Consider the following 57,369-nt stretch of genomic DNA (forward strand, 5'->3'; position numbering starts at 1 on the left):
CACTTCATCTCGGCGGCGCGCAGCGCAGCGCCCGAATCGGTGGTGAAATAGGGGCTGCCGACGCCGGCGGCGAAGATCACCACCCGGCCCTTTTCCAGATGCCGCTCGGCGCGGCGACGGATGAAGGGTTCGCACACGCTCGCCATCGGAATGGCGGACTGGACGCGGGTATCGACGCCGATCTGCTCCAGCGCGTTCTGCACCGCGAGCGCGTTCATGACGGTGGCGAGCATACCCATATAATCGGCGGTGGCGCGCTCGAAGCCCTTGGCCGCGGCGGCGATCCCGCGGAAGATGTTGCCCCCGCCGACCACGATGCACAGTTCATAGCCCTTGGCCTTGGCATCGGCGATTTCGTTCGCGACGCGCGCGGTGACGGCGGGATCGATCGCGAGACCGTTCTCGCCCATCAGGACCTCGCCCGAAAGTTTCAACAGGATACGCTTGTGGGGCATGCAGGCACTCGGTCAGGGACGCGCGCGGACCTTAGGGGCGGCGATGCACCGGAGCAACCGGGCGCGACGCATTCCCGCCCCGAGCGACGAACGGGCGGGCGCGCCGACGCAAAAGGGGCATGGCGCGCGCCGCCGCGTCCGCACCATGCCCTTTCCGATCATCCGCCGGCACGGACCCTCTCCGCGCTCGCGCGAAGAGGGAACGAGGCTCAGGCGGTCGGCTGCGGCACGCCGCTCACCGCCGCGACTTCGGCGGCGAAGTCGGAGGCTTCCTTCTCGATGCCTTCGCCGAGCTGGAAGCGGACATAGTCCTTCAGCACGATCGTCGTGCCGGCATCCTTGCCCGCCTTGGCCACCACGTCGCTGATCTTGGTCTTGCCGTCCATGACGAACAGCTGGCTGACCAGCGCATGCTCCTTGCGGTATTTGGCGATGCCGCCCTCGACCATCTTGGCGATGATGTCGGCGGGCTTGCCCGATTCGCTGGCCTTCTCGGTCGCGATCGCGCGCTCGCGCTCGATCTCGGCCTCGTCCAGATCGGCTTCGTTCAGCGCCTTCGGAAAAGCCGCCGCGATGTGCATCGCGAGCTGCTTGCCGAGCGCCTGGAGCACCTCGTCCGAGGCATCCGATTCGAGCGCCACGAGCACGCCGATCTTGCCGAGGCCAGGCGACTGCTGGTTGTGAACGTAAGGAACGACCGCGCCCTTGCTCACTTCGAGACGCTTGGCCCGGCGCAGCGACTGGTTCTCGCCGATCGTGGCGACGTTGTTGGTCAGCACCTCGGCGACCGTCGTGCCCGAGGGCATGGCCTCGGCCTTCAGCGCCTCGATATCGTCCCCGGTCGCCAGCGCGATCTGGGTGACCTCGCGGACGAACTGCTGGAACTGGTCGTTCTTGGCGACGAAATCGGTCTCCGAGTTCACCTCGACCGCAGCACCCTTCGTGCCGCTCACCGCGACGCCAACGAGCCCCTCGGCCGCGGTGCGGCTGGACTTCTTCTGTGCGGCCGCCAGGCCCTTGGTGCGCAGCCAGTCCATGGCGGCATCCATGTCGCCACCGGCCTCGTTCAGCGCCTTCTTGCAATCCATCATGCCCGCGCCGCTCTTCTCGCGCAGGTCTTTGACCATCGCTGCCGTGATATCGGCCATGTCTGTCATCCTCATTGGTCTGAATATGGTTGCGGGCGAGGCAAGGCGCTTACCCTACCCCGCCCGCATGACGTTTATGCGAAGGCTCAGGCGTCGATCTGGCGCTCGGCCTCGGCAGCCATCTCGGCCTGGGCCAGCTCGGCCTGAGCCGGCTCGACAGGCGCCTGCTCCACGATCGGATCTGTGCTCAGCGCCGCCTCGGTGGGCGGGGCGTCCATCGCACCGATATCGGCGCCGCTGCGGCGCTGCTGCTCCTGGCCGCCACGCGTCGCGGCGATCGCGATCGCCTCGCAATACAGACGGATGGCGCGGCTGGCGTCGTCGTTGGCGGGAACCGGGAAGGCGATGCCGTCCGGGCTGACGTTCGAATCGAGGATCGCGACGACCGGGATGCCGAGCGTGTTGGCTTCCTTGATCGCCAGCTCTTCCTTGTTCGCGTCGATCACGAACATCACGTCGGGTACGCCGCCCATGTCGCGGATGCCGCCGAGGCTCAGTTCCAGCTTGTCGCGCTCGCGCGTGAGCTGGAGCACTTCCTTCTTGGTCAGGCCGACGGTGTCGCCCGACAGCATTTCCTCAAGCGTCTTCATGCGCTTGATCGAATTGCTGATCGTCTTCCAATTGGTGAGCATGCCGCCCAGCCAACGATGGTTGACGAAATGCTGGCCGGCGCGGCGCGCCGCATCGGCGACGGGCTCCTGGGCCTGGCGCTTGGTGCCAACGAACAGCACCTTGCCGCCGCCGGCGACCGACTGGCTGACGAATTCGAGCGCGCGCGCGAACAGCGGCACGGTCTGCGACAGGTCGAGGATGTGGACGCCGTTACGATCGCCGAAGATGTACGGCTTCATCTTGGGATTCCACCGATGCGTCTGGTGGCCGAAATGCGCGCCCGTTTCGATGAGCTGCTGCATGGAGACGACAGGTGCCGCCATAGGGATAACTCCTTCCGGTTGTGCCTCTGGGAAGCGGATGACGCGTCGGCGAACCGATGCGCACCGGGCTATGATGCCTCCCATGCGGGTTTGAGACGCGCGCCTTAACCGATTGCGTCGCTCGATGCAACCGCTTGACAGCTGGAACGTAATAGGAACATAAAGGGCTCGCAACGTGATTGCCGATCGCCGCCAGCAACCTATCCCCAGTTATCCGGGCTTTTTCATAGCCTAACTAGGGAGCCGGGAACTTAATCCTGGAATAGGTGTTTGATCTCGGTTGGTTAACGCGTTCGTTTTCGAATTACGTCCAGGGAGGCGGACATGGTTTCGGTTCTGAGTGCGCTGTTGTTTTCGGGTTCCTTCGCGGTCGCTGTCATGGTGATCGCATCGAGCATCGCGCCGCAATGGCGCCGTATCCTGCGTCTCGCGTCCGGCCGGGTCGAACCCGCTTTCGCGCCGCTCCAGACGCTGGCCGCGGCCGAGCGCCGGATCGCGGTCAGGCGTTGGGCGTCGGCACCGCTGCCGACACCGGTGAACCGGATGCGCGCAGCCGCCTGAACCGCCGATAGGCGGCGATGCTGAACGGTATCGTCGCCAGATAGCATAGGCTCACGATGCTGAGCGTATGCCATGGTGCGGACACCAGCGCCGCACCGAGCAGCACGACAACGGCGAGCGCCTCGAATCGGATATTCCGGCGGAGGCGCATCGACGACCAGGAATAGGTCGCCACGCTCGACACCATCAGCGTCGCCACGAATGCCGTCCATGGTGCGACGAGCCAGGGCGAAGCGAAGAACGGTTGGTCGGTCCAGAACCACAGGAACATCGGCAGCATCGCGAGTCCCGCGCCCACCGGCGCGGGAACCCCGGTTAGGAAGCCGGCCGATTTGTGCGGCTGTTCGGCTTCGTCGATCTTGGCGTTGAACCGGGCAAGCCGGAGCGCGCAGAACACCGCCAGGATCAGCGAGCAGATCCAACCGACGCGCGGCAGTTCGGACAACGACCAGAGGTAGAGGATCAGCGCCGGCGCCACGCCAAACGAGATCGCATCGGAGAGCGAATCGAGTTCGGCACCGAACCGGCTCTCTCCGTGAAGCATCCGCGCAATCCGCCCGTCGATGCCGTCTAGCACGCCGGCCACCATGATCATCGCGACCGCGCTCTGCCATTCGCCGGCGATCGCGAAGCGCACGCCGGTCAGGCCCGAGCACAAAGCGAGCGCGGTGACCGCGTTGGGCGCGACCGCACGCAGCGGCAGCCCCTGCGATGCGCGACGCATCCGCCGGGCGCGACCGAGACGCGGCGCCATCATCGCACGATGCCGCACATCGGTCCGCGGGCTGGCGCGACGCTCACTGCGCGACGCCGATCGCGGGCGTGGCGTGACGCCGCCCGATCACCGTCTCACCCGCGATGCTGCGCTGGCCAAGCGCCACCTGCGGCGCTACGTCGTAGGGCAGGAACACGTCGACGCGGCTGCCGAACCGGATGAGCCCGATCCGCTGGCCGACCGCGACCATGTCGCCAATCTTGACGAAGCCCAGAATGCGCCGCGCGACCAGCCCGGCGATCTGGGTGAAACCGATCATCTGCCCGTCGCGGCCTTCCACGACGAAATGCTGGCGCTCGTTCTCGTCGCTCGCCTTGTCGAGATCGGCGTTGAGGAACTTGCCGGAGATATACACCACCTGACGGATCGTGCCCGCGATCGGCGCGCGGTTGATGTGCACGTCGAACACCGACATGAAGATCGAGACGCGTACCAGCGATACCTCGCCGAGCGTACCCACCAGCTCGCGCGGCACCGGCACGCGCTGGATCATGGTGACCAGCCCGTCGGCGGGCGCGACCACCAGCCCCTCGCCCTGCGGCGTGGTGCGCACCGGATCGCGGAAGAACGCCGCGACCCAGATCGTGAGCCCGACCATCGGCCAGAACAGGATGTGCGACGCGATCGTCAGCAGCAGCGTGAGCCCGGCCGAGATCAGGACATATTTATGCCCCTCCGGATGGACGGCGGGGAAACGCCATTTGACGGTGCTGGTAGCGAGCGGCGGCTTTTCGAGCGATGGCATGGCCTCGGTCTATCGGTGCCGGGCGCGCATGACAACCGCGCCCCGTGGTTGATCCCCATCGCCCATATGCCTAGACGCTGGGCCAAACCCCTGCCCCAAGGATGCGATGCATGGCGAAGATCAAGGTCAAGACACCGATCGTGGAGATCGACGGCGACGAGATGACGCGGATCATCTGGGAGTGGATCCGCGAGCGGCTCATCAAGCCCTATCTCGATATCGAGCTCGATTATTACGATCTCGGTATCGAGCATCGCGACGCCACGGACGACCAGGTGACGATCGACTCCGCCAAGGCGACGCAGAAATATGGCGTTGCGGTGAAGTGCGCGACGATCACGCCCGACGAGGCGCGGGTCGCCGAATTCGGCCTCAAGAAGATGTGGAAATCGCCCAACGGCACGATCCGCAACATCCTGGGTGGCACGATCTTCCGCGAGCCGATCGTCATCAAGAACGTGCCCCGCCTGATCCCCGGCTGGACTCACCCGATCGTCGTTGGCCGCCATGCGTTCGGCGACCAGTATCGCGCGACCGACTTCCGCGTGCCGGGCCCCGGCAAGCTGCGCCTCGTCTTCGACGGCGACGACGGCCAGACGATCGACCGCGAGGTGTTCCAGTTCGAAAGCGCGGGCGTCGCGCTGGCGATGTACAATCTCGACGATTCGATCCGCGATTTCGCCCGCGCCTCGATGCATTACGGCCTCAACCTGAAATGGCCGGTGTATCTCAGCACCAAGAACACGATCCTCAAGGCCTATGACGGCCGCTTCAAGGATCTGTTCGCCGAGGTGTTCGAGGCCGAATTCAAGGACAAGTTCCAGGCGGCCGGCATCGTCTACGAGCATCGCTTGATCGACGACATGGTCGCCAGCGCGCTGAAATGGCACGGCGAATTCGTGTGGGCCTGCAAGAATTACGACGGCGACGTGCAGTCGGATCAAGTCGCGCAAGGCTTCGGCTCGCTGGGCCTCATGACCTCGGTTCTGCTGACGCCCGACGGCAAGACCGTCGAGGCCGAGGCCGCGCACGGCACCGTCACGCGCCACTATCGCATGCACGAGCAGGGCAAGGCGACCTCGACCAACCCGATCGCGTCGATCTTCGCCTGGACCGGCGGCCTGAAATATCGCGGCAAGTTCGACGACACGCCCGAGGTGACCAAGTTCGCCGAGACGCTGGAGCGCGTCTGCATCGAGACGGTCGAGAACGGCCATATGACCAAGGATCTCGCGATCCTGATCGGCCCGGACCAGCCCTGGATGACGACCGAGCAGTTCTTCGAGCAGGTGCGCGCGAATCTCGAGACGGAAATGGCCGCCTGGGCCTGATCCGGCGATGACAGGCGTCATGCCCGCGACTAGGATCGCGGGCATGGCGACCGGTCTCGACAATACGGGCTTCAGCGACGCGCTGGTCATCCTCGGCGCGGCTGGGCTCGTCATCCCCGCCTTCGCACGGTTCCGGATCAGCCCGGTCATCGGCTTCATCCTCGTCGGCGTGCTGGTCGGGCCTGCCGGACTCGGCGCGCTGACCGCGCGCGCGCCGTGGCTCTATTACGTAACGATTACCGACGCGCACGCGATCGAGCCGTTCGCGGAGTTCGGCATCGTGCTGCTGCTGTTCTCGATCGGCCTCGAACTGTCGTTCCGGCGGTTGTGGACGATGCGGGTGCAGGTGTTCGGCATCGGCGCGGCAGAACTTGCAGGCTCCGCCTTGCTGATCGGCACCGCGCTCCACCTGCTCGGCCAGCCCTGGGCGGGCGCGCTCGGCCTCGGCTTCGCGCTCGCGCTCTCCTCCACCGCATTGGTACTGCCGCTGGTCGGCACCACGGGTGCGGTGGGGCGATCGGCGTTCGCGATGCTGCTGTTCGAGGATCTGGCGCTGGTGCCGATCATCTTCGTGCTTGGCGCGATGGCCCCCGGCACCGCGGGTGGCTGGAGCGCGATCGGCACCACGATCCTGCGCGGTGGTCTGACGGTCCTGGCGCTCTACGCCGGCGGCCGCGTCTTTCTCCCCCGTCTGTTCGCGCAGGCGGCGCGGACGAAAAGCCCCGAGCTGTTCCTCGCGGCCTCGCTGCTGGTGGTGATCGTCGCCAGTGTCGCCACCAGCGCGGCCGGCCTGTCGCCGATCGTCGGCGCGTTGCTCGCGGGCCTGCTGATCGCGGAAACCGAATATCATGGCGAGGTCGAGGTAATGACCGCGCCGTTCAAGGGGCTGGCGCTCGGCGTCTTCCTCATCACCGTCGGCATGAGCATCGACCTTCGCCTGATCCTCGCGAACGGCGCGGCGCTGGCAGCGGCCGTCATCGGCGTGGTGGCGATAAAGGCGATCGTCACCTTCCTGTTCCTGCGCGTCGGGCAGGTCCGGCGCGGCACCGCAGCGGAAACCGGGCTGCTGATGGGCAGCCCGTCCGAGACGACGCTGATCGTGCTGGCGACCGCCACCCAGGCGCAACTGATCCTCCCTTCCACCGCCACCTTCTGGCAGACCGCGACGGCGATCGGCCTGACGATCACCCCGCTGCTCGCGACCATCGGGCGCCGTCTCTCGCGGCAGATCGAGCAGCGTCCGGACGACGAGGCCGCCCCCGCGGCGGAAGCGGGAACGGTAGTGATCGGCCTGGGGCGCGTCGGGCGCATGGTGTCCGACATGCTGGCGGCGCACGGCCAGCGCCACCTCGCGGTGGAGGCGGATATCGACGCCGTCCACGCCGCGCGCGAGGCGGGCTATCCGGTGCTTTTCGGCGATGTCGCGCGTGGCGAGATGCTCGACCGGCTCGACCTGCCGGCCCGGCGCGCGCTGATCCTGACGATGGACGATCCGGTGCTCTGCATCCGGCTGGTGCGGCAGGTGCGCGCGCTGGCGCCCGAGCTGACGATCGTGGCACGCGCGCGAGATGCCGTCCACGCGACGGCGCTCTACCGCGCGGGCGCGACCGATGCGGTGCCCGAGACGCTGGAGAGTTCGCTGCAATTGTCGGAAGCGGTGCTGGTGGATCTGGGTGTCGCGATGGGGCCGGTGATCGCCTCGATCCACGAAAAACGCGACGAGCTGCGCCAGAGGATCCGTCGCGACGCGGAGCTGGAACGCGATCCGCGCATCCGCCGGGTGCGTGGCCGGGGGGAAGTGAGCGTTTGACGGGGTGGCGCAATGTGATCGGCTTCAGGCGACTGACTCCGGGATCCTAGACCGGGGTTGTTCACGCGGAGCCGCGGAGAAGTCTTGGGTGCGGCAGCGATCATGGCATATTGGATGATGAACGCGCTCAAGGCGGCCGGATTGTTCTGAGCGCCTCAGCGCTTCAACGCGGACCATTAATTGCGGCGGAGCATGAAAGAAAAGGGAAACGACGCGATGGCTCCTGTGCAGGTGGAGTGCACTCCGAACGACCGGTCTTGGTGGAGGCTGTGTGAGAACAGCCTTTAGCGCTGGGGGCAGTCACGCGCAGCGCGTTGGATGTTACGCCTGCATCGCGGCGATCAGTCCCGGCACCCCGACAAGGGCGATGGCGCGTTTGATGTTGTACGCCAGGATGTGGAGGCCGATCTCGGTTCCTACGTTTTTCAGCCTTCGCGTTTTGAAGTGGCTTCGTCCCATCCAGTCTTTGAGCGTACCAAAGACGTGTTCGACCGTTCGTCTTCGTATGCGCATGGCGTTCGGCATGCGGTCTAGACGAGCCTGCATCGCGTCGATGACCTCTTCATGCTCCCACCGCTTGATGCGGCGTTCGATGCTCGCAGTGCAGCTTGCCTTGACGGTACATCGGGACCGGCACGCGGGCGTGGCATAGCCGTGGAGCGTCATGCCGTGTTCCAAGCTGGCAAAGCGTTTCGTCATCGTTTCGCCAGCCGGGCAGCGGTAGGTGTCACTGCCGGCTTGATAGACGAAGTCCTGCTTGCCGAAGCGACCATCGGCCTTGGCACCCGACGTCAGCGGTTTGGGCAGGATCGGCACGATACCGGCCGCTTCGCACGCCAGCACTTCGGGACCCGAGAAGTAGCCGCGATCCGCAAGCACGGTGAGCGTGCCGCTGCCCGTCGCTTCACGCGCCTGGCGGCCCATGCTCGCCAGCGATGTCCGGTCGTGGCTCAGGTTGATGATCTCATGCGCGACGGTGATGTGGCTGCCGGTATCGACCGCCGCCTGAAGGTTGTAGCCGACCTGCCCGGTGCCCGTGCCTGCCGACGCCATCGCGCGGGCATCCGGGTCGGTCAGCGAGATCTGCCGATCAGGCGATGCCGCTACTGCCTGTTCCATCGTTTCCAGTTCACGCATCTGGCGTCGAAGCTCGTCCAGGCGTGTGGTCAGCCGCGCCGTGCGCAGGTCAGCCGCTTCGCCTTCCTGCCGGTCGGCGGTGTCGAGCATGCCGAGATAGCGCTCGATGCTGGCATCGACCTGTTCCATCCGGCGTCGGATGGTCACAGGCGTGAAGTTGCGATCGCGTGCGTTCACCGCCCGCATGCGGCTACCATCCACCGCCACAGTCCCACCGGCGATCAGGCCCAGGTTGCGGCACACCATGACGAACCGCCGACACGCAGCCTGGATCGCAGCGCCGTGCTCGCGGCGGAAGTCGGCGACCGTCTTGAAGTCGGGCGCGAGCTTGCCCGTCAGCCACATCACCTCGACGTTGCGGCCCGCTTCGCGTTCCAGCCTGCGGCTCGACTGCACCTGGTTCAGATAGCCGTAGATGTAGAGCTTCAGCAGCGTCGCCGGATGATAGCCCGGACGCCCGGTCGCCGCCGCGTCGGCAAATCCCAACGCTGCCATGTTCAGCTCGTCCACGAACACATCGACGACGCGAACAGGACTGTCCTGAGCGACGTAATCGTCAACACAATCAGGCAAGAAACGCTGCTGCCGGCGGTCGCAACCCTCGATGAAACGACCCATCCGACGCCTCCCGCTAACACCTCACGGCATAGCATATATGTCGTTTTCGCACAGCCTCGGTGGAAAGCGGACGTTCCGCTTAGGTGAAAATGACGGCTAGCGACCGCTTGGACCGACGATCACGACAACGGCGTCTTGAATGGGTGGTCGGCGCAGGCTGCGGCCGCATCGCCTCCCAGCACGGATGATCGCGTTTGGTATGCCGTTCGCTATGAGTTCAGCGCGCAAAACGCCCTGTCGTTTTCTGCTGGCTGATAGGGAAGCTGATGTCGAGCACAGGTATACCGTGCACTTGGTGAGCTTCTGAGCATCGGCGACAACCGATACGACATCTTCTCTTTCGACTGCCGTAGCATCGTGCCGCAGGTAGAATGGACCGGTCGCAATCGGATCAGCATGCGCCAGCGTCGGGGCCGTAGAGAGGAACGCGAGGGGGATCAGAGCCTTCATCAGCCTGTCATCCACGATGATCCGAACGTCCGCAATCACGATGGGGCTTACATGCCGCGAACATCCGCAACTGGGCGCTTGCCGCCCGGCGGCTTCTGGGGTCCGTTTTGCCGATCGCGGATGGCGTAAGGTGGTGGGTTGCGGCCTGGCAGCTTTCGAGCACATAAATCGATTAGTCGCCGCCAGAAAATCCGCAGTGCCGCCGTAGTCTGCTCCAAAACGCAGCTGCCTTGCGACGATTGCTTGCGTCTATAGATACCGAGCTAAACCCTCCGTCTCCGTCGAAATAGGCCGTAAGGATTGGCGGTGACCGTTCCGGTGCGGTGGAATTGTACAGCTTCTGGCGGATCAATCCAGCTTCTGGTTTTCGCCCTACTTCGCGCGCGACACGACCAAAATGACCAAGCACGCCCGCAGCACATTTGGATGTGACCACAACAGGACGCCGTGACCAACCTTGCCATTCAGGGACAGCTCGATTGGCGCTGAGAATGCCAGCGCTCAACAACGCCAAGACTGAAAGTCTAAAGAAGCGACCCTGCATCTCGCTATTGTCACTCGGAACACGCTGCCGCGCAATGTCAGGTTTCGGGAGTGCCTCGGGTCCGTCTGAATGGCGAACTTTGGGCGTTTGCGGACACCGTCCGCCAAATGCTAGTCCGGCCGCCAGCATCGGCCCCTCGCTAAGCCGCCATTCCCCGACTGCCAGACAAGCCCTGCGTGTTGCCAGATCCTACAAAGGTCGTTCCGTTAGTGCGCGTCGCACTCATGGCGGCGACGTACCGCCGTCACATCGAACGTCTCGCCCCGGCCTACGACACCTGCCCCAACGGCAGCAGCCGGTCGGCCAGACGCTGCGCCGCCGTCCGGTCGCCCGCCCGCAGCGGCACCAGCACCGCGACTGCCGCGCGCTGCATATAGCGGTCGATCTGGGTGGGCGTGGTGCCGTGCGTGGCGGCTTCGGTGAGACGCACGCCTTCGGCATCGTCGGGATCGAGTTCGATCCGGAGCAGCCCGGCCAGCCCCAGGAACATCGCGCGATCGCCGCCGAGCGCGGCCGCGCGCGTCAACGCCGCCAGCCCCACGCTCTTTTGCGCGCCCGCGGCCATTCGTCCGGCGATCCGGCCATAGGTGTTGATGACCCCGAAATGCCAGGCGCCGAGCCCGATCCAGGCCTCCGGATTGCGCGGATAGCGCTGCGTCAGCCCTTCGAACAGCTTGCGCGAGGCGATCGCGCCGGATCGGTCGCCGGTCAGCTTCGCGCGATAGCCGGTCGCGGTCGCTTGGACGATGGCAGCGTCCTGATCGTCGGGTTTCTGCGCGAGGATCGCCCGCGCGCCCGCGCCGGCGCGGTCGATCCGGGCCAGCGCCACCGCCTTGTCGCGGTCGTTGAAGGCCGCCTCCACGAGCAGGTCGCGCGGGGTCTGCACGGCGGCAGCGATCGCAGGCGACGCCACCGCCATCGCCACCATCGTCCAGCCGATCCGCTTCATCATGACGCTACGCCCTCGATCGCGGCCGACGCGGCACGCCCGGCATCAGCGTAGCGAAGCGTTCGGATATTCGCCAGATCCTTCACGATATCCGTGACTTACGAGTTCATAGCATGGCGGCGAGCACATCACGGATCGCGGCGATCGCGTCCGCCGCCTTCGTGCCGTCCGGGCCACCGCCCTGCGCCATGTCGGGGCGTCCGCCGCCGCCCTGCCCGCCGAGCACGGCCACCGCGGTGCGAAGCAGCGCAACCGCGTCGTGCGTACCGGCCAGATCGGCGGTCACGCCGACCGCGATCGAGGCGCGGCCGTCGTTCACCGCCACCATCGCCGCCACGCCCGAGCCGATACGCTGCTTGGCCTCGTCCACCGCGCCGCGCAGCCCCTTGGCCTCGAACCCGTCGAGCACCTGACCCAGGAACGCGACGCCGCCGACCTGCTCGGGCCCGGCGGGCGCGTTGCCGGCCCCGCCGCCGAGCGCCAGCGCCTTCTTCGCCTCGGCCAGTTCGCGTTCCAGCCGCCGGCGGTCCTCGACCAGCGCCGCCACGCGAGCCGGCACCTCGTCGGGCGCGGCCTTCAGGGTCGTCGCCGCCTCGCGCAGCAGGTCGTCGCGGCCGGTGAGCCACGTCCGCGCCGCCTCGCCGGTCAGCGCCTCGACGCGGCGGATGCCGCTCGACACCGCGCCCTCGCCCACCACCTTGAACAGCCCGATATCGCCGAGCGCGTTCACATGCGTGCCGCCGCACAGCTCGATCGAATAGGTGCCGCCGCGGCCATTGTCGGGCGCATCGTCGCCCATCGCAACGACGCGGACCTCGTCGCCATATTTTTCGCCGAACAGCGCCATCGCGCCCGTCGCGATCGCGTCCTCGGGCGTCATCAGCCGGGTGACGACGGCACCGTTGCCGCGCACCTGCGCGTTCACCCGCGCTTCCACCTCGGCGATATCGGCCGCGCTCATCGCGAGCGGCTGCGAGAAATCGAAGCGCAGCCGCTCGGGCGCCACCAGCGAGCCCTTTTGCGCGACATGCGCGCCCAGCCGCTGGCGCAGCGCCTCGTGCAGCAGATGCGTCGCCGAATGGTTGGCGCGGATCCGGTCGCGGCGGTCCGCGTCGATCGCGAGCTTCACCGTGTCGCCGACTGCGATCGCGCCCGCCTGCACGATCGCATGATGGACGAAGACGCGGCCGAGTTGCTTCGATGTCTCGGTGACCATCGCGTGCAATCCCGCGTCGCCCGTGATCGCGCCCGCGTCGCCGACCTGGCCGCCGCTTTCGCCGTAAAAGGGCGTCTGGTTGACGACGATCGCGACCGTATCGCCGGTTCCCGCCCGCTCGACGCGCATGCCGTCCTTTACCAGCGCGACGACCTGCGCTTCGCCGGTTTCGCCGGTGTAGCCGGTGAATTCGGTCGATCCGCTTTCCTCGGCGATGTCGAACCACAGCTCGTCCGACGCCTTGGCGCCGGATCCCTTCCAGGCGGCGCGGGCGGCACGCTTCTGCTCGGCCATCGCCGTCTCGAACCCGCTCCGGTCGACGCCCAGCCCCTGAGCGCGCAGCGCGTCCTCGGTGAGATCATAGGGAAAGCCGAACGTGTCGTAGAGCTTGAACGCGGTCTCGCCCGGCAGCGTCGCGCCCGGCGCCATGCCCGCGGTCGCCTCGTCGAGCAGCTTCAGCCCCTTGTCGAGCGTCTGTCGGAAGCGCGTCTCCTCCTGCTGCAGCGTCGCCTCGATCAGCGGCTGCGCGCGGAGCAGCTCGGGATAGGCGCCCCCCATCTCGGCGACCAGCGCCGGCACCAGCCGCGCCATCAGCGGCTCCTTGGCGCCCAGCAGATGCACATGCCGCATCGCGCGGCGCATGATCCGGCGCAGCACATAGCCGCGGCCCTCGTTCGCGGGCAGCACGCCGTCCGCGACCAGAAAGCCGCTGGTACGCAGATGGTCCGCGATCACGCGGTGGCTGGCGGTGTTCGCCCCATCGGTGGCGGTGCGGGTGAGCGCGCCGCTTTCCGCGATCAGCGCGCGGAACGTGTCGGTGTCGTAATTGTCGTGGACGCCCTGCAGCACCGCGGCGATCCGCTCCAGCCCCATGCCGGTGTCGATCGACTTGCGCGGCAGCTCGCCGACGATCTCGCCCGCCTCTTGCTCATATTGCATGAAGACGAGGTTCCAGATCTCGACGAAGCGATCGCCATCCTCGTCCGGGCTGCCCGGCGGGCCGCCGGCGATATGGTCGCCATGGTCGTAGAAGATCTCGGAACACGGGCCGCAGGGCCCGTTGTCGCCCATCGTCCAGAAATTGTCCTTGGTCGGGATGCGGATGATACGGTGTTCGGGCAAGCCGGCGATCTTACGCCACAGGTCGAACGCCTCGTCGTCGGTGTGGTAGACGGTGGCCGTCAGCTTGTCCGCCGGCAGGCCCCATTCCTTCGTCAGCAGCGTCCACGCATGCGTGATCGCCTGTTCCTTGAAATAATCGCCGAATGAGAAATTGCCGAGCATTTCGAAGAAGGTGTGGTGCCGCGCGGTATAGCCCACATTGTCGAGATCGTTATGCTTGCCGCCCGCACGAACGCATTTCTGGCTCGACGTCGCGGTGGAATAGGGCCGGCTTTCGAGGCCGGTGAACACGTTCTTGAACGGCACCATGCCCGCGTTCACGAACATCAGCGTCGGATCGTTCTGCGGCACCAGCGGCGCCGATGCGACGATGCGGTGGCCGTTGCGGCCGAAATAATCGAGAAAGCCGCGGCGGATATCGTTGGTAGAGGTCATGCCACCCGGCTTAGGCGAGGAGACGGGCGCGCTCAAGCGGGTCAGACCGGTGCATCGATCGACCGGGGCGGCTCGCTGAACCATACCGGGCCCGCATCGGTCATGTGGAAGCAATCCTCCAGCCGCACGCCGAACCGGCCGGGCAGATAGAGGCCGGGTTCGTTCGAAAAGCACATGCCGGCCGCGAGCGGCGTCGTCTCGCCGTGAACGAGGTTCACCGGTTCATGCCCGTCAAGGCCGATGCCGTGCCCCGTGCGGTGCGACAGGCCGGGCAGCGCATAGCCCGGGCCATAGCCATAGCCCGCATATAACCGCCGCACCGCATCGTCGATGCTGCCGGCCGGCGCACCGATCCGCGCCGCGGCGAACGCCACCTGCTGACCGCGCGCGACCTGATTCCACACGCTACGCTGCGCGCGCGTGGCCGCGCCGAAGACGAAGGTGCGCGACACGTCGGATTGATAGCCCTGCACCGTGCAGCCGCAATCCATCAGCACCACCTGGCCATCGCCGACGATTTGTGGCGCGCGGCTGCCATGCGGATAGGCGGCGGCCTCGCCGATCAGCACGAGACTGAACTCGGGCTCCCCGCCCAGCGCGCGCGTCGCCGCATCCATCAGCGCGGCCACGTCATGGTTGGTCATGCCGCGCTCCACGCGCGGATGGACGAAGCGATAGGCCGCGATCGTCACGTCGGTCGCCTTGCGCATCAGCGCGATCTCGGCCGCCGATTTCACCATCCGGCAGCCGCGGATCACGGGGGCGGCGGGCACGATCTGCGCCGAGGGCAGCGCGCGGGCAATGCCGTCGGCGGCGAAGAAGCGCACCGTCTCCTCGATGCCTACCGGACGGCGATCGAGCTTGCGGTCGCGCAGGAACCCGGCGACGAGTGCAAGCGGGCTCTCATCCTCCTGCCACACGCGCACTTCGGCGGGGATGTCGAGCGTCTGGCGCACCGAGGGCTCCTCGAAGAACGGGGTGACGATGCACGGCGTGCCTTCGGCCGGCAGGATCGCGGCGGTGAGCCGCTCGCTGCGATGCCACGCGACGCCGGTGAAATAGACCATCGATGCGCCCGGCTCGATCACCACCGCGCCGATCCCGTTCACGCGCATCAGCGCCTGTGCGCGGGCCAGCCGCGCCGCGCGCTCGCCGGGCGCGATCGACACCACATCGGCGGTGACAGGACGCAGGCCGGTCAGGTCGGGCAAAGCCGCGCGCAACACGCCGGATCGCGCCAAAAGCGGCAGCGCGGCGGCGCCCAGAAGGACGGCGCGGCGATCGATCGTGGCGGTCTTCGTCATAGTCACGGACGATAGGGTTCTTGACCCCGCGCCCGCAATCCCCTTCGCTCGGGCGCGCATCAAGGGAGCATCGGATGGCCAAGCGCCTCACCTATTGGATCATGGCGGCGTTGGTCGCGGGACTGCTGGTCGGCTGGGCGCTGCATGTCGCGATTGACGACGGCACGCCCGCCGCGGCCGATCGGCTGGGCGAGATCGCCGGCTATCTCTCGATCGCCACCACCGTGTTCCTGCGGCTCATCAAGATGATCATCGCGCCGCTCGTCTTCTCGACGCTGGTCGTCGGCATTGCGCATATGGGCGACACGGGTGCGCTGGGCCGGGTGGGGCTGCGCAGCCTCGCCTGGTTCGTCGCGGCGAGCCTGTTGTCGCTTACGCTCGGCCTGATCCTCGTGAACCTGCTCCAACCGGGTGTCGGGCTTCATCTGCCTGTGCCGCCCGTCAGCGCGGCGAGCGGCGTGGTGAAGACGGCGTTCAACCTCAAGGACTTCGTCTCGCATATCGTGCCCGCCTCGATGATTCAGGCGATGGCGGAGAACGAGATCCTCCAGATCGTGGTCTTCTCGGTGTTCGTCGGCGTGGCGATCACCGCGGTCGGCGACGTCGCCGCGCCGCTGGTGCGCGCGATCGAGGCGCTCGTCGCGGTGATGCTGCAGATCACCGGCTATGTGATGCGGTTCGCGCCGGTCGCGGTGTTCGCGGCGGTCGCCGCGACGCTGGCCGAGCGGGGGCCCGGCGTGCTCGGCGATCTCGCCTGGTTCATGGGCAGCTTCTATCTCGGCATGCTGATCCTCTGGGGGCTGCTGATCGCGATCGCCTTCGTCATCATCGGGCCGCGCACCCGGCTGCTGGTGCGCTACATCCGCGATCCGCTGATCCTCGCCTTTACCACCGCCTCGTCCGAGGCGGCCTATCCGCGCACGCTGGAGGCGCTGGAGCGGTTCGGTGTGCCCAACCGGATCGCGAGCTTCGTGCTGCCGCTCGGCTATTCGTTCAATCTGGATGGATCGATGCTCTACATGACGTTCGCCTCGCTGTTCATCGCGCAGGCATACGGCATCCATCTGAGCCTGGCCGAACAGATCACGATGCTGCTGGTGCTGATGGTCACGTCCAAGGGGATCGCCGGCGTGCCGCGCGCATCGCTGGTGGTGATCGCGGCGACACTGTCGATGTTCCACATTCCCGAGGCGGGGCTGCTGCTGATCTTGGCGGTCGATCACTTCCTCGACATGGGCCGTTCCGCCACCAACGTGATCGGCAACGCGGTGGCGGCGAGCGTGATCGCCAAATGGGAGGGCGGCTTCGCGCCGCCGGGACCCGTCGATCCCGCGCTGCCACCGGCACCGACGCACGGGGTGCTCCACTAGCGCCCGAAATGGTGGCATTTCCGTTTGCAGGCCGACCTTTGCCGATCGATACCGGTTGTCGACAAGGGGGGCACCATGGCGACGGGGTGGATCGGGCGGACGGGACGCACGCTGGCGGGTGCGCTGATGGCCGCCGCGCTGGCGGGCTGTGCGGTGACGCTCGTTCCCGCCTATGACGCGCAGATCGACGACGGGCTGAGCGCGCTCTACACCGATACGATCGCGTTCGTGGACCGCACCACTGCGCTCGCGGGAACGCCGGAGGGCGATTACGCGCACAATCGCGGCTTCTATGACGGCGCCGACGCCCGCGTCGAGACGCTGATCGTGCGCGCCGAGGCGAACCGCGTGCTGAAGAACTGCCCGACCACCAGGGTGGTGGCCCATGCGCTCGACGCCGCGCGGATCCCCGCCGACGTGCGCGGCGCGATCGGCACCTTGCCTAGGGACGATTGCGAGGTCGTGCTGCTCCGGCTGATCCATGGCGGCTTCGAATCGATGCGCCGCTTCCACGAGGCGCAGGGAGCCCGCGGCCTGCCGCCCTCCGCGCGCGGGCCACTGATCGACGGCGGCGTGGGCGCGCAGTTGCGCGCTGGCATCACGGTCGAGATCGCCAAACGCGCCAGATAGAGGGAGGACCGTTCATGGATATCGATGCGCTGACCGATACGATGGTCACGGCGGGCAAGGGCCTGGCGAGCGGCATATGGTCGGCGATGGACCATTATGCCGCGCCCGAGCTGAAGAAGATCGCGGTGCAGATCGAGGCCATCGCCGATCACCTGCCCGACTATACGCCCGAAGGCGCGAAGATCCTGCTGGCCATGCAGGTCAATGCCGCGGTCGCGGTGATCGTGGCGATGACGAGTCTGGTGATGCTGGCGGTGCAGGAGGCGATCAACGCGATCATCGCCGCCGTGTCGGGCATCGTGAACAAAGCGGTCGGCTTCACGCTGATCTGAGCCCTCAGGCATAGGCATAGGGCCCACCCTTGGCGAGCGCGGACCGGTAGGCCGGCCGCGCATGGACCTTGTCCAGCCACGCGATCGTCGCCGGGCGCGATCCGTCGAGACCGGCGCGGCTGCGCGCGGCCTCGAGCGGAAAGCTCATCATCACATCCGCGGCCGTCATCGCATCGCCCGCGAACCAGGGCCGAGTCGCCAGCTCCGATTCGACATAATCGAGATGGACGTCGATCATCGGCTGGATGCGCTTGATCGCGGGCTTGCCCATCAGCGGGATGCGCGCGAGCACCAGCTTCAGCAGCAAAGGCGGCATCATCGAACCCTCGGCATAATGGAGCCAGAACCGATAGCGCAGCGCGTCCTCGCGGTTCGCGGGCGCGCCGAGCCGACCATCGGCCTTGTCCACCAGATATTCGACGATCGCGCCGGTTTCGGCGATCACCCGGTCATGATCGTCGGTGTCGACGATCACGGGCGACTTGCCCAGCGGATGGACGCGCTTCAGCGCGGGCGGCGCGAGCATCGTCTTGGGATCGCGTTCGTAGCGCTGGATCTCGTGCGGCAGGCCGAGTTCGTCGAGCATCCACAGCACGCGCTGCGATCGGCTGTTCTCGAGATGATGGACGATGATGGTCATGGGCAAGTCCTTCGCTGCGATCGTTTCAGCATATCCCGTCCGGGAGCGGCGGCACCATCGTTTCTCCCCACCCGCCGGCGAAGTGGAGGAAGTGGAGGAAGTGGAGGTGTGTGGCGACGATTCTCCACTTTGCCCTTCACGCGACCGCCTTCCACGCGAAACGGCCCGACATCGCTGCCGGGCCGTTCGGTCGCTTCATCCGGCGGCGAAAGAAATCAGAGGTCGTCGTCCGCTTCCGGACCCGCCATCATCTCCTCGGCCACCTTGTCCGTCCGCGCCCGGATCGCCTTTTCCAGGCGATCGGCGGTTTCGGGATTGTCCTTCAGATAGGTCTTCGAATTCTCGCGACCCTGGCCGAGACGCACGCTGTCATAGCTGAACCACGCGCCCGACTTCTCGACGATCCCGGCCTTCACGCCGAGATCGAGGATCTCGCCGATCTTGGAGACGCCCTGCCCGTACATGATGTCGAATTCGACCTGCTTGAACGGCGGCGCCACCTTGTTCTTCACCACCTTCACGCGGGTGGTGTTGCCGATGATCTCCTCGCGATCCTTGATCTGCCCGGTGCGACGAATGTCGAGGCGGACCGACGCGTAGAATTTCAGCGCGTTGCCGCCCGTCGTCGTCTCGGGATTGCCGTACATCACGCCGATCTTCATGCGGAGCTGGTTGATGAAGATCACCATGCAGCGCGAGCGGCTGATCGAGCCGGTCAGCTTGCGCAGGCTCTGCGACATCAGGCGCGCCTGAAGGCCGACATGGCTGTCGCCCATCTCGCCCTCGATTTCCGCGCGAGGGACGAGTGCCGCGACCGAATCGACCACAAGCACGTCGATCGCGTTCGAGCGGACCAGCGTGTCGACGATTTCGAGCGCCTGCTCGCCGGTGTCGGGCTGCGACACGATCAGTTCGTCAATGTCGACGCCCAGCTTCTTGGCATAGACCGGATCGAGCGCATGTTCGGCATCGACGAACGCCGCGGTGCCGCCACCCTTCTGCGCCTCGGCGATGACGTGCAGCGCGAGCGTCGTCTTGCCCGAGGATTCGGGGCCGTAGATCTCGATCACGCGGCCGCGCGGCAGGCCGCCGACACCGAGCGCGATGTCGAGCCCGAGCGAGCCCGTCGAGATCGCCTCGACCTGCATCGTCTCCTTCGAACCCAGCTTCATCGCCGAGCCCTTGCCGAACGCGCGGTCGATCTGCGCGAGCGCCGCGTCGAGTGCCTTTTGCCGATCCCCGGCTGCCTTGTCGGTCGCTGCCATGCCGCTATCGATCACCTTGAGATTTGCCGCCATCGGATGTTCCCTCGCTAGAGCAGGTATGAACGCCATTCAACGCCTGAGGCTCATGTACCGCATTCGTTCTCACGGAACAAGTGGGGAACGGCAGAATATCGCGCAAGACGCCAAGACGCCAAGACGCCAAGACGCGAAGGAGGTCGGGATCGGCGCGGAGCGCCCCGCGACCATCGCATGATGGAAGGCCTGCGGCGCTGATGCCTGCTGGAGTTGGACGACGTTCCCTTGACCCGTTCGCCCCGGGCTTGTCGAAGCCTGTCCTGAGCTCCGCCGAAGGAGGCCGGTACCCACTTTGAAGGCGCGACGGTGGAGAGCGTGCTTCGACAAGCTCGGCACGAACGGATCCACGATCGGATCAAGCCGATGCCATTCCGCTCCGGGAACAGCGATCGTCGTCAAAGGCGAAACGTCTTTGCGTCTTTGCGTGAATAATCCCGCGAAGGCCGAACCCCTCACGCCAAAGTGGATTCGAGCATCCACCAGCCCTGCCCCGCCAATGCCCGCGCCGCTTCGCCACGATCCTCGACGGTGTCGAACAGCGCAAAACAGGTCGCACCCGATCCGGACATGCGGGCGAGGCGAACGCCCGGCATCGCGCCGAGCCGCGCGCGCACCTTGGCGATGACGGGGGCGAGCGCCAGCGCGGGCGGCTCCAGATCGTTGCGACCGGCCACCGCGCGCGCGATCACGGGGCCGTCGGCGATCGCGCCGCGGTCGATCCCGTCCCACCGCGCGAACACCGCCGCGGTGGATACGCCGACGCCGGGATTGACGAGCAGCACGGGCACCCCCGCCAGCCCCTCCAGTTCGGCCAGCGCCTCGCCCTTGCCGGTGCCGAAGGCGGTGCGCCCCAGCAGGCAGGCGGGTACGTCGGCACCGAGCGCGCCCGCGACCGCCACCAGCCGGGGATCGTCCGACGCCACGCCGTGCAGCCGCGCGAGCGCGCGCAGCGTAGCGGCGGCATCCGCCGATCCGCCGCCGATCCCCGACGCGATCGGCAGCCGCTTGTCGAGCGTGATCGCATGATTCCCCGCAATCCCGAACGTGGCGGCGAAGGCGTCCGCGGCGCGGGTGACGAGATTGTCGGCCCAGTCCCCCTCGCCCGCCAGCCCCTGGGCGAACGGGCCGGTGATCGCGAAGCGGTTCGCCGCGGCGGGCTCCACGCGCACCTCATCGCCGTCGCGGCAAAAGGCGAACAGCGTTTCCAGCTCGTGATAGCCATCGGCGCGGCGGTGGCGGATGTGGAGGGCGAGGTTGATCTTCGCCGGGGCGGTTTCGGTCGTCATCGGTGGGGCGGCAGGCCGTCGGCGATCTTGGCGGCGATCCGCGGGGTCACGTCGGCCGGCGCGGTGAGCGCTGCGGCGCGCCACGCGTAGCGCGCCTCGAACCGGCGGCCGAGCGTCCAATAGGTGTCGCCCAGATGCTCGCCGATCTCGGCATTGGCGGGCTGCCCCGCCGCGGCGCGTTCGAGCAGCGGCAGCGCGCGCGCGGCATCGCCGCCGCGGTAATAGGCCCAGCCGAGCGAATCGGTGATCGAGGCGTCGTCGGGCTTCAACTGCGCGGCGCGCGCCAGCATCGCGGTGGCGGCGGGCACCTGTGTGCGATGCTCGATCCGCGCATAGCCGAGGTAATTGAGCGCGAGCGGCTGGTCGGGCGCCAGCGCCACCGCCTTCACCAGCACCGGCTCGGCCGCGCGCCACTGGCCGGCCTGGTCGAGCGCGGCGCCATATTGCAGCCACCCCGTCCAGCCGCCGGCATCCTTCGCGACGATGCGCGCATAGAAGGGCGCGGCATCGGCCGGGCGATCGGCGTTCATCAGCAGATCGGCATAACGCTGCCAGTCCGCCGGCCCCGCATCGGTGCGTTCGGCGAGCGTCCGTGCGGCGGCGATGGCGGCATCGGGCTGGTCGGTGGCGAGGATCGCCACGCGCGTGGCCGCCGCATCGACGGCGAACGCGCTGCCCGGTGCGATCCCGTCCAGCGCGGCGAGCGCGCGGGGCTTGGCACCGGCCTGATCGAGCGCGGCGGCGAGCAACAGCCGTGCGCGGTCACTCGAGGGATCGGCGATGAGCGCCGCGCGCACCAACGTGATCGTCAGCGGCGACGGTGTGGGGGCGGCGGAAAGATCCGACGCGATCCGCACGAACAGCCGCGACACCCCGAAGCCCAATGTGGGCGCCGCCGGATCCGGCCGAAGCCCAGGCAGCAGCGTCTGCGCCATGTCGGCGTGATCCGCATGGGCGAGCAATTGCGCCGCGGCGATGCGCAGGTCGAGCGGTGCCTGCGCGCCGCCCAGCGCCGCGATCTCGGCCACGCCATCGGCCGCGCGCCCGCTCGCGATCGTCAGCAGCGCATGCGCTTCGGCGGCGAACCGGCGGGTGACCGCGTCCTTGGCGGGCGGAACGGGGGGGGCGGGCGGAACGGGGGGGGCGGGCGGAACGGGGGGAACGGCGCCGGTGCGCGTGAACGCCGCCCACAGCCGGAGCGCGGGCGCGAGCGCGGCGAGCGGCGTGCCGGCCAGCTTCGCGATCGCCGCCTCGGCCGCGACCGCATCGCCGGCCCGTGCGGCGACCGCGATGGGCAGCAGCGCACCGTCCGCGGGCGCCACCTTCGCCCGATCCAGCACCGCGAGCGCCCGCAGCGCGAGCGGCGTGTCGCCCGCGACCAGCGCCTCGCGAAACGCGCGGATCGCCACCAGCGGATTGGCGGGGGCGGCGGACAGCGCCTGCGCATAGTCGCCCGCGGCGCGCATCGCATGCCCGTCCGCATCCGCGGCACGCGCGCGCAGATAGGCGGAAAGGCCACCGCTATCCGCCATCGCGGGGCCGGCGACCAGGCCCAGCATCAGAAGGACGCGCCTACATATTGGGATAGTTCGGGCCTCCGCCGCCTTCGGGCACCACCCAGTTGATGTTCTGCGTGGGATCCTTGATGTCGCACGTCTTGCAGTGGACACAGTTCTGCGCGTTGATGACGAATTTCGGATCGCCCGTCTCGACGCCGACGAACTCGTACACGCCCGCCGGACAGTAACGCTGCGACGGGCCGTCGAACATCGGCAGATTATAGTCGACCGGCACGTCGGGATCGCGCAGCGTCAGGTGGACGGGCTGATCCTCCTCGTGATTGGTGTTCGACAGGAACACCGAGGAGAGGCGATCGAACGTCAGGACGCCGTCGGGCTTGGGATAGACCGGCGGCTTGACCAGATCCTTGCGCCACAGGCTTTCGTGATCGGGCTTGTGGCCCAGCGTGAAGGGCATCTTCAGCCCGAAATGCTCGAGCCACATCGTGACGCCCGACAAGCCCGAGCCGACGAAATCACCGAACTTCTTGACCAGCGGCACGACGTTGCGGACGACCGACAGCTCCTTCTTCAGCCAGGACGCGTCGAACGCCTCGGGATAGGCGGCCAGCTCGTCATGGCTGCGCTGCGACAGGATCGCGTCGACCGCGGCGTCGGCGGCCATCATGCCCGATTTCATCGCGCCATGCGTGCCCTTCAGCCGCGGCACATTGAGGAAGCCCGCCGAACAGCCGATCAGCGCGCCGCCCGGAAAGACGAGCTTCGGGATCGACTGCAACCCGCCATCGTTGATCGCGCGCGCACCATAGGACACGCGCTTGCCGCCCTTCAGGATGGCCGCGATCTCGGGATGCGTCTTCCACTTCTGCATCTCCTGGAAAGGCGAGAGATACGGGTTGGAATAGTTGAGCCACGTGACGAAACCGAGCGACACCTGGCCGTTCGCCTGGTGATAGAGCCAGCTGCCGCCGTTCGCATCGTCGCCGAGCGGCCAGCCCTGCGTGTGGATCACGCGGCCGGGGCTGTGGAGCGCGGGATCGATGTCCCACAATTCCTTGATGCCGAGGCCGTAGACCTGGGGCTGGCTGTCTTTCGCCAGATCGAACTGGCGGATGATCTCCTTGGAGAGATGCCCGCGGACGCCTTCGGCGAAGAAGGTGTATTTGGCGTGGAGTTCCAGGCCCGGCGTATAGTCGCCCTTGTGCGTGCCGTCGCGCGCCACGCCCATGTCGCCGGTGGCGACGCCCATCACATGGCCCGCCTCGTCGAACAGGATCTCGGCGGCGGCGAAGCCGGGGAAGATCTCGACGCCCAGTTCCTCGGCCTTGCCCGCCAGCCAGCGGCACAGATTGCCGAGGCTGCCGGTATAGGTGCCCTTGTTGTGCATGAACGGCGGCGTCAGGAACTCGGGCAGCACCGTCTTGCCCTTCTCGGACAGGACCCAATGGTGGTTCTCGGTGACCGGCACCTCGGCCAGCGGGCAGCCATCGGTGCGCCAATCGGGCAGCAGCTCGTCGAGGCTGCGCGGATCGATCACCGCACCCGACAGGATGTGCGCCCCCACTTCGGAGCCCTTTTCCAGCACGCAGACGGCGATGTCCGCGCCCGTCTCGGCGGCGCGTTGTTTCAGCCGGATCGCGGCGGACAGGCCGGCCGGCCCCGCTCCCACGATCACCACGTCATAGGGCATCGACTCGCGTGTCGTCATGTTCGTCTCCGCAGCGCCTCTCGCCTCACGTCGTTCGGGCTTATGCCCGCAACGTCCTGTCCGTTCCGCCGTGCCCGCGAATTGACCGCGGCGTCAACCGCATAGCTAGAAGCAACCGATGGGGGCAGATCAGAACAGCGACTGGCGGGCACTGGCGGCGAGCGCGCTCGCATGGTGGAGCGACGCGGGCGTCGATTGCCTCGTCAACGATCTGCCGCGCGACTGGCTGGCGGCCGAAACGCCGGTGCCGCTCGCGGCGGCAGCTGTCGCAGCCACGCCTGCCGTAACGGCGGCCGCCCTCGCGCCAGCCCCGGCGATGCCGATGGCGCTCGCCGAGTTCCTGACATGGCGTTTGGGCGCGGACGTGCCCGAGGCGGGATGGAGCGGCATTTCGCTCGCCGCGAGCGGACCGGCCGATGCCGCGGTGATGGTGCTGGTCGATTGCCCCGATCGCGACGACGGCGATGCGGGCGCGCTGCTGTCCGGGCTGCCGGGGCGGTTGTTCGACCGGATGCTGGCGGCGATCGGCCTCGCCCGCGAATCGGTCCACCTCGCCGCGGTCTGCGCGCGCCGGCCCGCCACCGGCCGTGCGGCGCGCGATACCGAGGCGCGGCTGGCCGATCTGGCGCGCCACCATGTCGCGCTGGTCGCGCCCAAAAGGCTGTTGCTGCTGGGCGATGCGGCGAGCCGTGCGCTTCTCGGGACCACCGTCCGCGAGGCGCAGGGACGTTTACACCCCTTTAACCATAAGGATGGAGTGTTGGCCTCTCCGGAAACGCAGGTGGTGGCGAGCTACCATCCGCGCTTCCTGATCGAGAAGCCCGCCGCCAAGGCCGAAGCCTGGAAGGATTTGCAGATGCTGATCGGGGGAATGACGGAATGATCCGCAGCCTGGGTTTCGCGGTGTTGCTGGCCGGCGTCGCCGCGCCTGCGCTGGCAGCCGCACCCGCTGATACGGGGACACCGGCCGACACGCGGCTGGTGGCGGTGGCCGAACCGGCGCCGGGGCTGCTCGATGCGGCGCAGCGCGACGGTTATCGCGCGGCGTTCCTTGCGATCCGCGAAGGCCGTTTCCAGGACGCGCAGATCCAGCTCGACACGATGAAGCCGGGCCCCCTCCACGCGATCGCGCATGCCGAGCTCTACACCGCCAAGGGATCGCCCAAGGTCGCCGCAGAGCCGATCGTCGCGCTGCTGAACGAAGCACCCGAACTGCCCGAGGCCGAGGCGCTCGCCCGCCTCGCCAGGGCGCGCGGCGCGATCGAGCTGCCGCCCCTGCCCGTAGCCCAGACGCTCGTCTGGCAGGACGGCGCGCCGCGCCGCGTGCGCGCCAAGACCGTCAGGAGCGACCAGATCGCCGCCGATCTCGCCAATCGCATGCAGCCGCTGGTGAAGGCGGACCGGGGTGCGGAGGCGCAGGCGCTGCTCGAATCCACCACCGGCCTGTCGTCGGATGCGACCACCGAATGGCAGCAGCGGGTATCGTGGATGTATTTCCTCGCCGGCGATGACGCGAATGCGCGCGCGATGGGCGCGAAGGCGGCGGACGGCACCGGCGACTGGGCGGTGCAGGGCCGCTGGGTGGCGGCGCTGTCGGCATGGCGCCAGAACGACTGCGCCGCGGCCACCACCGGCTTCGAGGGCGTCGCGGCACGGGCGAACGACGTCGATCTGCGCGCTGCCGGCCTTTATTGGGCGGCGCGCGCCGATATGGTGTGCGGCCGGCCCGACCGGATCGAGGCGCGGCTGAAGGCGGCGGCGCAATATGGCGAGAGCTTCTACGGCCAGATCGCGCACCAGGCGCTGGGCATCAGCGACAAGCCGCGCATCCCGGGGCTCGTCGGCGCCGACTGGATCACGCTCGACAAGCGGCCCAATGTGCGCGTCGCCGCAGCGCTGGTCGAAGTGGGCGAGACCGACCTGGCCGACACCGTGATGCGCCAGCAGGCACGGATCGGCAGCCCGCGCGAATTCGCCGGACTCGTCCGGATGGCGCAATCGCTCGACCTGCCCGCCACCTCCGTATGGCTCGCGCACAATTGCCCGGCGGGCGTCACCGCGGCGGCGGAGGCGCGCTACCCGACGCCCAACTGGACGCCCGACAGCGGATGGCGTGTCGACAAGGCGCTGGTCTATGCTCACGCGCTCGAGGAATCGCGCTTCCGCACCAAGGCGCTGAGCCAGGCCGGTGCCTATGGCCTCATGCAGATCATGCCAGCTGCCGCGGTCGATTACGCCCGTGAGCGCGGCTTCGCGGTCGACAAGGCGGCGCTCACGAAACCGTCCACCAACATGGATATCGGCCAGCGCCATCTGGAGCGGCTGCGCGATTCCGGGATCACCGGCGGCCTGCTGCCCAAGGTGATCGCGGCGTATAATGCGGGGCCGAAGCCCGTATCGGACTGGAACGTGCAAATCCGCGACGGCGGCGATCCGCTGCTCTATATCGAAAGCATCCCCTATTGGGAGACGCGCGGCTATGTCACCACGGTGCTGCGCAACTATTGGATGTACGAGGGCCAGGCGGGCAAGCGCGCGTCGACCAGCCGCACCGCGCTCGCCCAAGGCATGTGGCCGCGCTTCCCCGGCCTGTCGGGCGCGACCGCGGTGCGGCTGAACGCCACGCCGAGCCGCAGCGCGACCGCCAGCGCGATCGCGGTGAACGCCAGTGTCAGCCCCGCCTCGGCCACGGTTTCCCGTGCCGATTGATCCCGACGCGACCTTCCTGCCCGTCCGCATCGCCGTGCTCACCGTATCCGACACGCGGGGCCTGGCGGAGGACCGATCGGGCGACACGCTGGTCGCGCGGCTGACCGAAGCGGGCCATGTGCTCGCCGACCGCGCGATCGAGCGCGACGATGCCGACGCGATCGTCGCCCGGCTGAACGGCTGGATCGCCGACGCCCAGGTGGATTGCATCGTGACCACCGGCGGCACCGGCGTCACCGGCCGCGACGTAACCCCCGAAGCGGTGGAGCGCGTGGCGGAAAAGATGATCCCCGGCTTCGGCGAGCTGTTCCGGATGCTCAGCTATCGGACGATCGGCACCTCGACCGTCCAGTCGCGCGCCTGCGCCTGCGTGGCGCGCGGCACCTATGTCTTCGCGCTGCCGGGATCGACGGGCGCGGTGAAGGATGGTTGGGACGGCATCCTGAAGGACCAGCTCGACAGCCGGCACGAGCCCTGCAACTTCGTGGAGCTCATGCCGCGCCTGACGGAGCGCTGACGCTCGACGCGACGACAGCCGTTAATTCCGTTTCCAACGGAAGAAAATTGGCTCAGCCCCCGTCCACCGCGATCCGGCCGAGCGCGGGGTCGTCGGTGAAGAACCCGTCGATCCCGGTCGCCAGATAGCGGCGCATTTCCGCGACCGAGCCCGCCGGGTTGCGCGCATTCTCGCCGTCGGCGTTCCGAAAGTCGGCGGCCAGAAAGCGGTTCTCGGGGCGGAACGTCCAGGGCCGCACCAGCAGCCCGGCGGCGTGCGCATCGCGCACCAGCGGCAGCGGCTGCCCGAGCTTGCCGTCCGCCCCGATCGGAATGATCCCCCGTGTGGAGGGGGCGACGACATCGGCATAGGTAGCGATCTCGCGCAGGCCGGCGGGCGTCGTCATCGCGGCATAGGTGAGCGTGCCGCCGGCGGCGACCACGTCGGCGGGGCGGACCGCTTCCTCGACCACCAGCTGCATCAGCCGCACGTTCGCGGGGCGCCCGAGCTTGCGGCGCAGATAGCGCAGGTTCGCCGTCTCGAACGACTGGATCTCGAGCGGATGCCGGCGCGTGTAATCATGCGCGGCCGTGACGGCGAGAAACCGATCCTCCAGCGGCAGCCCGATTCCGGCGAAATAGGTCGAGTGTTTCAGCTCGGGCACCAGCCCGACGATCCGGCCGCGCGCGGCGCTTTCGGCGGCGGTGAAATCGATGATCTCGTCCCAGGTGAGGATCTGGAACTGGCCGTCATAGCGGCGGCTTTCGGGCCGCATCGCGCCCAGCCGCTCGATCGCGCGCAGCGTCTTGAGTTCGGCCAGCGTGAAATCCTCGGCGAACCAGCCGGTCTGCGCTTGCCCGTCCACCGTCTTGGTCGTCTTGCGCGCGGCGAATTCGGGATGCGCGGCGATGTCCGTCGTCTCGGCGATGTTGTTCTCGTGCCGCGCGATCAGCACGCCGTCCTTCGTCACGACCAGATCGGGCTCGATATAATCGGCGCCGTCGGCGATCGCCTTGGCATAGGAGCCGAGCGTGTGTTCGGGCCGGAGCGCCGAACAGCCGCGATGGCCGAACACCGGCGGCCTGGGACGGGGCGTCGCCGCCCCCGCCCCCGCCCCCGCCCCCGCCGCGGCGCCCGCCACCAGTGCGGCCCCGGCCCCGATCAGCGTCTCGCGTCGTGTCACGATCAGAACCCCACGCCGATGGTGCCGAACACCTGACGCGGCGCCACGGGGAAGAAATTATACGTGCCCGACGCCGCGCCGATGCTGAGCGTCGAGGTCGCCTGTTTGTCGGTGATGTTGGTGACGTTCAGGCTCACATGCAGGCTCCTCACGATGCGGCCGTCGCCGATCGGCACGTCCGCCCCGATCCGCCCGGCGAGCGTGAAATAGGGCGATACCGACAGATCGTTGGTATAGGTCGCATAGCGCCGTCCGAGATAGTCCCCGACGAGCTGGACGTCGAAGATTCCGGCATTGGCGGAGACGACTGTCTTGTTGAGCCAATCGGGGCTGCCCGGCACCTTCTTGCCCGCGGTCGCCACCAGGGTGGTGCCCGTTGTGTAGTTATCGGCATAGCGCGAATCGTTGTAGGACAGCGCGTCGTAGATCGAGAAATGGCTGCCGAAGCGCAGCGTGCCCGCGGCATCGAACCCGTCGGTCCGGACGCTGCCGACATTCTGCAGGATCGTGGCGCCGCTCGCGGTGGCCGAGATCGTCGTCGTCGGGCTGATCGCCAGCAGACGGTTGCTGAAATCGACGTGATAATAGCTGAGCTGCCCCTCGAAGCCGGTGATCGGCCCCAGCGAGAGCGCATGATGCGTGCGCACGCCCGCCTCATAGGTCCAGCTCGTCTCGGGCTTGGTGTTGGCCTTGAAATAGTCGAACAGCGTCTGGCTGCCGAGCGCGAAGGGCGACAGCCCCGCCGCGGCGCTCGTCTGGAACTGGCGGACATTGTTCTGCGCGTTGGCGAAGAATTGCTCGTGATCGGTGGCGTCCCACAGCGCGCCCACCTGCGGCAGGAACGGCTTGGTCGTGTTGATATGGCCGACGGGCAGCGAGAGCGAACCCGTGAACGAACCCGGGATCGGCTGCACCGGCACCGCCTGCGACGCCATCTGGAACGTGCTCTTGAACCCGGCGAGCACGGTGACGCGGGGCACGATCTTCCAGGCATCCTGGATATGCGTCTGCACCTCGTCGACGCTGATCTCGCTGCCATATTGGGTGATGAGCGGCTGCTCGTAATCATGCGGGCGGGTATAGGGCGTCGAGGGGTTGTTCACGTCGAACGCATACCAGCGGCGAAACGCCGACGAGCTCTGATGCTCGTACCAGCCGCCGAGTTCGATCTGGTGATCCCCCAGTTCGAGCTTCAGCGTCGAGATGCCGCCCTCGCGGTCGATCCGGTATTCGGTGGTGCGCGTCGCCAGCCCCGATCCGCCGAAGATCGTCGAGAGCCGCGCGATGTTCGCCGCCGAGGTCGGGTTGACGCCAGGGCCCTGCGGTCCCGGGAAATAATAGGAGAACAGCAGCGGCAGCCCCGCCGCGGTGATCGGGCCGCCGATGACGCCGACGCCGTCGTCGTGATGGAAATAGGCGGTGTTGGACCAGGTTATGCGATCCGAGACCTTCCAGTCGTACTTCGCATAGCCGATATAGTCGGTGCGCTGCGCATCGCCGTAATAGTTGCTGTAGTTGGAGCCCGAGGCGGCATAGGTCGAGCCGTTATACGGCGTCGTGTTGCCGTAATAGGCGCGCGCCGTCGCGAAATCGGGGAAGAGCATCGGCCGCACATAGGGCTGGAACGTCTGCGCCGCGGACACGACGGTGGCGTCCTCGTTGGGCTCGGCCTTGTCGGAATAGGCCATGTAGACGGTGAGCTTGCCGGTCGAATCCTCATGCACGATCTTGCCGTCCGCCTGATAGCCACCCTGCCGCGCGTTGAAGTCCCAGGCATGCGCGTCCTGGCGCACGCCCGAGACGTAGAAGCGCGTGCCGTCGCCCAGATCGCCGCTGTCAATCCGCGCATAGGTGCGAAACGTCGAATAGCTGCCGAAGGTCTGCGACAGGGTGACGCCGCGCGTCGCGTGCGGGTCGCTGGAGAAGGTATCGATCGTGCCGCCCAGATTGCTGGTCGAGGCGGTGCCGAGATCGCCCGCGCCGCTGGCCAGCGTCACGCGGCCGACATCCTCCGAGATGATCGCACGTTGCGGCGAGAGGCCGTTGAAATTGCCGTAATTCTGGTCGCCGAGCGGCACGCCGTCGAGCGTATAGCCGAGCTGCTGCGCGTTGAAGCCGTGGATGAACAGCGAGATATTCTGTTCGTTATTGCCCCAGGGATCCGCCGTCAGGAAGGTGACGCCGGGCAGCGTCTGGAGCGCCTTCAGCGGGCTGATGCCGGGCAGGATCTTCTGGATCTCGACGCCCGTCACCTGGCTGACCGAGTGCGTGGTGTTGCCGGTGACGACGATGTCGTCGCTGTCGGGCGCGGGCTGCTCGGCCTGGAGCGCGGCGCCGCCCGCCGGATCGGCGGCCAGCGTCGTCGCGGGTGCGGTCTGCGCCCAGGCGGGGTTCGCGATCATGCCGGCAAGCCCTGCGCCGCACAGCCAGAATGCGCGCGCCGTCTTCGTCTTCGTCATTGCTTCGTCCCCGCATGGCCGCGCCGATCGCGCGTCCTCGGGAGCAGCCGCTAGGTGCGTCGTGCGACGGCTTCGTTACGTGAACACGACGGTTTCGTGTCGGTCGTCGCCGATCGCGATCCGGTGCGTGGCGAGGCGGTCCGCCTCGGCGGCATCGTGCGTGACATAGAGGATCGGCAGACGCAGTTCGTCGCGAATCCGCTCGATCACCGTCATGATCCCGGCGCGGCGGCTCGCGTCGAGCGCGGCGAGCGGCTCGTCCATGAGCAGGCAGCGCGCGCCCGAAAGCAGCGCCCGACCGATCGCCACGCGCTGCGCCTCGCCGCCCGACAGCGTGCGCGGGAACCGGTCGAGCAGGCCGCCGATGCCGAGAAAGCCGGTGACGGTCGGCAGATCGATCCAGCGTGCCTCGGCCAACGCCAACCGGTGCCCGTAGAGAAGGTTCGCGCGGACGCGGAGATGCGGGAACAGCCGCGCGTCCTGGAACACATAGCCGATCCGCCGCGCCTCGGGCTTCAAGTCGATCCCCGCGGCAGCATCGAACAGCGTCGTGCCGGCGATGCGGACATGGCCGCGATCGGGCCGCACCAGCCCGGCGATCATGTCGAGCACGCTCGTCTTGCCGGCACCCGACGGGCCGACCAGCACCGTCAGCCCCTCGCCCACCACGAACCGCACCCCCACGGTGCGCCCGGCGCGGGCGAGCGCCACGTCGATGTCAAAGGCCATGCGACAGCGCCCCTGCTTGCCGCCGCGCCAGCCATTCCGACAGCAGCAGCGCGCCCAGTGACAGCGCGACGGAGACGCAGGCGAGCTTCACCACCGCGGCATCGCCGTCCGGCATCTGGAGCGCGGAATAGATCGCGATCGGCAGCGTGCGCGTCTCGCCCGGGATGTTCGACACGAAGGTGATGGTGGCGCCGAATTCGCCGATCGAGCGCGCGAAGCCGAGCACCAGCCCGGCCAGCACGCCCGGCATGCTGAGCGGCAGCGTGACCGTCGCGAAGGTGCGCCACGGCCCCGCGCCGAGCGTGCGGGCGGCGCCCTCCAGCCGCCGGTCGACCCCCTCGATCGACAGCCGGATGGCGCGCACGATCAGCGGCAGCGCCATGACGCCGGCCGCGATCGCGGCGCCCGTCCAGCGAAACATGACGCTGACGCCGAACGCGCGCATCAGCCAGCCGCCCACCGGCCCGTTCGCACCGAAGGCGAGCAGCAGCAGCCAGCCGATCACGACGGGCGGCAGCACCAGCGGCAGATGCACCGCCGCGTCGAGCAGCGCCCGCCCGCGGAACCGCCCCCGCGCGAGCAGGTAGGCGAGCGCGAACGCGATCGGCAGCGTCACCGCCATCGCCACCAGGCTGACCTTCAGCGACAGCGCGACGATGCCCCAATCCTCGGCGGTCAGCATCGTGCCGGGACTAACGCGGCGTGAAGCCGTAGCGCGCGAAGATCGCCTTGCCCGGCGCCGAGATCAGGAACCGCCGGAAGCCCTCCGCATCGCCGCTCGTCGCATTCTTCAGCACCGCCACCGGATAGGTGATCGGCGGATGCGACGCACGCGGAAAGACGCCGACGATCCGCACCGCGCGCGAGGCACGCGCATCGGTTTCGTAGACGATGCCGTACGGCGCCTCGCCGCGTTCCACCAGCGCGAGCGCCGCGCGCACGCTGTCGCCGCGCGCCACCTTGGCGGCGACCGCCGGCCAGATGCCGAGCGTGGTCAGCGCCGCCTTGCCGTAAAGCCCCGCCGGCACCGACTCCGGGTCTGCCATCGCCAGCCGCCCATTGCCGAGCGCGCGCGCCAGCGGAAAGCCGGGCGCGATCCGCAACGCCGCGCCCTTCCCCGCCGGCGCGATCAGCACCAGCCGGTTCGCCAGGAACGACACGCGCGTGTCGGGCCGGACGAGGCCGTGGCGTTGCACATCGTCCATCCACGGCTCGTCCGCGGAGACGAACAGGTCGGCGGGCGCCCCGGCATCGATCTGCCGCGCAAGTGCGGACGAGGCGGCGAACGAGATCACCGGCTTGGCATGGCCCCGCGCCGCCCAGGCATCCCCCGCCGCGGTGAGCGATTCCTGCAGGCTGGCAGCCGCCAGCACCAGGGGCGGCTTGGCCGTGGCGGCCGCACCCGCCCCCGCGAGCAGCACCGCAAAGAGTGTCGATCCGATCCGCATCTTGCTTCCCTCGCGCTTTTTCCGGGTCTTAGCGGGAAAGCCCTTCCCCGCCACGCCGGATCGCGTATGAGCGCCGACTATATACGGACGGATATCGTTAAAGGGGGAATCATGACCAGGACTTTCGTCGGCGCCGCGCTTTGGGCGCTGGCTGCCGCCATGACGACGCCAGCCGCCGCCCAGGACCAGCCCGACCAGCCGCGCCGTACGCCGGACGGTGCCAGCGTCCCCGCCGCCGGCCATGACGATCTGGACGTGATCGTCACCGCCCGCCGCCGCGCCGAGGATGCACAGACCATTCCTGGCTCGCTGACCGTCGTCGGCGGCGCCCTGCTCGACCGATCCTATACGGTGAACACGCAGCAGCTTTCGCAACTGGTGCCGAGCCTCAACTACAGCTCGGCGAACCCGCGCAACACCGCGTTCACGATCCGGGGCCTCGGCTCCAGCGTGGTCGCGGTCAGCCAGTCGAACGACGGATTGGAGCCGGGCGTCGGCTTCTATGTCGATCAGGTCTATCACGCCCGCCCTGCGACCGCCGCGTTCGATTTCAGCGACATCCAGCAGATCGAGGTGCTGCGCGGGCCGCAGGGCACGCTGTTCGGCAAGAATTCCACCGCGGGCGCGATCAACATCACCACGCGCGCGCCGACGTTCGAGCCCGAGGCGTCGGAGGAGATCTCGTTCGGCAATTACCGGTTCGTCCAGGCCAAGGGTTCGGCGTCCGGCCCGCTCACCGATACGCTGGCGGCGCGCATCTCCGTCGTCAGCACGCGGCGCGACGGCACGATCGCCAATGTCCGCACCGGGCAGGACGAGAACCAGATCGGCAATCAGGCGGTGCGCGGCCAATTGCTCTTCAAGCCGAACGACCGGTTCCAATACAAGCTGTCGGCCGACTTCACCAATTTCGAAAGCGAATGCTGCACCCAGGTGTATCTGGCGGCGGCGCCGACGCTGAAGTCGGTCGCGCGCCAATATCCAGCGCTTGTCCGCGGGCTCGGCTATGCGCCGCCCAGTACCGATCCCTATGACCGAGTCACCGATATCGACGCCGATCTGGGCGTGAAGACCAACGAGGGCGGCGTGTCGGGCATCGGCGATTATGATGTCGGCTTCGCGACGCTCACCTCGGTCACCGCGTGGCGCTTCTGGAACTGGGATGCGGCGAACGATCGCGACTATACCGGCATCCCGATCCAGATCACGCAGCACATTCCCTCGCGCCAGGATCAGTATAGCCAGGAGCTGCGCCTCGCCTCCAACGGCGACCACCGTCTCAGCTATGTCGGCGGCCTCTATTTCTTCCGCCAGCGGATCCTCGGCAATCCGATCTCCATCTATGGCCCGCAGGCGGCCTATTGGCTGATCGGCCCGATTACGGGGACGACTGCCGTTCCCGCGAACCTGCTCGACGGATACGGCACCGCGGGGCGCACCGATTTCCAGTCGAACAGCTATGCCGGCTTCACCGAACTCAACTGGGAGCCGATCGACCGGCTGACGCTGACCGGTGGCGTACGCTACACCTACGAGCACAAGACAGGCTATTATTCGACCTACGTCTTCGGCGGCCTGGCGACCACGAACACCGCGCTCGCCAACGCCAAGCTCTCGATCCTGCGGCCGCAGACCTATTCGACGCGGGTGAACGACGGTGCGCTCACCGGGCGCGTCAACGCCACCTATGCCTTCACCGATGCGGTGCTCGGCTATGCGAGCTTCGCGCGCGGGGCGAAGTCGGGCGGGATCAACATGTCCGGGCTGCCGCTCGACAACGCCAACAACCCCGCGCTCAACACCGCGGTCGTGCGGCCCGAGGAGAACACCGCTTACGAGGTGGGCGTGAAGACGCGGCTGTTCGACCGGCACCTGATCTTCAACATCGACGGCTTCTACACCAAGGTGACCGATTTCCAGGCGAACGTCACCGACACCGGCGCCGCGGTCGCGCTGCGCACCTATCTGGCCAACATCCCCAAGGTGACGGTGCGCGGGTTCGAGATCGACAGCACGGCGCTGCTGACGCGTGAATTTTCGCTGCGCGCGAACGTCGCCTATAGCGATGGCCGCTACGACCGCTATCCCAACGGCCCCTGCCCGATCGAGCGGATCGGCACCGCGACGGCGATCTGCGATCTGTCCGGCCGGCCGCTATCCAGCCTGCCCAAATGGGCGGTGACCCTGGGCGGCGATTACGCGCACCCGATCACCGCGGCGGGCGATGGCTTCGTCCATGTCGATGCGGTGGGGCGCTCCAAGCAGTTCGGCGACCCATCCGATTCCGCCTATACCGTCATCCACGGGTATACGTTGGTGAACGGCAGCATCGGCTTCCGCGCGCGGCAGGGCTATGAGATCGCGTTCTTCGTGCGCAACCTGACGAACAAGGACTATCTGCAGAACGTGACGATCCAGGCGGGCAATTCGGGCCTGATCCTCGGCACCCCTGGCGATCCGCGCACCTATGGCATCACGTTCCGCGCGCATCAGTAAAGCTCTGTTCCCCGGCCGAGGCCGGGGCCCAGTTCCGGAACGCGTTTAATAGAACGCGGCGCTCGATGACCTCGGCCTATCCAACCGGGCCCCGGCCTCCCCCGGGGAACGGCTTACCGACCGCACATTCCGTTCCCCAGATCGATGCACCGGCCGTCGACCACGGGCGTCTTCACCCCGACGATCGCGGCCAGCGTCGGCGCGATGTCGACCGTCTCGATCGGTGTCGCGCGCGTGGCGGGCGTAGCACCGTTCCACCAGAACAGGATCGGCACCTGGCGGTCGTGATCCCAGGGCGAGCCATGGCCCGCCACCACGTCGCCCGGCCCGCGCGGCACGCCGAAGCTGGTGCGCGGCGCATAGGCCACCGCGATGTCGCCCGACCGCGTGGGGTCGTAGCTTTCGTGATAGCGCTGCGCGATCGTCAGCCGGTCGGGCGTGGTTCCCGGTGGCACGGTGGCGGCCGCGATCTCGGCGCGCGAGAACACGTCCTTCACCTCGGGCTGCTGCTTCAGCCAGGCGATCGCGGCGTCGTTCACCCGCGCGCGCAACGCCGCGTCGTTGCCGGTGTTGATATAGAGCTGTTGCGGATCGTCGCCGACGATCGGCTCGAAGCCGATCCCCGTCTGCTTCTCGACCGCCGCGTTGAGGCGGGCGACGAACGCGCCGCCGTCAAGCCGGGCGGCGGCGGGGTCGTGCTCATGCTCGCGTTCGGCAGCGTCGGTCGCGCCGTGGTCGGCGGTGAGCACCACCATCACCGGCACGTCGAGCGCGCGGATCGTCGCCATCAGCCGCCCGATCGTCGCGTCGAGCGCCGCCTGCTGGACGCACATCTCGGCGCCGCCATTGCCGTAGCGATGGCCGATATAGTCGTTGGCCGACAGGCTGACCGCGAGCACGTCGGTCGCCGGGCCATGGCCCAGATGCGCACGCGCGATCAGCGCCTGCGCGAAATCGACGACGGTCGAATCGAACAGCGGCGAGGCGCGGAAATTGGCCTGGAAATCGTCGGTCTGGAGGAAATCGGGGCCGTCCTCGACATGCACCGCGGCGTCGGGCGGCACCTTGCCCGACAGGTCGATCCGGCCGAACCGGTGCGGCTTTTCGAGCGCGGCGCAGGTGGCCGACGGTGCGGGCCAGAGCGGCGGCGGCGTCTTCGCCCATGCGGCGAAGCGCGCGGTGTCGAACGCCTTGGCCGGCGCCTGCGTCACGGGTGTCGCGGGCCCGGCATAGGAGGAGGTCACGAAGCCCACACCGTCGACCCACCACCACACGCCATCGGCATGTTTGCCGCCCATCGTGATCGCGGCGCGGTCCTTGCCCGATACGGCGTAGGAGCGCGCACCGGGCGCGGCGGCCTTCACCCAATCGCCGAGCGTCGTGACGTGCATGTTTTGCGGGCCGCGCGCGATCGGATCGGCCACGCCCGGCACCGACACGCAATAGACCGACGATCCGGTCTTCACGTCGAACCAGCTGTTGGCGACGATCCCGGTCGCGGCGGGATGGCGCCCGGTCATCAGCGTCGAATGGCCGGGGCATGTCTCGGTGGCGGCATGGCTCTGATAGCCGACCGGAAAGGCGATCCCGTCCGACAGCGTCTTCAGCCCGCCGTCATAACCGCCACGATAACGTTCGAAGAGTTCGGACGAATATTGATCGACCGAGATCACGACGACCAATTTGGGGCGGACGGGCGGCGGGGCGGCGATGGCGCCCTGTGCCGCACAAACGAGAAAGGCGGACAGCGCGAGCCGGATCGAACGCATGGGGGTGTGGTCTCCTGAAATGCCACCCGACGGTGGCCCGCGCACGTTGCGGTTTCGTGACGCGGAAGACCAGCCCCCTCTTCGCTAGCGCGCCGCGCTCACCCGCCACACCGTGTCGCCCAGATCGTCCGCGATCAGCAAGGCGCCGCTCCGGTCGATCGCCAGCCCTACCGGGCGGCCCTGCGCGGTCTTGTGGTCGGCGGCCAGGAACCCCGTCACCACATCCTGCGCCATCCCGGCCGGACGGCCGTTGGCGAACGGCACATAGACCACTTTGTAGCCGTTCATCGGGGTGCGATCCCAACTGCCGTGTTCGCCGACGAACACGCCGCCACGGTAGCGCGCCGGCAGGCTGGTGCCGGTCGAAAAGGCGACGCCGAGCGGCGCGACATGCGAGCTGAGCGCGTAATCGGGCGGGATCGCCTTCGCCACGAGGTCGGGCCGCTGCGGCATGACGCGCGGATCGACGTGCTGCCCGTAATAGCTGTAGGGCCAGCCATAGAACTCACCCTGTTTCACCGAGGTGAGATAATCGGGGACGAGGTTCGGCCCCAGCTCGTCGCGCTCGTTCGCCACCGCCCAGAGCTGCTTGGTCTGCGGCTCGAAATCGAGCCCGGTCGGGTTACGGATGCCGCTTGCGTAGATGCGGTGCGCCCCCGTCGCGCGGTCGATCTCCCACACCGCCGCGCGACCGCGTTCGGCCGCCATGCCGTTTTCGGTGATGTTGCTGTTCGACCCGACGCCGACATAGAGTTTGCTGCCATCGGGGCTGGCGCGCAGGCTCTTGGTCCAGTGATGGTCGATCGGGCCGCCGGGCAGTTCGGTCAGGATCGTGCCGGGCGCGGTGATCCGCGTCTGACCGGTCCGATAGGGGTAGCGGACCAGCGCATCGGTGTTGGCGACGTAGAGATCGTTGCCGACGAGCGCCACGCCGAAGGGCGAGACGAGGTGGTCGAGGAAAACGGTGCGCACGTCCGGCTTGCCGTCGCCATTGGTGTCGCGCAGCAGCGTGATCCGCTGTGCGCCCTTCGCGCCCGCGCCACCGTAATTCTGCACGATCCCCATGATGAGATCCTTGGGGCGGTTGATCGGCGCAGGCGGACCGCTGCTCTCCACCACCAGCACGTCGCCATCGGGCAGCGCATAGACGGTGCGCGGATGTTCGAAGCCGGTGGCGAGCGCCTCGATCTTGAGGTCCGCCGGCACGACGGGCTTGTCGCCGTTCGTCCAGGGCTTGGCCTTCGCCACGTGCATCGGCGGCACGAGATACTGGTGCGGCGCGGGCAGTTGCGGGTTCGCGCCGATCTGGGTGGAGGGATCGGCCGGTTTGTCGCTGCAGGCCGCCAGCGCGGCGGCGAGGCCGGCGGTGGCGAGCAGGGTGCGGATCATGCTCAACGCCGGTCTCCCACGGTTTGGCGCGCGCTGAGTTCGGCGCCCCACCAGTTGCTGATCGCGAGGATCGCGACGACGAGGATCGAAAGCGTCAGCCCGGTCGGCACCACCGAGGTATAGCCGTCGCGGCTGTGGACGAAGGCGTTCACGATCGCGAGCACCAGCGCGACGATCGTGCCGATCGCGTGGAGCCAGCCCGAACGCGCGCGGCGCATGCCGCGGCTCGCGAAGGCATCCACGATCCCCGCCAGCACAGCGAACGCCGCCACGACGAGGCCGCCGGTGATGAGCCACACGGACATCGTCTCCCACTGCATCGACGCGGTGTTCATATAGGCGATGTCGGTGACCAAAGCCGCGGTGAAGCAGACGAAGGGGAATTGCGCCAGCGCCGCATGGAGCGGGTGACGGCCGATCCGCGCGGTGGGCGGGGGCAACGTGGTGGCCATTCGGCATCCTTCTCGAAACCGTCCGCGGCTGCGAACGCCATTCCGTCTACGATCGTGGTCGTGGGCGGGTTCCAAGATGAACGATTGTTCAGGGACGGTGAATTTTCCGCGAATGACGGAAGCCGATCGCCTGCTGCCCTATTGTCGCTCATCGATCGCCGCCGTGGCGCCGCGCGAGAAGCCGGGCGAGGACCGGCCCCACCAGCAGCACCGCAACGAAGCGGAGCAGTTGCAGCGCCATCACGAACGGCACGTCGACGGGCGTGGAGGCGGCGATGATCGCCACCGAGTCCATGCCGCCGGGGCTCGTCGCCAGATAGGCGGTGACCGGATCGACATGCGCCAGCTTCGCCAGCAAAAGCGCCAAGCCGCCGCAGAACAGGATCAGCACCGCGATGGAGGCTAGGATCCGCGGCAGCGCGCGTGCCGCCGCAGCGACGATCTCGCGCGTGAAGCCCAGCCCGATCCGCCAGCCGACCACGGCATAGGCGATGGCGAGCAACCAGCCCGGCAGCTCGAATCGTACCAGCCCGGCGACCGACAGCCCGGCGCCGAGCAGGATCGGCCCCAGCAGTGCGCCTGCGGGGATGCGCAGCCACGTGCCGAGCGCCGCGCCGACGCCCGCCACCGCCAGCGTCTCGCCGAAGCGCAGCGGATCGATCGCCGGGAACCAGGGCACCGCACCGCCGTGGGCGCCGCCATGATGGCCGCTCACCATGGCCGCCAGCAACGAGGCGATCGCGGCAACGCACACCACCCGGCTATAGGTCATCACCGCGACGAGCCGGGGATCGGCGCCGAAGCTCCGCGCCATCAGCACCATCGCGGTGGCGGCACCCGGCATCGATCCCCAGATCGCGACCGTGCCCGGCAGGACCTGCCAGCGCGCGCCCAGCCACCCGATCGCCACGCTCACCGCCAGCGTCGCCGCGGTCGTGCCCGCGAACAGCCAGCCATGCGCGGCGACGTCCCGCACGATCCCGGCATCGATCGCGCCCGCGATCAGGCACCCGACCAGCGCCTGCGCCGCGCGAAACGCAAGGTCGGGGATCGCGACGGCCCACCCCCGCACCCCCAGCACGATGCCCACCACCATCGGCCCGAGCAACAGCCCGGCGGGCAGACCGGCCAGCTCCAGCACCGCCGCGAGCGCGGCTGACGCCAGAAGCAGCACGAGCGCGCGGACCCATGCGGGCGGCGGGGCGGTCGAGCCGGTCAGGTCAGCTCGATCGGCTTGAACTCCCTTGTCGCAGCCGTCGGTCCTCGGTCCAAGGCGGTTTGTGTCCGGCATCCGTCGTCGGCCTCATCGCCGCCCGAACAGCCGCTCGATATCGCCGTGCGCGAGTTTCACCCAGGTGGGGCGGCCATGGTTGCACTGGCCCGAATGCGGCGTCGCCTCCATCTCGCGGAGCAGCGCGTTCATTTCGGCGACCGACAGGATGCGCCCCGCGCGCACCGATCCGTGGCACGCCATCGTTCCGGCCACCGCATCGAGCCGCTCGCGCAGCGACAGCGCCTCGTCATAGGCGGCGAGCTCGTCCGCCAGATCGACCACCAGCCCGCGCGGGTCGCCGCTGCCGAGCAGAGCGGGCGTCGCGCGCACCAGCATCGCGCGCGGGCCGAAGCGTTCGATCTCCAGCCCGAATTCGGCGAGTTCGCCGGCGCGCGCCTCCAGCCGGTCGCAGGCGGGTTCGTCCAGCTCCACCACCTCGGGCAGCAGCAGCGCCTGCGACGCGACGCGACCACCCGCCAGGCTCGCCCGCATCCGTTCGAGCACCAGCCGTTCGTGCGCGGCATGCTGGTCGACCAGCACGAGGCCGTCCTCGGCCTCCGCGACGATATAGGTCTTGGCGACCTGGCCGCGCGCGACGCCGAGCGGGAAGCTGGCAGTGGCCGCCGGCGGCGCCCAGGCGGGCTCGGCGCGCGCCAGCGGCGGCGGCGCCATGAAGGTGGCGCGCGGTTCGTGCACCCGATCGAGCAGCCCGGTGCCGCCCGCCGGCGGCGGCGCCCATCCGCCGGGCACGACGGGCTCTGGCCGCCACATCGCAAGCGCATCCGCATCGGTGCGCTGAACGCTGCGAAAGCCGTTCGCGTCGAGCGCGCGGCGCAACCCCGAGACGATCATCCCGCGCACCATCGCCGGATCGCGGAAGCGCACCTCGGTCTTGGCGGGATGGACGTTCACGTCCACCGCGTCGGGCGGCACGTCGAGGAACAGCGCGACCACCGCATGCCGGTCGCGCGGCATCATCTCGGCATAGGCGCCGCGGATCGCGCCGATCAGCAGCCGGTCCTTCACGGGGCGGCCGTTGACGAAGAGATATTGGTGATCCGCAACGCCGCGGTGGAATGTCGGCAGCCCGGCCACGCCACCCAGCACATGGCCGTCGCGCTCCAGATCGATCGTCACCGCATTGTCGGCCAGCTCGCGATCGGTGAGCGCCGTCACGCGCGCCGGGCGATCCTCGGCGGGTGCGACCGACAGGACGCGGCGACCGTCATGCTCGACCGAGAAGCCGAGGTCAGGTCGCGCCATCGCGAGCCGCTTCACCACGTCGAGGCTGGCGGCATATTCGGCGCGCGCCGAGCGCAGGAACTTGCGCCGCGCGGGCACCCGCGCGAACAGCCCCTCGACCACGACGCGCGTGCCGGGGGGCAGCGCGGCCGGCCCCTCGCGCACCACCTGTCCGTTGTCGACGGTGCGCGCCCAGCCCTCGGCGCCGCGCACCCGGCTTTCGATGGTCAGCGTGGCGACGCTGGCGATCGAGGGCAGCGCCTCACCGCGGAAGCCGAGCGTGACGACCGCTTCGATCGCGCCCTCCACCAACAGGCTCTCGGGCAGCTTGCTGGTCGCGTGGCGTTCCAGGGCGAGCGCGATGTCGGGCGGGCTCATGCCGCAGCCATCGTCGGCCACCTCGATCCGCGTGAGGCCGCCTTCCGCCAGCACCACGGCGATTCGCGTGGCGCCGGAATCGATCGCGTTCTCGACCAGCTCCTTCAACGCGCTGGCGGGCCTTTCCACCACTTCACCGGCGGCGATGCGATTGACCAACTGCTCGGGGAGACGCCGTATTGACATGGGTGAACGTCTAGACCAAGCGACGGCATCCCGCGACCCGCAAACGCATATAGCCGTCGTACCCTTGGCGTCGTCCCGAGGGGCCGGCGGCGGGCCGCGCAAGATGATTGGCGACGCGCCGTATCCGGGCCTGCAAACCCGGCGGCAAAACGAGAGACTCCGGCCGCATGTCCTTCTTCTCGCGCTTCTTCAAATTCATGTCGCACGATATGGCGATCGATCTCGGCACTGCGAACACGGTCGTCTATGTGCGCGGCCGCGGCATCGTGCTCAACGAGCCGTCGGTGGTGGCCGTCGAGACGATCAACGGCGTCAAGCGGGTGAAGGCGGTCGGCGACGACGCCAAGCTGATGATGGGCAAGACGCCGGGCAACATCGAGGCGATCCGCCCGCTGCGTGACGGCGTGATCGCCGACATCGACGTCGCCGAGCAGATGATCAAGCACTTCATCATGAAGGTGCACGGCCCCCGCAAGTTCGCGCGCTGGCCCGAGATCGTGGTCTGCGTGCCGTCGGGCTCCACCAAGGTGGAGCGCCGCGCGATCCGCGACGCGGCGTCGAACGCCGGCGCGTCGAGCGTGTGGCTGATCGAGGAGCCGATGGCCGCCGCGATCGGCGCCGACATGCCCGTGACCGAGCCGATCGGCAGCATGGTGGTCGATATCGGCGGCGGCACCACCGAAGTCGCGGTGCTGAGCCTTCGCGGGCTCGCCTACACCACCAGCGTGCGCGTCGGCGGCGACAAGATGGACGAAGCGATCGTCAGCTATGTCCGTCGCAACCACAATCTGCTGATCGGCGAAGCCACCGCCGAGCGGATCAAGCAGGAGGTCGGCATCGCCCGCCCGCCCGCGGACGGGGTCGGCAAGATCATCTTCGTGAAGGGTCGCGATCTGGTGAACGGCGTGCCCAAGGAGATCCAGATCAGCCAGGCGCAGATCGCCGAGGCGTTGAGCGAGCCGGTCGCGACGATCGTCGAGGGCGTGCGCGTGGCGCTCGAGAACACCGCGCCCGAACTGGCGGCGGACATCGTCGATCAGGGCATCGTGCTGACCGGCGGCGGCGCGCTGCTCGAGGGGCTGGACGAGGTGCTGCGCGACGAGACCGGCCTGCCGGTGACGGTGGCCGAGGATCCCCTCATCTGCGTCGCGCTCGGCACGGGGCGCGCGCTCGAGGATCCGATGTTCCGCGGCGTGTTGATGAACGGCTGATTCCGGGAAGGGGGGACGGCGCATGGCGCCCACCCGCGACCGTCGCACGGGGTTTTCCAGGCGGCGGCAATATGGTGTGTTCCTGGGCTATGTGCTTGCCGTCGCGGGCGCGGTGGTGGGCGCGGCCTTGCTCGCCCTGTCGACCTTCAATCCCCCCGCATTTTCCGCGCTGCGCATGGCGCTGGCGGGCCTGACGACGCCGGTATCCACGGGGCTGGCGACGGCCACGCGCGGGATCGGCGCGGTGCCCGACATCGTCAGCCATTATTTCTTCGTCGAGCAGGAAAACCGCGTGCTTCGCGGCGAGCGGGACCGCAATCGCGCGCTTCTGCTGCGCGCGCGGACGATCGCCTATGACAACCGCCGGTTGCGCGCCCTGCTGACGCTGCGCGATCGGACCGAGGGCGTGGTGGTGGCCGCGCGGCTCGTCAGCTCCACGCCGCAAAGCGGCCGCCGCTTCGCCTTGCTGAACGCCGGGCGCTGGTCGGGCGTGTTGCCCGGCATGCCGGTGCGCGGACCCGACGGGCTGATCGGCCGCGTTCTCGAAACCGGCCCCAATGCCGCCCGCGTGCTGCTGCTGAGCGATCCCGAAAGCATCGTGCCCGTCCGCCGCACCCGCGACGGCCTGCCCGCGATCGCGGCGGGGCGCGGCGACGGCCTGGTCGACATCCGTTCGGTCGAGAGCACCAACGTGCATTTCCAGCCGGGCGACCTGTTCGTCTCGTCGGGCGTCGGCGGGATCTATCCGCCCGGCATCCCCGTCGCGCGGATCCTCGAGCGCGGCAGCGACACCGTGCGAGCGCATACCTTTGCCGTGCCCGACACGTTCGATTTCGCGATCGTCGAACGCGCCTTCCTGCCGTTGCCGCCGCCCGTCTCGCCGATCAAGCCCGCCGGTGCGCCCAAGTGAACGACATCGACCACGCCGATTTCGCGCCCGTCCTACCGCCGGGCCGTGCGCGGGCGCTGCCCTGGGCGAGCGTGATGGCCGCATCGCTCGTCACGATCGTGCCGGTCATCGCGACGATCCCGCTGCTGCCGCCGCTCGGATTGCTCATGCTGCTCGCCTGGCGGCTGCTCGCCCGCTTCGCGCTGCGGCGCTGGGCCGCAGCACCGCTGGGGCTGTTCGATGATCTGGCCAGCGGCCAGCCGCTGGGCAGTTCGGTGCTTCTGTGGTCGCTGTGTTTCCTCTTCATCGATCTGGTCGAGGCACGGTTGGTGTTCCGCGACTTCTGGCAGGACTGGCTGATCGCGAGCGGCGCGCTGGCCTTCTGCATCGTCATGGGGCGGCTGATCGCGGTGCCGATCGGCGCGCATGTCGACCTATTGATCCTGGCGCAGATCGCGATGGCGGTGCTGATGTTCCCCCTCGCCGCACGGTTCGTCGCCTGGATCGACCGCAAGCGGGGCCATGCGTCATGAGGCGGCCGCCACGCGTCGTCACCGAGGCGTCGCAAGCCTATAGCTTCTCGCGCCGCGCCTGGCTGCTGGGCGCGGCGCAGGGGGCGGTCGGCGTGGCGCTCGCCGGGCGGATGGGCTGGCTCGCGATCGCAGAGAACGGGCGCTACAACCTGCTCTCCGAGAAGAACCGCGTGAACATGACGCTGATGCCGCCCCGGCGCGGCTGGATCGTCGATCGCAGCGGCGTGCCGATCGCCAACAACCGCACCGATTTCCGCGTCGACATCATCCCCGATCGGCTTGAGGACAAGGACCGCGTGCTGGCGCTGCTCGGCACGTTGCTGGCGCTCCCCCCCGCCGAGGTGGAGCGGATCCGCATCGATCTGGAGAATGCCGCGGGATTCCAGCCCGTGCAGGTGGCGGAAAATCTCGATTGGGAGCGGTTCGCCGCGGTGAGCGTGCGTCAGCCCGAACTGCCCGGTGTCGCCCCCAGCCGCGGCTTTGCGCGCCATTATCCCGGCGGCGCGGCGGTCGCGCATCTGACCGGTTACGTCGGCACGCCCAACGCCGAACAATATAAGAAGACGCACGACCCGCTGCTCGTCACGCCCGGCTTCAAGCTCGGCAAGGACGGGCTCGAAAAGGCGCTCGAGCCGCAATTGCGCGGCACCGCGGGCGCCAAGCGGCTCGAGGTGACCGCGCGCGGGCGTCTCGTCGCCGAACTCGCCACCCGGCCCGACATTCCGGGCAAGACCGCGCGCCTCACCATCGATGCCGGGCTGCAGGACTATGCCGCGCGCCGGCTCGGCACCAATTCGGGCTCGGCGGTCGTGCTCGACTGCCGCACCGGCGAGATGCTCGCGATGGTGTCGATGCCGGCCTATGATCCGAACAGCTTTTCGGACGGGATCAGCCATCTCGAATGGCAGATGCTGAGCGAGAACGACCACGTCCCCTTGATGAACAAGGTGACCCAGGGGCTCTATCCGCCGGGATCGACAGTCAAGCCGATGAACGCGCTCGCGCTGCTCGAAGCGGGCGTGTCGCCGCACGACCGGGTGAACTGCACCGGCGCGATGCGGCTCGGCACCAGCATCTTCCACTGCCACAAGAAAAGCGGCCACGGCGCGCTCGATATGAAGAACGCGGTGATGCAGAGCTGCGACATCTATTTCTACGAAATGGCGCGGCGCGTGGGCTATGACCGGATCGCGCCGATGGCCCGGCTGGTCGGGCTGGGCGAGAAGTTCGAGCTGCCCTTCACCACGCAGCGTTACGGCACCGTACCCGATCCGGCCTGGAAGCGCCGCAAGTACAAGACGCCCTGGACGGTCGCCGATTCGCTCAACGCCTCGATCGGTCAGGGTTATGTGCTCGCCAACCCGCTGCAACTCGCGGTGATGGCCGCCCGGCTCGCCTCGGGCCGCGCATTGCGGCCGAGCATCCTGGCCGACCACGTCCACCACGGCATGCCCGCCCTTCCCGTCCAGCCCGAGCATCTCGCGATCGTCCGCGACGCGATGTACGGCGTGGTCAACCAGGGCGGCACCGGCGGCGCGGCACGGCTGCTGGTGCCGGGCGTCAGCATCGCCGCCAAGACCGGCACCGCGCAGGTGCGTCGCATCACCATGGCGGAGCGCGCGGGCGGCGTGCTCAAGAACGGCCAGCTTCCCTTCAAGCTGCGCGACCACGCGCTGTTCGTCTGCTTCGCGCCCGCCGACAATCCGCGCTATGCCGCTGCGGTCGTGCTCGAACATGGCGGGCACACCGTTCGCAACCTCGACACGCCCGAGATCGGCCGCGACATCATGACCTATCTGTTCGACCGCGACCGCGCGATGAAGAGCCTGGCCGAGGCCGAACCCACCTGGGGCGGCGACATCCGCACGCGCATGGATGCCGAGGCCGCCGCCTATCGCGCGGCGCGCATGCCCACCGCCGCGGTGGAAGCCACCAAGACCGACGCCGTCGTGCCGAGCGACGCGCCCGCGGTGGAAGCCGCGACCGACCAGGCGAACGCCACTCAGGCCGCACTGGCGCACGACAGCCCGGCCGGCAACACCGTCGCCGAGGACGGCAGCACCGAGCGCGTACCATGAGCCGCGCGCGGATCGTTCCCGAGCCGCTGGCGCAGCTTCCCTGGGGTGTCATCCTGCTCGTGCTCGCCATCGGCGGCTTCGGGCTGGTCGTGCTCTATTCCGCAGCGGGCGGATCGCTTCACCCCTGGGCGTTGTCGCAGGGCATCCGCTTCGCGGTGTTCGTCGGCGGCGCGATCCTGTTATCGCGCGTGCCCGAGAATGTGTGGCGGAACGGCGCGCTGCCCGCCTACGGCCTGCTCGTCGTGGCGCTCGTCGGGGTCGAGCTGCTCGGCAAGATCAGCGGCGGCAGCCAGCGCTGGATCAACATCGGCATCGTCAACCTGCAGCCTTCCGAGCTGATGAAACCAGCGATCGTGCTCGCCTGCGCGCGCTTCTACGAAATCCTGCCCGCCACCGAGACGCGGCGCTTCGCGGGCGTGTGGCCGGCCGCCGCGCTGATCGGCGTGCCCGCGGCCCTCGTGATGCTCCAGCCCGATCTCGGCACCGCGCTGATGATCTGCGCCGGCGGCGCCACGGTGATGTTTCTGGCCGGCGTGCCGCTGCGCCTGTTCGTCGGCGGCGCGAGCGCGCTGGCGATCGCCGCGCCGCTCGCGGTCAATTTCGTCCTCCACGATTATCAGCGCAACCGCATCCTGATCTTCCTCGATCCGGAAAGCGATCCGCTACGCACCGGCTATCACATCACCCAGTCGAAGATCGCGATCGGCTCGGGCGGCATCTTCGGCAAGGGCTTCCTGCAAGGCACGCAGAGCCACCTCCAATATCTGCCCGAGGGCCATACCGATTTCGTCTTCGCGACCATGGCCGAGGAATGGGGGCTGGTCGGCGGATGCGGGCTGATCCTCGCGTTCATGCTCGTGATCCGCTGGGGCATCAATGTCGGCCAGCGCGCGCAGAGCCGCTTCGCCCGCCTGACCGCCGCCGGGCTCGCCACGACGATCTTCTTCTACGTCGCGATCAATCTGGCGATGGTGATGGGCCTGGCGCCCGTGGTGGGCATTCCGCTGCCGCTGGTGAGCAATGGCGGCTCGGCGCAGATGACCGTGTTGCTGTGCCTGGGCATCCTGATGTCGATCGACCGCCAGAATCGCAAGCAGGTCCGCTGGTAGGCAAAAAAGGGTTTGCATCCGCGCCCCATGATGCTAACCGCGCGCTTCCGAAACGCAGCCGGCCCCGACGGCCGCCAGCGCAGACGGTGTGGACGCATAGCTCAGTTGGTAGAGCAGCTGACTCTTAATCAGCGGGTCCTTGGTTCGAGCCCAAGTGCGTCCACCATTCCTTTCAATGGCCTACGCCGTCCATACTTCCGCCGCTCGGAGCGCGTCCTCTAACCCCCCCTTTTCTGATGGCGGCGGGGCGAAGACGGCGGTCGCGGCTTGGTGTCGCCCTCGACCCAATTCGGGCCGTTCGCGACGCGTTTTCAGCTTACCAATTCCGTCCCCCGTTCATGTCGCTTCAACGTCCGGTCAGGCCGGGCGATTGTGGGTGTACGCGGCCGACGACCGGGCGTCGGGCAGCACGACGACGCCCGCGACATGGTACCGATTCACGCCTGGCCGAACCGGTGCGCATCCGCAGGCGCATCTCGCCGGCGTTGGCGGATTCCTCCAGGCCGATGCCTATGCCGGCTATGACGGCCTCTACCGCAGCGGCGTCACCAAGGTGGCATGCTGGGCGCACTTCCACCGCAAGGTGTTCGACCTGCACGAGCGCTCGCCCACTCCGCTGACCGACGACATTCTCGACCGGATCGGCGCGCTCTGTGCCGTCGAGGCCGAGGTGCGCGGCCAGCGAACAGATGCGCGGCACCGCACCCGGCAGAACCGGACCACGCCGCTGGTTGGCGCCTTGCGGGACGTGCTCGACGCCACCCCTCGCCGCCTGTCGCCGATGTCCGACATAGCGAAAGCCATCGTCTATGGCACCAAGCGATGGCCGGCATTCTGCCGCTTCCTCGACGATGGGCAGTTGGAGATCGACAACAACATCGCCGAACGAACGCTGCGCGGTATTGCCGCCGGTCGCCGCCACTGGCCGTTCGCCGGCTCCAGGGCGGGCGGCGAGCGTGCCTCTGCGATCTATACCGTCATTCAGACGTGCAAGGCCAACGGCGTCGATCCGGAAGCCTACATCGCCGACGTCATCGCCAAGGTCGCCGACGACGGGCCCGCCAGCCGCTGGGACGAACTCATGCCGTAGAACTGGGCTCGCGAATCTGCCAGGCTGGCTGCATGACCGACGAGACCGTTGCCCGCCTGCATATCGTCCTGAACGACATCGAACCCGTAATCTGGCGTCGGGTCGACGTGCCGGTCACCGCCAGCCTCAAGATGCTCCACGGCATCGTCCAGGCCGCAATGAGCTGGGAAAACTATCACCTCTGGCATTTCGAGGTGGGCGACCGGCGTTACGGCGTGCCGGACCCGATGTGGCCCGACAGCGGCATGGCAGCCGCGAGGAACGTGAAGCTCGCTGGCCTCATCGACCGGGAAATACGTGAGCTCCTCTATACCTACGACATGGGTGACGACTGGCGACACACCATCACCGTTGAGGCGGTTGGCCCCGGCGAACCCGACGTCAAATACCCCCGCTTCGTAGACGGCCAGCGGCGCGGCCCGCCCGAGGATGTGGGCGGCTTACCAGGCTTCGAGCTGTTCCTGAATGCCATGGCCGACCCTGCCCACGAGGAACATGACCGGCTGCGCGAGTGGTATGGCGGCCCCTACAACCCCGATGACATCGACGAACGCTTCACCAGACGCGCCGTTGCCGCCATCGCCATCCGCCGGCATGCCGGCAAGCTCGCCTACCAGAAAAGCCGCCCGCAATAGCAAGGCGGCCTACGGACCGGACTTACGCTACGGCTGACCTGAAGCAGGCTGGCCGAACTCACCCGTAACGAGACCCAGTACGCCACCGACCAAACAAGGACATCAGGCGCTAAGCTGGGCCCTAGACGGTGATGCTTTGTAAGAGCGACCGGCAAGCAGCTCGTACTCGACGACGTCGTGAGCGCAGAAAATCCGTACCTCTTCGCCGTGCTCGAGCTGTAGTTGACGCAGCCGTTCAAGGTTGGTGAGCCGTGATGCCGCGTCGACCTGCATCAGCCGCTGATATCCGCGCAATCCAGGCGTGCATGCATAATGCTCCCCGCCGATTTCCCCGCGGTAGAAGTAGGCATCGGCAGCATAGAGCAGCCACTTGCCGCCATCCTCCCGCACCGCGACACCAGTATGTCCCCACGTATGCCCGGGAAGCGGAACCAAGAGGATTTCCGGCGGCAGCCCCTCGAGCGAACGGACGGTGTCGAAACCGAACCATCGGTCGCCGCCCCCGAGGGGATATAACCGCCAATCGTCGACACCATTCCATTGCTGAGGGCGGTAGCGCTTGTCGCCGACGAAGGCGCCACCCTGCCTCTGATCCGCGACCTCCTTCTCCCGGGCCGTGACGTGCACGGTCGCGTTGGGAAAGTCCTCCAGCCCCCCGGCATGATCGAAGTCCAGGTGCGTGACGACGATATGCCGCACGTCCCGTGGATCGTGGCCGAGAATACGCACCTGGGCGATGGCGGTTTCCTCGGATCGAAGCTGGGGATTGTTGAGGCCGAGAAAGAAGCGGGATAGCCGCCGGTCAGGATGTTCGACGTCCTTGGTGCCGAAGCCGGTGTCGACCAACACCAATCCTGCGTCCGTCTCGATCAGCAGGCAATGACAGACCAGCGCGCCGAAAAGACCATCGGTGCGGCCATCGAAGGCGCGTCCGCCGACTGGGCAGCAGGTGCCGCAATTAAGATGGTGGATGCGCATCAGCGCAGCTGCCAGCGCCGCAAGCGGACACGGGTGCGTTCTTCCTGCTTCGGCTCGCGCGCACGGCTCTCGAACCACCAGCCGCCAAGAGCACCCGCCGCAGCGGCGGTCATCACGCCGATCACGTCCTTAAGGTATCGCTTCTTGGGCATGCGGCGCTCCAATCTCGTTTGAAGCAGAACGACCACCACGTGGCTTTAGTCGCCGACGCCCGCTGCTAAATCACTGCAATCCCGATCAGTGGATCACGTCAGACCCAGCCGGCGCACTCAAGCGCATCGAGCGCTGATAACGCATATGGTGACCCAATCCTGGATATTCGAAAGCGCTTTCCGCATTCCGGTATTCTGGCCGTCGTTCATCTCGGCTCTATGCGGCACTGCCTGCCTCGACTTGGGCGGTGATCGATCACTTTTGCGCTTCACGGCGGTCCCGAGCTCGGCCACATGACCGAGCATGAAGGTCTTCCTCGACTTCGAAGCGTCATCGCTATCAGATCATAGCTACCCAATCGAGATCGCCTGGGTGTTTCAGGACGGTCGGTCGGAAAGCCACCTGATCGTACCGGCGCCTGGCTGGGAGGATTGGGATGCAGCTGCCCAGGCCATCCATGGCATCAATCGAACGATGCTCGCCGCAGAAGGCGAACGTCACGACGTCGTGGCGGGTCGGATGATCGAGGCGCTGACCGGCCACGACCTGTTCGCGAGCGCGCCGTCCTGGGATGGCAAGTGGCTAAGCAGGCTCCTGCGCGCAGCTAAACTGCCGCGCCACCTGCTTCGTCTGCGCGACACCGACGAGGCGCTGCGCGAGACCGCGACGGAAATCCTGCGGTCAGCTCTTCCTTTGCCACGGCTCGACGTCGAGGTGCACGCTATCATCGCTGCGGCAACCGCAGACAAGCCTCACCAGCCAGCGCATCGGGCCCTTGCCGATGCCGTAGCCGAACGCGAGACGTGGGTTCGTGCGAGGCAAGCTGCTCGCGATCTTCTGGTCGAGATCGAGTAAGTGCCCCTTGCTTATGCGCAGCAGCGCTTGGACTTTTTGCCCGACTCGCAAGGGCAAGGCTCGCTTCTGCCGACCTTGACGATTGGCGAACCTGTGGCTGGCCTCGGCGCGATGTCGCCAACACTCGTCAGTGGGACAATTCAATCGAGACCCACTCGTCTCCCGCCACAAGCCGGGGCTGCGGCGTCACAGTCCATCGACGGGCGCCAACCAAGTAGAGCATTTTATGTGCTCGCAACACTTTGCGGCAGGCGGAGTTTTACAGGGGTCGCGGCAGTCTTGGCGCTTGATTGAGGATCATTCAGCCATGATGCGCGCGAACGTTCTTTTCGCCGTGCTGGCGTCGGTGATCGCCGCCGCGCCCCTCGCTGCTCAGGACAAGGGCGCGCGCCGGACACGCGACTATGTGGAGATGGCCGGCCAGAGCGACGCGTTCGAAATGCTGGAAGATCGGTGATGTCGATGCGAGATCCGAACATCGACAAGGTTCGAGACCGCTGCGATAGTCCATCATGGCCTCTCCCGCTGAACCGCCCTCCCCCTTGCGCCGCATCGCGATCGACCGGGGCGGCACCTTCACCGACGTCGTAGCAGAAAGGGCGGACGGCACGATCGCGGTCGCCAAGCTGCTGTCGGTCGATCCCGGCCGATATGACGATGCCGCGGTCGAGGCCGTGCGGCGGCTGAGCGGCGTGGGCTACGGGCCGCTGCCGCCGATCGCCGTGCGGATCGGCACCACCGTCGCCACCAACGCGCTGCTCGAACGCCGCGGCAAGCCCACCTTGCTCGCGATCACCCGCGGCTTCGGCGATGCGCTGGCGATCGGCTATCAGGACCGGCCCGACATCTTCGCGCGCGCGATCCGCAAGCCGCCGCCGCTGCCCGAGCGCGTGATCGAGATCGACGAGCGCATCGACGTCGACGGCGCGACCATCCGGCCGCTCGACCTGGACGCGGCGGAGACGGCGTTCCGCGCCGCGTTCGACGACGGGCTGCGCAGCATCGCCATCGTCCTGATGCACGGCTGGCGCCACACCGCGCACGAAGAGGCGCTGGCAGACCTCGCCACGCAAATCGGCTTTCCGCAGGTGTCGGTCGGCCATCGCCTTTCCCCGCTCGTCCGGCTGATCGCGCGCGGCGACACGACGACCGCCGACGCCTATCTGTCGCCGGTGCTGCGCCGCTATGTCGACGGCCTGACGGTGGCGTTCGGCGGCGCGCCCTTGTTCATGCAATCCTCGGGCGGCCTTGCCGAAGCGCACGCGGTCAGCGGCAAGGACGCGTTGCTGTCCGGCCCGGCGGGCGGCATCGTCGGCATGGCCGCGGGCGCGCAGGCGGCGGGCGTGGCGCGCGTCATCGGCTTCGACATGGGGGGCACCTCGACCGACGTGTCGCTCTGGGCGGGCAGCTTCGAACGCCGGCAGGAGGCCGTGATCGGCGGCGTCCGGGTCTCGGCACCGATGCTGCGGATTGACACGGTGGCGGCCGGCGGAGGATCGATCTGCCGCTTCGATGGCGGCCGCTTCGTCGTCGGCCCGGAATCGGCGGCCGCCGATCCCGGTCCCGCCTGCTACCGACGCGGCGGTCCGCTCACCGTCACCGACTGCAACCTCATCCTCGGCAAGATAGCCCCCGCATATTTCCCGGCAGTGTTCGGGCCGGATCGCGACCGGCCGCTCGACCGCGACGCCGCGCAGGCGCGCCTCGACCAGCTGCTCGACGCGGTCGCGGCGGCGACCGGCACCCGCCCAGCCCCGCTGGCCGCCGCACAGGGCCTGGTCGACATCGCGGTCGCCAACATGGCGAATGCCATCAAGGCGGTTTCGGTCGCGCGCGGCCATGATCCCGCCAGCTATGCGCTGATGAGCTTCGGTGGCGCCGGCGGCCAGCACGCCTGCCTCGTCGCCGACGCGCTCGGCATGACCGCGGTGCTGGTCCACCCCCTCGCCGGCGTCCTGTCGGCCTGGGGCATCGCGCTCGCCGACCGCCGCACGATGCGGCAGCGGACGATCGGCGTGCCGCTGTCCGAGCCCGCGTGGCGCGAGAGCCTCGCCGACCTGTCCGCCGACGCCGCAGAGCAGCTTGGCCCCGACGCGACGATCGCGGCGATCGCGACGCTGCGCCACGCGCGCACCGATCAGGGGATTGACGTGCCGGTCGGCGACGTTGCCGCGATGGCGGCGGACTTCGCGGCCGCGCATCGCGACCGGTTCGGCTTCGACGGCGACGACGTGCTGATCGTCGAGCGGCTCCAGGTCGAGGCGATCCTCGCCACCGCCACGCCGGCGCCGACTCGTGCGGGTGGTGGCACCGCGACGGTCGAAACGACCGCGGTGACGATGGCGGGCACGACGCACGACGCGCCCCTGCACCGCCGCGACACGCTCGGCCCCGGCGCCCGCATCGATGGTCCGGCGCTGATCGTCGACGAGACCTCGACGATCGCGGTGGAGCCCGGCTGGACGGCATCGGTGCTGAACGACGGCACGCTCCGCCTGACCCGATCGGCGACCCGCGTCGCCACCGCCACCGCCGACGCTGCGGCCGATCCCGTCCGGCTCGCGATCTTCGCGGGATTGTTCATGGGGCTGGCGGAGGAGATGGGCTCGGCGCTCCAGCGCAGCGCGGCATCGGTCAACATCCGCGAACGGCTCGATTTCTCCTGCGCGATCTTCGACGCCGCCGGTCATCTCGTCGCCAATGCGCCGCACATCCCGGTCCATCTCGGCTCGATGGGCGATTGCGTCCGCCACCTGATCGCAAGCCGCACGTCGGATGGCCGCGGCATGCGCCCGGGCGACGCCTATGCGGTCAACGATCCCTATCGCGGCGGCACCCATCTGCCCGACATCACCGTCGTCCAGCCCGTGTTCGCCGGGGGAGACCTTCCCGCCTTCTTCGTCGCGGCGCGCGGCCATCATGCCGATGTCGGCGGCACCAGCCCCGGATCGATGCCGGCCGACAGCCGCAGCATCCATGACGAAGGCGTGATCTTCGACGACGTGCTGGTGGTCGCGGACGGACGGCTGCGCGAGGAGGAACTGCGCGCGCTGTTCGCGGGCGGCACGCACCCGGCGCGCAACATCGACCAGAACATGGCCGATCTCGCCGCACAGCTCGCCGCCTGCGCGCGTGGTGCCGCCGGCCTCGAACGCATGGTCGTCGAACAGGGGCTGGCGGTCGTCTCCGCCTATATGGACCATGTCCAGGCGCATGCCGAAATGCTCGCCCGCCGCGTTGTCGGTGCGTTGCGCGACGGCGAATTCGCCTACCCGACCGACGATGGCGCCGTCGTCCGCGTCGCCGTCCGCATCGATCGGGCGGCGGGCGCGATCACCGTCGATTTCAGCGGCACCAGCGACCAGCGCCCCGGCAACACCAACGCGCCGCTCGCCGTGACGCGCGCGGCGGTGCTCTACGTCCTGCGCACGCTGGTCGACACCGACACGCCGCTCAACGACGGGTTCCTGCGCCCCGTGACGCTGATCGTGCCGGAAGGATCGATGCTCAACCCGCGCTTTCCCGCCGCGGTGGTCGCGGGCAACGTCGAAACCAGCCAGGTCGTCACCGACGCGCTGATGGGCGCGCTCGGTGCGATGGCGGCCAGCCAGGGCACGATGAACAATTTCACCTTCGGCGACGATACCCGCCAATATTACGAGACGATCGCCGGGGGCGCCGGTGCGGGGCCGGGCTTTGCCGGCGCGAGCGCGGTGCAGACGCACATGACCAACAGCCGCCTGACCGATCCCGAAGTGCTCGAGACGCGGTTCCCCGTCCTGCTCGAATCCTTCGCGATCCGCCGCGGCTCGGGCGGCGACGGCGCATGGGCCGGCGGCGACGGCGCGACACGGCGGGTGCGCTTTCGCGAAACGATGCGCGCCAACATCCTGTCGAACCATCGCCGGGTGCCCCCCTTCGGCCTGGCGGGCGGCGGCGACGGCGCGGTCGGCGCCAACCGCATCGAACGCGCCGACGGCCGCGTCGAGACGCTCGACGCCGTCGCTTCGGCGGAGATGATGCCGGGCGACGTCTTCGTCATCGAAACGCCCGGCGGCGGCGGTTACGGGAGCGCGAGCTGATGCTGGTCCTGTCGGGCGTCGCAGTGATCGCGCTGGGTTTCCTGCTGCGCTTCAACCCGCTGCTGGTGATCGCCGCCGCCGCGCTCGTCACCGGTTTCGCCGCCGGGCTCGATCCGCTCGCCTTGCTCGCGCGCTTCGGGCACGCCTTCAACGAAACGCGCTACGTCACCGCCATCTATATGGTGCTGCCGGTGATCGGCCTGCTCGAACGCGCCGGGTTACAGGCCCGCGCCCGCGGCCTCGTCGCCGGCTTGCAGGGCCTCACCGTCGGACGCCTCCTCGCCGGCTATTTGCTGTTCCGCCAGCTCTCCGCCGCGCTAGGGTTGAACGCCATCGCCGGTCATCCACAGACCGTCCGCCCGCTGGTCGCGCCGATGGCGGAGGCAGCGGCGGAGCGGCAGGGCGGCGGCGCCGACTCCGAACGGGTGCGCGCTCTGGCCGCCGCGACCGACAATATCGGCGTGTTCTTCGGCGAGGACATCTTCATCGCGATCGGCTCGATCCTGCTAATGAAGGGCGTGCTCGATGGCTATGGCATCCATATCGAGCCGTTCCATCTGTCGATCTGGGCGATCCCCACCGCCATCGCCGCGTTCCTGATCCACGGCGCGCGGCTGTGGTGGCTCGATCGCCGGTTGGCCCGGCGGGCGCGATGATCGGGCTGAACCTCGTCTATGCCGTCGCGGGCGCGTTCTTCGCCGCCTGTGCGGTATCGGGACTGGTCGACCGGCGATGGGCGAATGCGCTGTTTCATGCGCTTCTCGCCACGTCCCTCTTCGCCGGCGACCGGATCGGCGATACCGGCAACGGTGTGCTGGTGCTCGCGCTGATCGGCATCGCGACGTCGGGGCGGATGCGGGGCGGCGAGGCGACCGATCAGGCCGTGCTGCATGGCCCGCTCCTCCTGCTCGCGCTCGCCATTCCGCTGCTGACGCTCGGCGGCACACTCCTGTTCAAGCAATTGCCGACATGGGTCGATCCCAAACAGGCGACATTGGTGGCGCTTGCGGTGGCCGTCCTCGTCGCGCTCGCGCTGTGCCATCTGGTCCTGCGCCCGCCGGCCCTCGCCGGCGTGCGGGCCGGACGGCGGCTGCTCGACGAGATCGGCTGGGCCGTGCTGATGCCGCAGCTGCTCGCCAGCCTCGGCGCGGTGTTCGCGCTGGCTGGCGTCGGTGACGTGGTCGGCGGCCTGATCGGGCGAGCGATTCCCGGCGACAGCCTGTTC

Annotated in this window: 48 protein-coding genes and 1 tRNA gene (2 of these 49 running past the window's edge); 23 read left to right on the forward strand and 26 right to left on the reverse strand. The window is 68.2% G+C overall.

The window, feature by feature from the left end:
* From pyrH to rpsB, 3 genes are all read right to left on the reverse strand, one after another.
* Positions 1-455, reverse strand: partial view of a UMP kinase gene (gene pyrH, locus L8H00_RS02840; RefSeq protein WP_242095698.1) — the 5' portion only. 277 nt of this gene lie to the left of the window's left edge; the window shows 455 of its 732 coding nt (coding positions 1-455); it begins with the start codon at positions 453-455; the stop codon falls past the left edge of the window.
* Positions 456-664: 209 nt separating this feature from the next.
* Positions 665-1,603 (reverse strand): translation elongation factor Ts, encoded by a 939-nt coding sequence (tsf, locus tag L8H00_RS02845; RefSeq protein WP_242095699.1) that lies wholly within the window; start codon positions 1,601-1,603, stop codon positions 665-667.
* An 86-nt stretch (positions 1,604-1,689) separates the two neighbouring features.
* Entirely contained in the window at positions 1,690-2,538 is an 849-nt protein-coding gene (rpsB, locus tag L8H00_RS02850) for a 30S ribosomal protein S2 (protein WP_242095700.1), read from the reverse strand.
* A gap of 324 nt (positions 2,539-2,862) precedes the next feature.
* Between rpsB and L8H00_RS02855 the strand changes: the two genes are divergently transcribed.
* Positions 2,863-3,099: a hypothetical protein gene (locus L8H00_RS02855; RefSeq protein WP_242095701.1), complete on the forward strand. Its 237-nt coding sequence runs from the start codon at positions 2,863-2,865 to the stop codon at positions 3,097-3,099.
* Here the strand turns inward: L8H00_RS02855 and L8H00_RS02860 are convergent.
* The gene (locus tag L8H00_RS02860) at positions 3,038-3,856 is read right to left on the reverse strand and encodes a phosphatidylcholine/phosphatidylserine synthase (RefSeq protein ID WP_242095702.1); all 819 of its coding nucleotides are present in this window, start codon (positions 3,854-3,856) and stop codon (positions 3,038-3,040) included. The genes L8H00_RS02855 and L8H00_RS02860 overlap by 62 nt on opposite strands.
* A gap of 40 nt (positions 3,857-3,896) precedes the next feature.
* Positions 3,897-4,619: a phosphatidylserine decarboxylase gene (locus L8H00_RS02865; protein WP_242095703.1), complete on the reverse strand. Its 723-nt coding sequence runs from the start codon at positions 4,617-4,619 to the stop codon at positions 3,897-3,899.
* Positions 4,620-4,729: 110 nt separating this feature from the next.
* Between L8H00_RS02865 and L8H00_RS02870 the strand changes: the two genes are divergently transcribed.
* Both L8H00_RS02870 and L8H00_RS02875 read left to right on the forward strand, forming a co-directional pair.
* The gene (locus tag L8H00_RS02870) at positions 4,730-5,950 is read left to right on the forward strand and encodes an NADP-dependent isocitrate dehydrogenase (RefSeq protein ID WP_242095704.1); all 1,221 of its coding nucleotides are present in this window, start codon (positions 4,730-4,732) and stop codon (positions 5,948-5,950) included.
* Between the two features lie 43 nt (positions 5,951-5,993).
* Entirely contained in the window at positions 5,994-7,760 is a 1,767-nt protein-coding gene (locus L8H00_RS02875) for a cation:proton antiporter (RefSeq protein WP_242095705.1), read from the forward strand.
* Positions 7,761-8,081: 321 nt separating this feature from the next.
* Here L8H00_RS02875 and L8H00_RS02880 read toward each other — a convergent pair whose 3' ends face one another.
* The 4 genes from L8H00_RS02880 to L8H00_RS02895 all read right to left on the reverse strand — a co-directional run bounded on the left by L8H00_RS02880 (position 8,082) and on the right by L8H00_RS02895 (position 15,535).
* Entirely contained in the window at positions 8,082-9,515 is a 1,434-nt protein-coding gene (locus tag L8H00_RS02880; RefSeq protein WP_242095706.1) for an IS1182 family transposase, read from the reverse strand.
* Between the two features lie 1,262 nt (positions 9,516-10,777).
* Positions 10,778-11,461 carry a hypothetical protein gene (locus tag L8H00_RS02885; protein ID WP_242095707.1) on the reverse strand — a complete coding sequence of 228 codons (684 nt, stop codon included), beginning with the start codon at positions 11,459-11,461 and terminating at the stop codon, positions 10,778-10,780.
* A gap of 103 nt (positions 11,462-11,564) precedes the next feature.
* Positions 11,565-14,231: an alanine--tRNA ligase gene (gene alaS / locus L8H00_RS02890; protein WP_242095708.1), complete on the reverse strand. Its 2,667-nt coding sequence runs from the start codon at positions 14,229-14,231 to the stop codon at positions 11,565-11,567.
* Between the two features lie 41 nt (positions 14,232-14,272).
* Positions 14,273-15,535 carry a Xaa-Pro peptidase family protein gene (locus L8H00_RS02895; protein WP_242095926.1) on the reverse strand — a complete coding sequence of 421 codons (1,263 nt, stop codon included), beginning with the start codon at positions 15,533-15,535 and terminating at the stop codon, positions 14,273-14,275.
* A gap of 74 nt (positions 15,536-15,609) precedes the next feature.
* On the opposite strand from L8H00_RS02895, the gene L8H00_RS02900 reads away from it, so the two are divergent.
* The 3 genes from L8H00_RS02900 (at position 15,610) to L8H00_RS02910 (ending at position 17,867) form a co-directional block, all read left to right on the forward strand.
* Complete coding sequence (locus L8H00_RS02900; RefSeq protein ID WP_242095709.1) at positions 15,610-16,905, forward strand: dicarboxylate/amino acid:cation symporter; 1,296 nt, start codon at positions 15,610-15,612, stop codon at positions 16,903-16,905.
* 75 nt (positions 16,906-16,980) lie between these two features.
* Positions 16,981-17,535, forward strand: a complete 555-nt coding sequence (locus L8H00_RS02905; protein WP_242095710.1) for a hypothetical protein — start codon at positions 16,981-16,983, stop codon at positions 17,533-17,535.
* A 14-nt stretch (positions 17,536-17,549) separates the two neighbouring features.
* The gene (locus tag L8H00_RS02910; protein ID WP_242095711.1) at positions 17,550-17,867 is read left to right on the forward strand and encodes a hypothetical protein; all 318 of its coding nucleotides are present in this window, start codon (positions 17,550-17,552) and stop codon (positions 17,865-17,867) included.
* A gap of 4 nt (positions 17,868-17,871) precedes the next feature.
* Here L8H00_RS02910 and L8H00_RS02915 read toward each other — a convergent pair whose 3' ends face one another.
* The 5 genes from L8H00_RS02915 to L8H00_RS02935 all read right to left on the reverse strand — a co-directional run bounded on the left by L8H00_RS02915 (position 17,872) and on the right by L8H00_RS02935 (position 24,322).
* Positions 17,872-18,507, reverse strand: coding sequence for a glutathione S-transferase (locus L8H00_RS02915; protein ID WP_242095712.1), 636 nt, complete (start codon positions 18,505-18,507; stop codon positions 17,872-17,874).
* Positions 18,508-18,722: 215 nt separating this feature from the next.
* Positions 18,723-19,805: a recombinase RecA gene (gene recA / locus L8H00_RS02920; protein WP_276588882.1), complete on the reverse strand. Its 1,083-nt coding sequence runs from the start codon at positions 19,803-19,805 to the stop codon at positions 18,723-18,725.
* 455 nt (positions 19,806-20,260) lie between these two features.
* Complete coding sequence (locus tag L8H00_RS02925) at positions 20,261-21,094, reverse strand: 4-(cytidine 5'-diphospho)-2-C-methyl-D-erythritol kinase (RefSeq protein WP_242095713.1); 834 nt, start codon at positions 21,092-21,094, stop codon at positions 20,261-20,263.
* Positions 21,091-22,653, reverse strand: coding sequence for a hypothetical protein (locus L8H00_RS02930; protein WP_242095714.1), 1,563 nt, complete (start codon positions 22,651-22,653; stop codon positions 21,091-21,093). The genes L8H00_RS02925 and L8H00_RS02930 overlap by 4 nt, the downstream gene beginning before the upstream one ends.
* Positions 22,654-22,666: 13 nt before the next feature.
* A complete protein-coding gene (locus L8H00_RS02935; RefSeq protein WP_242095715.1) occupies positions 22,667-24,322 on the reverse strand; it encodes an electron transfer flavoprotein-ubiquinone oxidoreductase in 1,656 nt (551 codons plus the stop codon).
* A gap of 118 nt (positions 24,323-24,440) precedes the next feature.
* Here L8H00_RS02935 and L8H00_RS02940 point away from each other — a divergent pair, with 118 nt between their 5' ends.
* From L8H00_RS02940 to moaB, 3 genes are read left to right on the forward strand one after another with little or no spacing between them, the layout of a single operon-like run.
* Positions 24,441-25,205, forward strand: coding sequence for a uracil-DNA glycosylase (locus tag L8H00_RS02940; protein ID WP_242095716.1), 765 nt, complete (start codon positions 24,441-24,443; stop codon positions 25,203-25,205).
* Positions 25,202-27,031 (forward strand): lytic transglycosylase domain-containing protein, encoded by a 1,830-nt coding sequence (locus tag L8H00_RS02945; protein WP_242095717.1) that lies wholly within the window; start codon positions 25,202-25,204, stop codon positions 27,029-27,031. The genes L8H00_RS02940 and L8H00_RS02945 overlap by 4 nt, the downstream gene beginning before the upstream one ends.
* Positions 27,021-27,548, forward strand: a complete 528-nt coding sequence (gene moaB, locus L8H00_RS02950) for a molybdenum cofactor biosynthesis protein B (protein ID WP_242095718.1) — start codon at positions 27,021-27,023, stop codon at positions 27,546-27,548. The genes L8H00_RS02945 and moaB overlap by 11 nt, the downstream gene beginning before the upstream one ends.
* Before the next feature lie 52 nt (positions 27,549-27,600).
* On the opposite strand, the gene L8H00_RS02955 is transcribed toward moaB, so the two are convergent.
* The 5 genes from L8H00_RS02955 to modA form a co-directional block, all read right to left on the reverse strand.
* Positions 27,601-28,713, reverse strand: coding sequence for a glycerophosphodiester phosphodiesterase (locus L8H00_RS02955; protein WP_242095928.1), 1,113 nt, complete (start codon positions 28,711-28,713; stop codon positions 27,601-27,603).
* Positions 28,713-31,169 carry a TonB-dependent receptor gene (locus L8H00_RS02960; RefSeq protein ID WP_242095719.1) on the reverse strand — a complete coding sequence of 819 codons (2,457 nt, stop codon included), beginning with the start codon at positions 31,167-31,169 and terminating at the stop codon, positions 28,713-28,715. The genes L8H00_RS02955 and L8H00_RS02960 overlap by 1 nt, the downstream gene beginning before the upstream one ends.
* A 75-nt stretch (positions 31,170-31,244) precedes the next feature.
* A complete protein-coding gene (locus L8H00_RS02965; protein ID WP_242095720.1) occupies positions 31,245-31,898 on the reverse strand; it encodes an ATP-binding cassette domain-containing protein in 654 nt (217 codons plus the stop codon).
* Entirely contained in the window at positions 31,888-32,580 is a 693-nt protein-coding gene (gene modB / locus L8H00_RS02970) for a molybdate ABC transporter permease subunit (RefSeq protein WP_242095721.1), read from the reverse strand. The genes L8H00_RS02965 and modB overlap by 11 nt, the downstream gene beginning before the upstream one ends.
* Before the next feature lie 10 nt (positions 32,581-32,590).
* Positions 32,591-33,346: a molybdate ABC transporter substrate-binding protein gene (modA, locus tag L8H00_RS02975; RefSeq protein WP_242095722.1), complete on the reverse strand. Its 756-nt coding sequence runs from the start codon at positions 33,344-33,346 to the stop codon at positions 32,591-32,593.
* A 111-nt stretch (positions 33,347-33,457) separates the two neighbouring features.
* On the opposite strand from modA, the gene L8H00_RS02980 reads away from it, so the two are divergent.
* Positions 33,458-35,842 (forward strand): TonB-dependent receptor, encoded by a 2,385-nt coding sequence (locus L8H00_RS02980; protein ID WP_242095723.1) that lies wholly within the window; start codon positions 33,458-33,460, stop codon positions 35,840-35,842.
* 113 nt (positions 35,843-35,955) lie between these two features.
* On the opposite strand, the gene L8H00_RS02985 is transcribed toward L8H00_RS02980, so the two are convergent.
* The 5 genes from L8H00_RS02985 to mutL form a co-directional block, all read right to left on the reverse strand.
* A complete protein-coding gene (locus L8H00_RS02985) occupies positions 35,956-37,611 on the reverse strand; it encodes an alkaline phosphatase family protein (RefSeq protein WP_242095724.1) in 1,656 nt (551 codons plus the stop codon).
* A gap of 84 nt (positions 37,612-37,695) precedes the next feature.
* The gene (locus tag L8H00_RS02990) at positions 37,696-39,000 is read right to left on the reverse strand and encodes a sorbosone dehydrogenase family protein (protein WP_242095725.1); all 1,305 of its coding nucleotides are present in this window, start codon (positions 38,998-39,000) and stop codon (positions 37,696-37,698) included.
* A gap of 2 nt (positions 39,001-39,002) precedes the next feature.
* On the reverse strand, positions 39,003-39,452 hold the full coding sequence (locus tag L8H00_RS02995) for a DUF2231 domain-containing protein (RefSeq protein WP_242095726.1): 450 nt from the start codon (positions 39,450-39,452) through the stop codon (positions 39,003-39,005).
* A gap of 148 nt (positions 39,453-39,600) precedes the next feature.
* A complete protein-coding gene (locus tag L8H00_RS03000) occupies positions 39,601-40,626 on the reverse strand; it encodes an AbrB family transcriptional regulator (RefSeq protein WP_242095727.1) in 1,026 nt (341 codons plus the stop codon).
* A 129-nt stretch (positions 40,627-40,755) separates the two neighbouring features.
* Positions 40,756-42,531, reverse strand: coding sequence for a DNA mismatch repair endonuclease MutL (gene mutL, locus L8H00_RS03005; protein ID WP_242095728.1), 1,776 nt, complete (start codon positions 42,529-42,531; stop codon positions 40,756-40,758).
* 167 nt (positions 42,532-42,698) lie between these two features.
* Here mutL and L8H00_RS03010 point away from each other — a divergent pair, with 167 nt between their 5' ends.
* From L8H00_RS03010 to L8H00_RS03045, 8 genes are all read left to right on the forward strand, one after another.
* Positions 42,699-43,742, forward strand: coding sequence for a rod shape-determining protein (locus L8H00_RS03010; protein ID WP_242095729.1), 1,044 nt, complete (start codon positions 42,699-42,701; stop codon positions 43,740-43,742).
* 22 nt (positions 43,743-43,764) lie between these two features.
* Positions 43,765-44,652: a rod shape-determining protein MreC gene (gene mreC, locus L8H00_RS03015; protein WP_242095730.1), complete on the forward strand. Its 888-nt coding sequence runs from the start codon at positions 43,765-43,767 to the stop codon at positions 44,650-44,652.
* Positions 44,649-45,164 (forward strand): rod shape-determining protein MreD, encoded by a 516-nt coding sequence (locus tag L8H00_RS03020; protein WP_242095731.1) that lies wholly within the window; start codon positions 44,649-44,651, stop codon positions 45,162-45,164. The genes mreC and L8H00_RS03020 overlap by 4 nt, the downstream gene beginning before the upstream one ends.
* A complete protein-coding gene (gene mrdA / locus L8H00_RS03025; RefSeq protein ID WP_242095732.1) occupies positions 45,161-47,242 on the forward strand; it encodes a penicillin-binding protein 2 in 2,082 nt (693 codons plus the stop codon). The genes L8H00_RS03020 and mrdA overlap by 4 nt, the downstream gene beginning before the upstream one ends.
* On the forward strand, positions 47,239-48,351 hold the full coding sequence (rodA, locus tag L8H00_RS03030) for a rod shape-determining protein RodA (RefSeq protein WP_242095733.1): 1,113 nt from the start codon (positions 47,239-47,241) through the stop codon (positions 48,349-48,351). The genes mrdA and rodA overlap by 4 nt, the downstream gene beginning before the upstream one ends.
* Before the next feature lie 90 nt (positions 48,352-48,441).
* A tRNA-Lys gene (locus tag L8H00_RS03035) sits at positions 48,442-48,517 on the forward strand.
* A 9-nt stretch (positions 48,518-48,526) separates the two neighbouring features.
* Positions 48,527-49,441, forward strand: coding sequence for an IS66 family transposase (locus L8H00_RS03040; RefSeq protein ID WP_277924226.1), 915 nt, complete (start codon positions 48,527-48,529; stop codon positions 49,439-49,441).
* A 32-nt stretch (positions 49,442-49,473) separates the two neighbouring features.
* Entirely contained in the window at positions 49,474-50,076 is a 603-nt protein-coding gene (locus L8H00_RS03045; protein ID WP_242095735.1) for a plasmid pRiA4b ORF-3 family protein, read from the forward strand.
* Between the two features lie 102 nt (positions 50,077-50,178).
* On the opposite strand, the gene L8H00_RS03050 is transcribed toward L8H00_RS03045, so the two are convergent.
* Both L8H00_RS03050 and L8H00_RS03055 read right to left on the reverse strand, forming a co-directional pair.
* Positions 50,179-51,054, reverse strand: a complete 876-nt coding sequence (locus tag L8H00_RS03050) for an MBL fold metallo-hydrolase (RefSeq protein ID WP_242095736.1) — start codon at positions 51,052-51,054, stop codon at positions 50,179-50,181.
* Positions 51,054-51,206: a hypothetical protein gene (locus tag L8H00_RS03055; protein WP_242095737.1), complete on the reverse strand. Its 153-nt coding sequence runs from the start codon at positions 51,204-51,206 to the stop codon at positions 51,054-51,056. The genes L8H00_RS03050 and L8H00_RS03055 overlap by 1 nt, the downstream gene beginning before the upstream one ends.
* Positions 51,207-51,510: 304 nt before the next feature.
* Here L8H00_RS03055 and L8H00_RS03060 point away from each other — a divergent pair, with 304 nt between their 5' ends.
* The 5 genes from L8H00_RS03060 to L8H00_RS03085 all read left to right on the forward strand — a co-directional run.
* Positions 51,511-52,062, forward strand: coding sequence for a transcriptional regulator (locus L8H00_RS03060; RefSeq protein WP_242095738.1), 552 nt, complete (start codon positions 51,511-51,513; stop codon positions 52,060-52,062).
* A gap of 307 nt (positions 52,063-52,369) precedes the next feature.
* Positions 52,370-52,519, forward strand: coding sequence for a hypothetical protein (locus L8H00_RS03070; RefSeq protein ID WP_242095739.1), 150 nt, complete (start codon positions 52,370-52,372; stop codon positions 52,517-52,519).
* Between the two features lie 55 nt (positions 52,520-52,574).
* Positions 52,575-56,144, forward strand: a complete 3,570-nt coding sequence (locus tag L8H00_RS03075; protein ID WP_242095740.1) for a hydantoinase B/oxoprolinase family protein — start codon at positions 52,575-52,577, stop codon at positions 56,142-56,144.
* Entirely contained in the window at positions 56,144-56,800 is a 657-nt protein-coding gene (locus L8H00_RS03080; protein WP_242095741.1) for a DUF969 domain-containing protein, read from the forward strand. Before L8H00_RS03075 ends, L8H00_RS03080 begins: the two co-directional genes overlap by 1 nt.
* Positions 56,797-57,369, forward strand: the 5' portion of a protein-coding gene (locus L8H00_RS03085) for a DUF979 family protein (RefSeq protein WP_242095742.1). Its footprint extends 327 nt past the window's final position; 573 of the gene's 900 nt are visible here — the first part of the coding sequence; the start codon lies at positions 56,797-56,799; its stop codon lies beyond the right edge, outside the window. Before L8H00_RS03080 ends, L8H00_RS03085 begins: the two co-directional genes overlap by 4 nt.

Source organism: Sphingomonas sp. CROZ-RG-20F-R02-07, assembly GCF_022662335.1.
Taxonomy (GTDB): domain Bacteria; phylum Pseudomonadota; class Alphaproteobacteria; order Sphingomonadales; family Sphingomonadaceae; genus Sphingomonas.

What these genes read in the sequence shown, in the direction of transcription:
- L8H00_RS02895 (WP_242095926.1), bottom strand. Translation starts at nt 15,535, where the DNA reads ATGACGAAGACCGCCACGATCGATCGCCGCGCCGTCCTTCTGGGCGCC.
- L8H00_RS02985 (WP_242095724.1), bottom strand. Translation starts at nt 37,611, where the DNA reads ATGCGTTCGATCCGGCTCGCGCTGTCCGCCTTTCTCGTTTGTGCGGCA.
- L8H00_RS03080 (WP_242095741.1), top strand. Translation starts at nt 56,144, where the DNA reads ATGCTGGTCCTGTCGGGCGTCGCAGTGATCGCGCTGGGTTTCCTGCTG.
- L8H00_RS02940 (WP_242095716.1), top strand. Translation starts at nt 24,441, where the DNA reads ATGGGGGCAGATCAGAACAGCGACTGGCGGGCACTGGCGGCGAGCGCG.
- rodA (WP_242095733.1), top strand. Translation starts at nt 47,239, where the DNA reads ATGAGCCGCGCGCGGATCGTTCCCGAGCCGCTGGCGCAGCTTCCCTGG.
- L8H00_RS03010 (WP_242095729.1), top strand. Translation starts at nt 42,699, where the DNA reads ATGTCCTTCTTCTCGCGCTTCTTCAAATTCATGTCGCACGATATGGCG.
- L8H00_RS02855 (WP_242095701.1), top strand. Translation starts at nt 2,863, where the DNA reads ATGGTTTCGGTTCTGAGTGCGCTGTTGTTTTCGGGTTCCTTCGCGGTC.
- L8H00_RS02995 (WP_242095726.1), bottom strand. Translation starts at nt 39,452, where the DNA reads ATGGCCACCACGTTGCCCCCGCCCACCGCGCGGATCGGCCGTCACCCG.
- L8H00_RS02880 (WP_242095706.1), bottom strand. Translation starts at nt 9,515, where the DNA reads ATGGGTCGTTTCATCGAGGGTTGCGACCGCCGGCAGCAGCGTTTCTTG.
- L8H00_RS02960 (WP_242095719.1), bottom strand. Translation starts at nt 31,169, where the DNA reads ATGACGAAGACGAAGACGGCGCGCGCATTCTGGCTGTGCGGCGCAGGG.
- L8H00_RS02930 (WP_242095714.1), bottom strand. Translation starts at nt 22,653, where the DNA reads ATGCTGGGCCTGGTCGCCGGCCCCGCGATGGCGGATAGCGGTGGCCTT.
- mreC (WP_242095730.1), top strand. Translation starts at nt 43,765, where the DNA reads ATGGCGCCCACCCGCGACCGTCGCACGGGGTTTTCCAGGCGGCGGCAA.
- L8H00_RS02900 (WP_242095709.1), top strand. Translation starts at nt 15,610, where the DNA reads ATGGCCAAGCGCCTCACCTATTGGATCATGGCGGCGTTGGTCGCGGGA.
- L8H00_RS03050 (WP_242095736.1), bottom strand. Translation starts at nt 51,054, where the DNA reads ATGCGCATCCACCATCTTAATTGCGGCACCTGCTGCCCAGTCGGCGGA.
- L8H00_RS02865 (WP_242095703.1), bottom strand. Translation starts at nt 4,619, where the DNA reads ATGCCATCGCTCGAAAAGCCGCCGCTCGCTACCAGCACCGTCAAATGG.
- L8H00_RS02905 (WP_242095710.1), top strand. Translation starts at nt 16,981, where the DNA reads ATGGCGACGGGGTGGATCGGGCGGACGGGACGCACGCTGGCGGGTGCG.
- L8H00_RS02945 (WP_242095717.1), top strand. Translation starts at nt 25,202, where the DNA reads ATGATCCGCAGCCTGGGTTTCGCGGTGTTGCTGGCCGGCGTCGCCGCG.
- L8H00_RS02935 (WP_242095715.1), bottom strand. Translation starts at nt 24,322, where the DNA reads ATGACGACACGCGAGTCGATGCCCTATGACGTGGTGATCGTGGGAGCG.
- L8H00_RS02875 (WP_242095705.1), top strand. Translation starts at nt 5,994, where the DNA reads ATGGCGACCGGTCTCGACAATACGGGCTTCAGCGACGCGCTGGTCATC.
- L8H00_RS02860 (WP_242095702.1), bottom strand. Translation starts at nt 3,856, where the DNA reads ATGATGGCGCCGCGTCTCGGTCGCGCCCGGCGGATGCGTCGCGCATCG.
- alaS (WP_242095708.1), bottom strand. Translation starts at nt 14,231, where the DNA reads ATGACCTCTACCAACGATATCCGCCGCGGCTTTCTCGATTATTTCGGC.
- L8H00_RS02990 (WP_242095725.1), bottom strand. Translation starts at nt 39,000, where the DNA reads ATGATCCGCACCCTGCTCGCCACCGCCGGCCTCGCCGCCGCGCTGGCG.
- L8H00_RS03075 (WP_242095740.1), top strand. Translation starts at nt 52,575, where the DNA reads ATGGCCTCTCCCGCTGAACCGCCCTCCCCCTTGCGCCGCATCGCGATC.
- L8H00_RS02980 (WP_242095723.1), top strand. Translation starts at nt 33,458, where the DNA reads ATGACCAGGACTTTCGTCGGCGCCGCGCTTTGGGCGCTGGCTGCCGCC.
- L8H00_RS02925 (WP_242095713.1), bottom strand. Translation starts at nt 21,094, where the DNA reads ATGACGACCGAAACCGCCCCGGCGAAGATCAACCTCGCCCTCCACATC.
- mutL (WP_242095728.1), bottom strand. Translation starts at nt 42,531, where the DNA reads ATGTCAATACGGCGTCTCCCCGAGCAGTTGGTCAATCGCATCGCCGCC.
- L8H00_RS02870 (WP_242095704.1), top strand. Translation starts at nt 4,730, where the DNA reads ATGGCGAAGATCAAGGTCAAGACACCGATCGTGGAGATCGACGGCGAC.
- L8H00_RS03070 (WP_242095739.1), top strand. Translation starts at nt 52,370, where the DNA reads ATGATGCGCGCGAACGTTCTTTTCGCCGTGCTGGCGTCGGTGATCGCC.
- mrdA (WP_242095732.1), top strand. Translation starts at nt 45,161, where the DNA reads ATGAGGCGGCCGCCACGCGTCGTCACCGAGGCGTCGCAAGCCTATAGC.
- modA (WP_242095722.1), bottom strand. Translation starts at nt 33,346, where the DNA reads ATGCGGATCGGATCGACACTCTTTGCGGTGCTGCTCGCGGGGGCGGGT.
- L8H00_RS03055 (WP_242095737.1), bottom strand. Translation starts at nt 51,206, where the DNA reads ATGCCCAAGAAGCGATACCTTAAGGACGTGATCGGCGTGATGACCGCC.
- tsf (WP_242095699.1), bottom strand. Translation starts at nt 1,603, where the DNA reads ATGGCCGATATCACGGCAGCGATGGTCAAAGACCTGCGCGAGAAGAGC.
- L8H00_RS03060 (WP_242095738.1), top strand. Translation starts at nt 51,511, where the DNA reads ATGAAGGTCTTCCTCGACTTCGAAGCGTCATCGCTATCAGATCATAGC.
- L8H00_RS03040 (WP_277924226.1), top strand. Translation starts at nt 48,527, where the DNA reads ATGGCCTACGCCGTCCATACTTCCGCCGCTCGGAGCGCGTCCTCTAAC.
- recA (WP_276588882.1), bottom strand. Translation starts at nt 19,805, where the DNA reads ATGGCGGCAAATCTCAAGGTGATCGATAGCGGCATGGCAGCGACCGAC.
- L8H00_RS02965 (WP_242095720.1), bottom strand. Translation starts at nt 31,898, where the DNA reads ATGGCCTTTGACATCGACGTGGCGCTCGCCCGCGCCGGGCGCACCGTG.
- L8H00_RS02885 (WP_242095707.1), bottom strand. Translation starts at nt 11,461, where the DNA reads ATGATGAAGCGGATCGGCTGGACGATGGTGGCGATGGCGGTGGCGTCG.
- L8H00_RS02910 (WP_242095711.1), top strand. Translation starts at nt 17,550, where the DNA reads ATGGATATCGATGCGCTGACCGATACGATGGTCACGGCGGGCAAGGGC.
- L8H00_RS02915 (WP_242095712.1), bottom strand. Translation starts at nt 18,507, where the DNA reads ATGACCATCATCGTCCATCATCTCGAGAACAGCCGATCGCAGCGCGTG.
- rpsB (WP_242095700.1), bottom strand. Translation starts at nt 2,538, where the DNA reads ATGGCGGCACCTGTCGTCTCCATGCAGCAGCTCATCGAAACGGGCGCG.
- modB (WP_242095721.1), bottom strand. Translation starts at nt 32,580, where the DNA reads ATGCTGACCGCCGAGGATTGGGGCATCGTCGCGCTGTCGCTGAAGGTC.
- L8H00_RS03045 (WP_242095735.1), top strand. Translation starts at nt 49,474, where the DNA reads ATGACCGACGAGACCGTTGCCCGCCTGCATATCGTCCTGAACGACATC.